Source organism: Paraburkholderia phymatum (assembly GCF_040965635.1).
GTDB lineage: Bacteria > Pseudomonadota > Gammaproteobacteria > Burkholderiales > Burkholderiaceae > Paraburkholderia > Paraburkholderia phymatum_B.
In genome coordinates this window covers 1-54,640 of record NZ_JBFRCH010000029.1, presented here as the reverse complement: position 1 = coordinate 54,640, position 54,640 = coordinate 1, and the positions used below count along the sequence as shown (strand labels likewise).

General features: G+C 62.8%; 58 protein-coding genes (1 of these 58 cut by a window edge). 31 read left to right on the top strand and 27 right to left on the bottom strand.

Annotation, left to right across the window (positions count from 1 at the left end; translation table 11 throughout):
* Window positions 1–433 carry the beginning of a PLP-dependent aminotransferase family protein gene (locus tag AB4Y32_RS31630; RefSeq protein ID WP_368725093.1) on the bottom strand. 899 nt of this gene lie to the left of the window's left edge, so the window shows 433 of its 1,332 coding nt (coding positions 1–433); it begins with the start codon at window positions 431–433; its stop codon lies beyond the left edge, outside the window.
* A 91-nt stretch (window positions 434–524) separates the two neighbouring features.
* On the opposite strand from AB4Y32_RS31630, the gene AB4Y32_RS31625 reads away from it, so the two are divergent.
* Both AB4Y32_RS31625 and AB4Y32_RS31620 read left to right on the top strand, forming a co-directional pair.
* Complete coding sequence (locus AB4Y32_RS31625; RefSeq protein WP_368725092.1) at window positions 525–1,121, top strand: DJ-1/PfpI family protein; 597 nt, start codon at window positions 525–527, stop codon at window positions 1,119–1,121.
* Between the two features lie 63 nt (window positions 1,122–1,184).
* A complete protein-coding gene (locus AB4Y32_RS31620; protein ID WP_439899869.1) occupies window positions 1,185–1,325 on the top strand; it encodes a LysR family transcriptional regulator in 141 nt (46 codons plus the stop codon).
* Window positions 1,326–1,335: 10 nt separating this feature from the next.
* Here the strand turns inward: AB4Y32_RS31620 and AB4Y32_RS31615 are convergent, their stop codons facing one another.
* Window positions 1,336–2,118, bottom strand: a complete 783-nt coding sequence (locus AB4Y32_RS31615) for a hypothetical protein (RefSeq protein ID WP_368725091.1) — start codon at window positions 2,116–2,118, stop codon at window positions 1,336–1,338.
* 248 nt (window positions 2,119–2,366) lie between these two features.
* Between AB4Y32_RS31615 and gcvA the strand changes: the two genes are divergently transcribed.
* From gcvA to AB4Y32_RS31600, 3 genes are all read left to right on the top strand, one after another.
* On the top strand, window positions 2,367–3,275 hold the full coding sequence (gcvA, locus tag AB4Y32_RS31610; RefSeq protein ID WP_368725090.1) for a transcriptional regulator GcvA: 909 nt from the start codon (window positions 2,367–2,369) through the stop codon (window positions 3,273–3,275).
* 281 nt (window positions 3,276–3,556) lie between these two features.
* Window positions 3,557–3,805: a helix-turn-helix domain-containing protein gene (locus tag AB4Y32_RS31605; protein WP_368725089.1), complete on the top strand. Its 249-nt coding sequence runs from the start codon at window positions 3,557–3,559 to the stop codon at window positions 3,803–3,805.
* Between the two features lie 2 nt (window positions 3,806–3,807).
* Window positions 3,808–5,151: a type II toxin-antitoxin system HipA family toxin gene (locus AB4Y32_RS31600; RefSeq protein WP_368725088.1), complete on the top strand. Its 1,344-nt coding sequence runs from the start codon at window positions 3,808–3,810 to the stop codon at window positions 5,149–5,151.
* 22 nt (window positions 5,152–5,173) lie between these two features.
* Here the strand turns inward: AB4Y32_RS31600 and glcF are convergent, their stop codons facing one another.
* From glcF to glcD, 3 genes are read right to left on the bottom strand one after another with little or no spacing between them, the layout of a single operon-like run.
* On the bottom strand, window positions 5,174–6,457 hold the full coding sequence (gene glcF / locus AB4Y32_RS31595; RefSeq protein WP_368725087.1) for a glycolate oxidase subunit GlcF: 1,284 nt from the start codon (window positions 6,455–6,457) through the stop codon (window positions 5,174–5,176).
* A gap of 13 nt (window positions 6,458–6,470) precedes the next feature.
* On the bottom strand, window positions 6,471–7,559 hold the full coding sequence (gene glcE, locus AB4Y32_RS31590) for a glycolate oxidase subunit GlcE (protein ID WP_368725086.1): 1,089 nt from the start codon (window positions 7,557–7,559) through the stop codon (window positions 6,471–6,473).
* Entirely contained in the window at window positions 7,559–9,058 is a 1,500-nt protein-coding gene (glcD, locus tag AB4Y32_RS31585) for a glycolate oxidase subunit GlcD (RefSeq protein WP_368725085.1), read from the bottom strand. The genes glcE and glcD overlap by 1 nt, the downstream gene beginning before the upstream one ends.
* 216 nt (window positions 9,059–9,274) lie before the next feature.
* Here glcD and glcC point away from each other — a divergent pair, with 216 nt between their 5' ends.
* Entirely contained in the window at window positions 9,275–10,060 is a 786-nt protein-coding gene (gene glcC / locus AB4Y32_RS31580; protein WP_439899870.1) for a transcriptional regulator GlcC, read from the top strand.
* A gap of 91 nt (window positions 10,061–10,151) precedes the next feature.
* Here the strand turns inward: glcC and AB4Y32_RS31575 are convergent, their stop codons facing one another.
* Both AB4Y32_RS31575 and phoU read right to left on the bottom strand, forming a co-directional pair.
* Window positions 10,152–10,778: a hypothetical protein gene (locus tag AB4Y32_RS31575; RefSeq protein ID WP_368725084.1), complete on the bottom strand. Its 627-nt coding sequence runs from the start codon at window positions 10,776–10,778 to the stop codon at window positions 10,152–10,154.
* 204 nt (window positions 10,779–10,982) lie between these two features.
* Window positions 10,983–11,690 carry a phosphate signaling complex protein PhoU gene (gene phoU, locus AB4Y32_RS31570; RefSeq protein ID WP_368725083.1) on the bottom strand — a complete coding sequence of 236 codons (708 nt, stop codon included), beginning with the start codon at window positions 11,688–11,690 and terminating at the stop codon, window positions 10,983–10,985.
* Between the two features lie 333 nt (window positions 11,691–12,023).
* Between phoU and AB4Y32_RS31565 the strand changes: the two genes are divergently transcribed.
* Both AB4Y32_RS31565 and AB4Y32_RS31560 read left to right on the top strand, forming a co-directional pair.
* Window positions 12,024–12,380 (top strand): hypothetical protein, encoded by a 357-nt coding sequence (locus tag AB4Y32_RS31565; protein ID WP_368725082.1) that lies wholly within the window; start codon window positions 12,024–12,026, stop codon window positions 12,378–12,380.
* Between the two features lie 179 nt (window positions 12,381–12,559).
* Window positions 12,560–12,757, top strand: coding sequence for a hypothetical protein (locus tag AB4Y32_RS31560; RefSeq protein ID WP_368725081.1), 198 nt, complete (start codon window positions 12,560–12,562; stop codon window positions 12,755–12,757).
* 91 nt (window positions 12,758–12,848) lie between these two features.
* Here AB4Y32_RS31560 and AB4Y32_RS31555 read toward each other — a convergent pair whose 3' ends face one another.
* On the bottom strand, window positions 12,849–13,754 hold the full coding sequence (locus AB4Y32_RS31555) for a LysR family transcriptional regulator (RefSeq protein ID WP_368725080.1): 906 nt from the start codon (window positions 13,752–13,754) through the stop codon (window positions 12,849–12,851).
* A 111-nt stretch (window positions 13,755–13,865) separates the two neighbouring features.
* Here AB4Y32_RS31555 and AB4Y32_RS31550 point away from each other — a divergent pair, with 111 nt between their 5' ends.
* Window positions 13,866–15,401 (top strand): MFS transporter, encoded by a 1,536-nt coding sequence (locus AB4Y32_RS31550; protein ID WP_368725079.1) that lies wholly within the window; start codon window positions 13,866–13,868, stop codon window positions 15,399–15,401.
* A 67-nt stretch (window positions 15,402–15,468) separates the two neighbouring features.
* Here the strand turns inward: AB4Y32_RS31550 and AB4Y32_RS31545 are convergent, their stop codons facing one another.
* Both AB4Y32_RS31545 and AB4Y32_RS31540 read right to left on the bottom strand, forming a co-directional pair.
* The gene (locus AB4Y32_RS31545) at window positions 15,469–16,110 is read right to left on the bottom strand and encodes a DUF1109 domain-containing protein (RefSeq protein ID WP_368725078.1); all 642 of its coding nucleotides are present in this window, start codon (window positions 16,108–16,110) and stop codon (window positions 15,469–15,471) included.
* Window positions 16,107–16,652 carry a sigma-70 family RNA polymerase sigma factor gene (locus AB4Y32_RS31540; RefSeq protein WP_368725116.1) on the bottom strand — a complete coding sequence of 182 codons (546 nt, stop codon included), beginning with the start codon at window positions 16,650–16,652 and terminating at the stop codon, window positions 16,107–16,109. The genes AB4Y32_RS31545 and AB4Y32_RS31540 overlap by 4 nt, the downstream gene beginning before the upstream one ends.
* A gap of 329 nt (window positions 16,653–16,981) precedes the next feature.
* On the opposite strand from AB4Y32_RS31540, the gene AB4Y32_RS31535 reads away from it, so the two are divergent.
* The 3 genes from AB4Y32_RS31535 (at window position 16,982) to AB4Y32_RS31525 (ending at window position 18,730) form a co-directional block, all read left to right on the top strand.
* Entirely contained in the window at window positions 16,982–17,620 is a 639-nt protein-coding gene (locus AB4Y32_RS31535; RefSeq protein ID WP_368725077.1) for a cytochrome b/b6 domain-containing protein, read from the top strand.
* A 20-nt stretch (window positions 17,621–17,640) separates the two neighbouring features.
* On the top strand, window positions 17,641–18,417 hold the full coding sequence (locus AB4Y32_RS31530) for a molybdopterin-dependent oxidoreductase (protein ID WP_368725076.1): 777 nt from the start codon (window positions 17,641–17,643) through the stop codon (window positions 18,415–18,417).
* A gap of 64 nt (window positions 18,418–18,481) precedes the next feature.
* The gene (locus tag AB4Y32_RS31525; protein WP_368725075.1) at window positions 18,482–18,730 is read left to right on the top strand and encodes a pentapeptide MXKDX repeat protein; all 249 of its coding nucleotides are present in this window, start codon (window positions 18,482–18,484) and stop codon (window positions 18,728–18,730) included.
* Between the two features lie 73 nt (window positions 18,731–18,803).
* Here the strand turns inward: AB4Y32_RS31525 and AB4Y32_RS31520 are convergent, their stop codons facing one another.
* Window positions 18,804–19,865, bottom strand: coding sequence for a class I SAM-dependent methyltransferase (locus AB4Y32_RS31520; protein WP_368725074.1), 1,062 nt, complete (start codon window positions 19,863–19,865; stop codon window positions 18,804–18,806).
* 169 nt (window positions 19,866–20,034) lie between these two features.
* Here AB4Y32_RS31520 and AB4Y32_RS31515 point away from each other — a divergent pair, with 169 nt between their 5' ends.
* Window positions 20,035–20,340: an NADPH-dependent FMN reductase gene (locus AB4Y32_RS31515; protein ID WP_368725115.1), complete on the top strand. Its 306-nt coding sequence runs from the start codon at window positions 20,035–20,037 to the stop codon at window positions 20,338–20,340.
* Window positions 20,341–20,435: 95 nt separating this feature from the next.
* Here the strand turns inward: AB4Y32_RS31515 and AB4Y32_RS31510 are convergent, their stop codons facing one another.
* The 3 genes from AB4Y32_RS31510 to AB4Y32_RS31500 form a co-directional block, all read right to left on the bottom strand.
* Complete coding sequence (locus AB4Y32_RS31510) at window positions 20,436–20,801, bottom strand: hypothetical protein (protein ID WP_368725073.1); 366 nt, start codon at window positions 20,799–20,801, stop codon at window positions 20,436–20,438.
* Window positions 20,802–21,129: 328 nt separating this feature from the next.
* Window positions 21,130–21,939: an anti-sigma factor gene (locus tag AB4Y32_RS31505; protein ID WP_368725072.1), complete on the bottom strand. Its 810-nt coding sequence runs from the start codon at window positions 21,937–21,939 to the stop codon at window positions 21,130–21,132.
* Window positions 21,936–22,478, bottom strand: coding sequence for an RNA polymerase sigma factor (locus AB4Y32_RS31500; protein WP_368725071.1), 543 nt, complete (start codon window positions 22,476–22,478; stop codon window positions 21,936–21,938). The genes AB4Y32_RS31505 and AB4Y32_RS31500 overlap by 4 nt, the downstream gene beginning before the upstream one ends.
* Window positions 22,479–22,629: 151 nt before the next feature.
* Between AB4Y32_RS31500 and AB4Y32_RS31495 the strand changes: the two genes are divergently transcribed.
* On the top strand, window positions 22,630–22,887 hold the full coding sequence (locus AB4Y32_RS31495; protein WP_368725070.1) for a hypothetical protein: 258 nt from the start codon (window positions 22,630–22,632) through the stop codon (window positions 22,885–22,887).
* A 370-nt stretch (window positions 22,888–23,257) separates the two neighbouring features.
* On the top strand, window positions 23,258–23,866 hold the full coding sequence (locus tag AB4Y32_RS31490) for a YceI family protein (RefSeq protein ID WP_368725069.1): 609 nt from the start codon (window positions 23,258–23,260) through the stop codon (window positions 23,864–23,866).
* Between the two features lie 307 nt (window positions 23,867–24,173).
* On the opposite strand, the gene AB4Y32_RS31485 is transcribed toward AB4Y32_RS31490, so the two are convergent.
* On the bottom strand, window positions 24,174–24,599 hold the full coding sequence (locus AB4Y32_RS31485) for a hypothetical protein (protein ID WP_368725068.1): 426 nt from the start codon (window positions 24,597–24,599) through the stop codon (window positions 24,174–24,176).
* Between the two features lie 198 nt (window positions 24,600–24,797).
* Between AB4Y32_RS31485 and AB4Y32_RS31480 the strand changes: the two genes are divergently transcribed.
* Window positions 24,798–25,664 carry a 3-hydroxybutyryl-CoA dehydrogenase gene (locus tag AB4Y32_RS31480; protein ID WP_368725067.1) on the top strand — a complete coding sequence of 289 codons (867 nt, stop codon included), beginning with the start codon at window positions 24,798–24,800 and terminating at the stop codon, window positions 25,662–25,664.
* Window positions 25,665–25,669: 5 nt separating this feature from the next.
* Here AB4Y32_RS31480 and AB4Y32_RS31475 read toward each other — a convergent pair whose 3' ends face one another.
* Entirely contained in the window at window positions 25,670–26,533 is an 864-nt protein-coding gene (locus tag AB4Y32_RS31475; RefSeq protein WP_368725066.1) for a GNAT family N-acetyltransferase, read from the bottom strand.
* 179 nt (window positions 26,534–26,712) lie between these two features.
* On the opposite strand from AB4Y32_RS31475, the gene AB4Y32_RS31470 reads away from it, so the two are divergent.
* The 3 genes from AB4Y32_RS31470 (at window position 26,713) to AB4Y32_RS31460 (ending at window position 28,204) form a co-directional block, all read left to right on the top strand.
* Window positions 26,713–27,174 (top strand): MarR family winged helix-turn-helix transcriptional regulator, encoded by a 462-nt coding sequence (locus tag AB4Y32_RS31470; protein ID WP_368725065.1) that lies wholly within the window; start codon window positions 26,713–26,715, stop codon window positions 27,172–27,174.
* A gap of 306 nt (window positions 27,175–27,480) precedes the next feature.
* Window positions 27,481–27,759 carry a hypothetical protein gene (locus AB4Y32_RS31465; protein ID WP_368725064.1) on the top strand — a complete coding sequence of 93 codons (279 nt, stop codon included), beginning with the start codon at window positions 27,481–27,483 and terminating at the stop codon, window positions 27,757–27,759.
* 28 nt (window positions 27,760–27,787) lie between these two features.
* Window positions 27,788–28,204 carry an organic hydroperoxide resistance protein gene (locus AB4Y32_RS31460; protein WP_368725063.1) on the top strand — a complete coding sequence of 139 codons (417 nt, stop codon included), beginning with the start codon at window positions 27,788–27,790 and terminating at the stop codon, window positions 28,202–28,204.
* A 77-nt stretch (window positions 28,205–28,281) separates the two neighbouring features.
* On the opposite strand, the gene AB4Y32_RS31455 is transcribed toward AB4Y32_RS31460, so the two are convergent.
* The gene (locus AB4Y32_RS31455; protein ID WP_368725062.1) at window positions 28,282–28,710 is read right to left on the bottom strand and encodes a hypothetical protein; all 429 of its coding nucleotides are present in this window, start codon (window positions 28,708–28,710) and stop codon (window positions 28,282–28,284) included.
* A 275-nt stretch (window positions 28,711–28,985) separates the two neighbouring features.
* On the opposite strand from AB4Y32_RS31455, the gene AB4Y32_RS31450 reads away from it, so the two are divergent.
* The 3 genes from AB4Y32_RS31450 (at window position 28,986) to AB4Y32_RS31440 (ending at window position 33,726) form a co-directional block, all read left to right on the top strand.
* Window positions 28,986–30,350, top strand: a complete 1,365-nt coding sequence (locus AB4Y32_RS31450; protein ID WP_439899868.1) for a 2-hydroxycarboxylate transporter family protein — start codon at window positions 28,986–28,988, stop codon at window positions 30,348–30,350.
* A gap of 105 nt (window positions 30,351–30,455) precedes the next feature.
* Window positions 30,456–32,363, top strand: a complete 1,908-nt coding sequence (locus AB4Y32_RS31445) for a sensor histidine kinase (RefSeq protein WP_368725061.1) — start codon at window positions 30,456–30,458, stop codon at window positions 32,361–32,363.
* Window positions 32,353–33,726 (top strand): sigma-54-dependent transcriptional regulator, encoded by a 1,374-nt coding sequence (locus AB4Y32_RS31440; protein WP_368725060.1) that lies wholly within the window; start codon window positions 32,353–32,355, stop codon window positions 33,724–33,726. The genes AB4Y32_RS31445 and AB4Y32_RS31440 overlap by 11 nt, the downstream gene beginning before the upstream one ends.
* A gap of 36 nt (window positions 33,727–33,762) precedes the next feature.
* On the opposite strand, the gene AB4Y32_RS31435 is transcribed toward AB4Y32_RS31440, so the two are convergent.
* A complete protein-coding gene (locus AB4Y32_RS31435) occupies window positions 33,763–34,815 on the bottom strand; it encodes an EAL domain-containing protein (protein ID WP_368725059.1) in 1,053 nt (350 codons plus the stop codon).
* A gap of 176 nt (window positions 34,816–34,991) precedes the next feature.
* Window positions 34,992–35,921 carry a LysR family transcriptional regulator gene (locus AB4Y32_RS31430; RefSeq protein WP_368725058.1) on the bottom strand — a complete coding sequence of 310 codons (930 nt, stop codon included), beginning with the start codon at window positions 35,919–35,921 and terminating at the stop codon, window positions 34,992–34,994.
* 118 nt (window positions 35,922–36,039) lie between these two features.
* Here AB4Y32_RS31430 and AB4Y32_RS31425 point away from each other — a divergent pair, with 118 nt between their 5' ends.
* Window positions 36,040–36,897: an oxidoreductase gene (locus tag AB4Y32_RS31425; RefSeq protein WP_368725057.1), complete on the top strand. Its 858-nt coding sequence runs from the start codon at window positions 36,040–36,042 to the stop codon at window positions 36,895–36,897.
* Between the two features lie 141 nt (window positions 36,898–37,038).
* On the opposite strand, the gene AB4Y32_RS31420 is transcribed toward AB4Y32_RS31425, so the two are convergent.
* The 3 genes from AB4Y32_RS31420 to AB4Y32_RS31410 all read right to left on the bottom strand — a co-directional run bounded on the left by AB4Y32_RS31420 (window position 37,039) and on the right by AB4Y32_RS31410 (window position 39,756).
* On the bottom strand, window positions 37,039–38,031 hold the full coding sequence (locus AB4Y32_RS31420) for a hypothetical protein (protein WP_368725056.1): 993 nt from the start codon (window positions 38,029–38,031) through the stop codon (window positions 37,039–37,041).
* Between the two features lie 374 nt (window positions 38,032–38,405).
* Complete coding sequence (locus AB4Y32_RS31415; RefSeq protein WP_368725055.1) at window positions 38,406–38,708, bottom strand: hypothetical protein; 303 nt, start codon at window positions 38,706–38,708, stop codon at window positions 38,406–38,408.
* 214 nt (window positions 38,709–38,922) lie between these two features.
* Entirely contained in the window at window positions 38,923–39,756 is an 834-nt protein-coding gene (locus AB4Y32_RS31410) for an NAD-dependent epimerase/dehydratase family protein (RefSeq protein WP_368725054.1), read from the bottom strand.
* A gap of 103 nt (window positions 39,757–39,859) precedes the next feature.
* Between AB4Y32_RS31410 and AB4Y32_RS31405 the strand changes: the two genes are divergently transcribed.
* Window positions 39,860–40,915, top strand: a complete 1,056-nt coding sequence (locus AB4Y32_RS31405; RefSeq protein ID WP_368725053.1) for a LacI family DNA-binding transcriptional regulator — start codon at window positions 39,860–39,862, stop codon at window positions 40,913–40,915.
* A gap of 88 nt (window positions 40,916–41,003) precedes the next feature.
* On the opposite strand, the gene AB4Y32_RS31400 is transcribed toward AB4Y32_RS31405, so the two are convergent.
* The 3 genes from AB4Y32_RS31400 to AB4Y32_RS31390 form a co-directional block, all read right to left on the bottom strand.
* The gene (locus tag AB4Y32_RS31400) at window positions 41,004–42,293 is read right to left on the bottom strand and encodes an MFS transporter (protein WP_368725052.1); all 1,290 of its coding nucleotides are present in this window, start codon (window positions 42,291–42,293) and stop codon (window positions 41,004–41,006) included.
* Between the two features lie 295 nt (window positions 42,294–42,588).
* Window positions 42,589–45,174 carry a PAS domain S-box protein gene (locus tag AB4Y32_RS31395; RefSeq protein WP_368725051.1) on the bottom strand — a complete coding sequence of 862 codons (2,586 nt, stop codon included), beginning with the start codon at window positions 45,172–45,174 and terminating at the stop codon, window positions 42,589–42,591.
* Window positions 45,175–45,523: 349 nt separating this feature from the next.
* A complete protein-coding gene (locus AB4Y32_RS31390; protein ID WP_368725050.1) occupies window positions 45,524–46,465 on the bottom strand; it encodes a LysR family transcriptional regulator in 942 nt (313 codons plus the stop codon).
* A gap of 105 nt (window positions 46,466–46,570) precedes the next feature.
* On the opposite strand from AB4Y32_RS31390, the gene AB4Y32_RS31385 reads away from it, so the two are divergent.
* Window positions 46,571–48,082, top strand: a complete 1,512-nt coding sequence (locus tag AB4Y32_RS31385; RefSeq protein ID WP_368725049.1) for a CoA-acylating methylmalonate-semialdehyde dehydrogenase — start codon at window positions 46,571–46,573, stop codon at window positions 48,080–48,082.
* 331 nt (window positions 48,083–48,413) lie between these two features.
* Entirely contained in the window at window positions 48,414–49,427 is a 1,014-nt protein-coding gene (locus tag AB4Y32_RS31380) for a D-cysteine desulfhydrase family protein (protein WP_368725048.1), read from the top strand.
* A gap of 80 nt (window positions 49,428–49,507) precedes the next feature.
* On the opposite strand, the gene AB4Y32_RS31375 is transcribed toward AB4Y32_RS31380, so the two are convergent.
* Entirely contained in the window at window positions 49,508–50,059 is a 552-nt protein-coding gene (locus tag AB4Y32_RS31375) for a thioredoxin family protein (protein WP_368725047.1), read from the bottom strand.
* 191 nt (window positions 50,060–50,250) lie between these two features.
* On the opposite strand from AB4Y32_RS31375, the gene AB4Y32_RS31370 reads away from it, so the two are divergent.
* The 5 genes from AB4Y32_RS31370 (at window position 50,251) to AB4Y32_RS31350 (ending at window position 53,531) form a co-directional block, all read left to right on the top strand.
* A complete protein-coding gene (locus AB4Y32_RS31370) occupies window positions 50,251–50,385 on the top strand; it encodes a hypothetical protein (protein WP_368725046.1) in 135 nt (44 codons plus the stop codon).
* 225 nt (window positions 50,386–50,610) lie between these two features.
* Window positions 50,611–52,020: an MmgE/PrpD family protein gene (locus tag AB4Y32_RS31365; protein ID WP_368725045.1), complete on the top strand. Its 1,410-nt coding sequence runs from the start codon at window positions 50,611–50,613 to the stop codon at window positions 52,018–52,020.
* Between the two features lie 26 nt (window positions 52,021–52,046).
* On the top strand, window positions 52,047–52,277 hold the full coding sequence (locus tag AB4Y32_RS31360) for a tautomerase family protein (protein ID WP_090873709.1): 231 nt from the start codon (window positions 52,047–52,049) through the stop codon (window positions 52,275–52,277).
* A 26-nt stretch (window positions 52,278–52,303) separates the two neighbouring features.
* The gene (locus tag AB4Y32_RS31355; protein ID WP_368725044.1) at window positions 52,304–52,510 is read left to right on the top strand and encodes a 4-oxalocrotonate tautomerase family protein; all 207 of its coding nucleotides are present in this window, start codon (window positions 52,304–52,306) and stop codon (window positions 52,508–52,510) included.
* Between the two features lie 130 nt (window positions 52,511–52,640).
* Window positions 52,641–53,531, top strand: coding sequence for a LysR family transcriptional regulator (locus tag AB4Y32_RS31350; RefSeq protein WP_368725043.1), 891 nt, complete (start codon window positions 52,641–52,643; stop codon window positions 53,529–53,531).
* On the opposite strand, the gene AB4Y32_RS31345 is transcribed toward AB4Y32_RS31350, so the two are convergent.
* Window positions 53,453–54,475 (bottom strand): LysR family transcriptional regulator, encoded by a 1,023-nt coding sequence (locus AB4Y32_RS31345; protein WP_368725042.1) that lies wholly within the window; start codon window positions 54,473–54,475, stop codon window positions 53,453–53,455. The genes AB4Y32_RS31350 and AB4Y32_RS31345 overlap by 79 nt on opposite strands.
* Window positions 54,476–54,640 lie beyond the last annotated feature (165 nt).

The following is a 54,640-nucleotide window of genomic DNA, read 5'->3' as shown; positions in this document are numbered from 1 at the left end:
CTCCACGGCTGGCCAGGTGGCGCGCGACCGTCGTCCGCTCGTGCTCGCGCCCGCCATGCGGCTGATATCGAAGCAGGGATTCCAGGTCACCTGCGGCCGCAAGCTGACGCAGCGCTGCCCTGAGAAGATCGGTCTGGCCCGGCGCGGACGGATAGTTGAAGCTCAGGTCGACGATGTCCGCGCTCCACGCATGCAGGTCAATGCCTTGACCGCGAGGAAGAGGCTCCTTGACGAATGTGCCGCGTCCGGCTTCGCCGCTCACCAGCCCCATTGCTTGCAGCTCCGCATAGACGCGCGTGGCCGTGACCAACGCCAGGCCTTCGCGAGCAGCGAGGTCGCGGTGCGTCGGCAGACGCGTCCCTGGACGCAGGCGGCCTGCACGGATGTCGGAGGCGAGGCGGTCGACCAGTTCTTTGTAACGGGGCTGAGGCATGCCGGCAATGTATCCATGACAATTATTTGATTGTATTAGTTGTCGGCCCTACCATGAAGTGACACAACATCTCCACCCGCACGAGGACGCCATGCACATCGCCATCCTGACCTTTGAAGGTTTCAATGAACTCGACTCGCTGATCGCATTCGGCATCCTCAATCGGGTCAGGAAGCCTGGCTGGCGGGTGTCGATCGCGAGTCCGGCCGCGAAGGTGCGTTCGATGAACGGCGTGGTGCTTGAGGCGCAAGCGTCGCTGAAGGACGCTTGCGAGGCCGACGCGGTGCTGGTCGGCAGCGGAATACAGACCCGTGACGTTGTAGGCGATGCGGCGTTGATGTCGCAACTCAAGCTTGATCCGACGCGCCAGCTATTGGGCGCGCAATGCTCGGGCACATTGATACTCGCGAAGCTGGGCCTGTTGAACGGCGTGCCGGCCTGCACGGACTTGACTACCAAACCGTGGGTCGAAGAGGCGGGTGTAGCGGTGCTGAACCAGCCGTTCGTCGCGAAGGGAAACGTCGCGACGGCGGGCGGGTGTCTGTCGTCGCAGTATCTGGCGGCCTGGTTCATCGCGCGTCTGGAGAGCGCCGAGGCCGCCCGCAGCGCGATTCACTACGTTGCGCCAGTGGGAGAGAAGGAGACGTACGTAACGCGCGCGATGACGAACATTTCCCCGTTCCTCTGAGATGGGGTCGCCCGCCCAGTCCGGATCGATTGATGGATCGATTGATGCACCATGTGACGCGCCATGGACCTCAACCCGATCAGCTTGTTTGTCGAGATCGTCGAGTCGCGCAGTCTCGGTGCCGCCGCGCGCAAGCTCCGCATGACGCGCGCCAACATCAGCCAGCGGCTCAAGCTGCGGGAACGCGAAACGGACGCTCTCTGATTCGACGCACTCAAGCCGACTCCGCAGGTACGGTGGCCGGAACGCGCATCCGGTACAGGGAGACGGCTTGTATCGCGAGCGTGCAAATAATCGCGCCACCGTAAGCGGCAAGCAGATTGAACCGCGTCAGTGTCAGGCCTAGCACATAGAAAAATGCGGCAAAGGCAAGCAGTCCCGCCACCATGCCGCGCAACACTTGCTGCGCGGCTGCATGGCCGATCATGCGGTGACTGAAAACGGCAAGAATGATCCCCATGAACGGGAACGACGCGAGCACGCCGCTCGCTTCGGGTCCGACGTAAGGCGCAGTCAACGTCACGCTGACGACGAGGCCGGCAATGAGCGCCATACGCGTCGGCAGATCCCACCACGGCGCATCGAGCCTGCCCGTTTTTGCCGTCGTGTTGGGGATCACGCTGAGCGAAAGCATCGCGGCCAGGATGGCGACAAGAAAGAGGCCCGTTTCCGGTAGCGCGATGTGCTGTAAAAGGCCAGCGACGATGGAAAACGTCGCGCAAGCGCCGGCGAGGGCTACAGGCCATCCCTGGGCCGCCAGTCTGCAATAGACGAAGCAAAATGCCGCTTGCGCAGCCGTCGCGACCAGCGACCCCGCCGTAGCCTGCGCCGCGAAGGCAGATCCATGCTCGAGTGTCAGGAAGAGCGAGATCGGCCCGGACGTGAGCGGCAGCGCGACCACAAGCCCGCCGATCGCCTCGCCCCAGCGGCGAACGGCCATAGATGCAGCCAACAGTAACAGCGGCGTAACGATGAGCTTGAAAGCAAGAAGATTCATGATTTGCGAACGATGAAAAGGATGCCGGCTTTGATGCAGCGCGCGGGGCGAATCGACGGCGGAGACAAAGCGAGCCTGGTTCCGACGACAACGAAATCACCCACCCGGACGCGATCGATGCGCCAGCCGACACATCCAGGCCAAGGCGCGTCCATCGCTGCTGTGTGTAGATATTGGGGGCCGCCGACCCGGCTGACAAACCATTTGTCGTCATATAATGCGTGAGTGATACTCACGCATATCTATTTATGTTCGACCGGCTTCCCCCTCTTCAAACGCTGCGCGCCTTCGAAGCAACCGGGCGGTTATTGAGCATGACGCTGGCGGCGGAGGAACTGCACGTCACGCACGGCGCAGTGAGCCGGCATATCAAGACGCTCGAAGACCATCTCGGCGCCGCGCTGTTTCAACGTCTGACCCGGCGGATCATCCTGACGGAAGCCGGGGCGGAGTTTCTTCTGGTCGTGACTCGCGCGCTGGGAGAACTGACGAGGGAGGCCGAACGCCTTCGTGCCCATGACAATGTCGCGCGCCTGAAGATCAACGCCAGCGTTTCGTTCGCGAACAAGTGGCTAGCGCCACGGCTGCATCGGCTGAAGGCGCTGCATCCGGAACTCGACGTTCATCTCGACGTCACCGACACGTATGTCGATCTCAACGACAGAGAAGTGGACGTGGCGATACGTTATGGGAGCGGCCGCTATCCACGTGTCCTCGCCGAGCGGATTCTGGAGGAGACCGTGACGCCCGTTTGCAGTCCTGCCTATCGGGAGAAAATGGGGGGATTGTCTGCTGTGGCGAGTCTTGCCGGTTGTACCTTGCTGCACGAGGACGGCATGCTGGCCAACTGGGAGCAATGGTTCGCGCTGACGGGAGTGAGCAGCGTGCGTAGCGATCGCGGTTCGGCGTACAGCCATGGGAGCCTGGCCATCGAGGCGGCGATTCGCGGCGAAGGCGTGGCACTGGGGCGCAGCGTGATCGTGGCGGACGACATTGCTGCGGGACGTCTGGTTGCTCCGTTTCCCCAGTTTCGCCTCAAGGCCGAGCGTGGCCATGACCTCGTCTATCGCATCGGGAGCCGGGACGACCCCAAGGTGTGCGCGTTGCGTGACTGGCTCGCTGACGAAATCCGGCTGTTTCTCGCGCGCGCGGGTTGATTGCCGAGCGCTCGCCCGCGCGTGACTGGGCGCGTTCTACAGCCTCGAACCCGTCGAAGTCCGAAGGCTCGTCCGCATCGCGGTTAGATGGGTGTCGCCAGACTCGCCTGCGCGATTTGTTGCGTGAGAGGGTCGCGCGCGCAAGGCATGAATCGCGATGACCACGCGTTACCTGTAAAACAGTTAATCGTCATCTACTCGTATAGCAGCTATCTTGCAATTACTCGTTTTGCGAGTAAAATGCACTTACCTGCCATACAGGTATTCCGCAAGCCGCCTCGATGAAACGCACGCTGATCACTCCACACCAGCTTGGCCTGATCCTTCGCACCGCACGGCGCGCGAAAGGGCTTTCGCAGGCCCAGGCGGCGTCGCGCGTGGGTCTGAGCCAGAGCCGGCTGTCGGCGATGGAGCTCAATCCCGACTCGATCACAACCGCGCAACTTTTCACGCTGCTGGCCATGTACGGCCTCGAACTGGCCGTGCAGACGCGGCCCACGCGCGCGGAGCCTTCGAAGGAAGACTGGTAGCCATGGGCCGGCCGTCTCACGCGCGCGCGCTGTCGGTATGGACCAACGGGCTGCGGGTCGGCACGTGGCGCATTCCGTCGCGCGGCGACATGGAGCTTCAGTACGAAGGCAGCTGGATGACTTCGTCCGCCGGACGGCCGCTGTCGCTGTCGCTGCCGTTCGGCATCGACGATGCGCCGTTGCGCGGCGAGCGTGTGCGCAACTACTTCGACAATCTGCTGCCCGACAGCGAGCCGATCCGGCGGCGCCTCGCGACCCGCTTCAGGACGGCGACCACCGATGCCTTCGATCTGCTCGAAGCCATCGGCCGCGACTGCGTGGGCGCGGCGCAACTGCTTCCAGAAGACGCGCAGCCAGAAGGGTACGACCGCATCGACGGCACGCCGATGTCGGACGAAGAGATCGAGCAGATGCTGGCGCGCACCGTCGCGTCGGGCGGCCCGGGCGCGGGCGGCGACCACGACGACTTTCGCATCTCGCTCGCGGGCGCGCAGGAAAAGACGGCGTTTCTCCGGCACGACGGAAAGTGGATGCGCCCACACGGCGCAACGCCCACCACGCACATCTTCAAGCTGCCGCTGGGACTCGTCGGCAACAAGAAGGCAGACTGGACGACGTCCGTCGAAAACGAATGGCTGTGTCTCGCGCTCTTCAGGGCGTTCGGATTGCCCGTGCCGAGCGCCGACATCCTGACGTTCGGCGAGCAGAAGGTGCTGGCCGTCGAGCGCTTCGATCGCCGGCTGCACCCTGCGGGGCAATGGATCTTGCGGCTGCCGCAAGAGGATTTTTGCCAGGTGCTCGGCAAGCCGTCGCATCAGCGGTACGAAGCGGACGGCGGCCCCGGCGTGGTCGACATCGCTGCCGTGCTGCGCCAGTCGGAGCGGCCCGACGCCGATCTGGCGACGTTCCTCACCACGCAGATTCTGTTCTGGATGCTCGCCGCGCCGGATGGCCACGCGAAGAACTTCAGCGTGCATCTGTTGCCGGGCGGGCGCTACGCGCTCACGCCGCTATACGACATCATGTCGATCTGGCCCGTCGAAGGCGACGCCGGCAATCAGTGGTCGTGGCACAAGGCGAAGCTCGCGATGGCCGTCGCGGGCAAGAACCGGCACTACCTGATGAAGGACATCCAGCGCCGCAACTTCAACGCGATGGCATCGCGCTGCTTCTACGGCACGGACGCCGAACCGCTGATCGGCAGGCTGATCGAAGACACGCCCGCCGCGATCGACAAGGTCGCCGCCGCGCTGCCCGACGGTTTCCCGGCGCGCGTCGCGGAGCGCATCTTCGACGGATTGCGCGCTTCGGCCGACCGGCTCGCTGCGATGCCGCCGGGCATCTGAGCGGCCTGTGCGTCAAGCGCTTTCACGCGGGCTCGGCCGCCGCGCTTCTGCGCGTCGATAGCGCTTGCGCATTCGACGCATCCAACGCTTCCTCGATCAGTTCGATCCAGTGACGCACGCGAGTTCGGCCCGCGCCATCCAGATGCATCTGGCAGCCGATGTTCGCCGTCGCGATGACGTCCGGCTGTCCGCTTTCGAGCGCGGCCATCTTGTTGTCGCGCAGCTTCTGCGCGAGCTCGGGCTGCGTGATCGAATAGGTGCCCGCCGATCCGCAGCACAGATGCGCGTCGGGCACCGCTGAGAGATCGAAGCCGAGCCGCGTGAGGACGCTTTCCACCGCGCCGCCGAGTTTCTGCGCATGCTGCAGCGTGCAAGGACAGTGGAACGCGATGCGCGCCGCCACGGCGTCGTCGGCAGGTTGCAACGCGTCGAGCGGCTCGGCCGCCAGCACTTCGACGAGATCGCGCGCGAGCGCGCTCACGCGCGCGGCCTTCGCGGCATACGCGGGATCATTGCGCAGCAGGTGTCCGTATTCCTTCACGAATGCGCCGCAGCCGCTCGCCGTTTGCACGATCGCTTCGGCACCCGCTTCGATCGCGGGCCACCATGCGTCGATGTTGCGGCGCGCGCGATCGAGTCCCGCGTCCTGCGCGTTCAGGTGATAGTCGGTCGCGCCGCAGCAGCCCGCTTCGCCGACGGGCGTCACGCTGATGCCGAGCCGGTCGAGCACGCGCGCCGCCGCCGCGTTCGTATTCGGCGACAGCGACGGCTGCACGCAGCCTTCGAGCATCAGCACACGCCGCGCGTGACGCGGCGCCGGGCGCGGCTTGGCGGGCGCGGCGGCGCGCGTCGGAATCTTCGACTGCACGGCGGCGGGCAACAGCGGCCGCACAGCGCGCCCCGTCTTGAGCAGCGCATCGAACACGGCGGGCCGCGGAATCACTGCGCGCAGGCCCTTGCGCGTCAGCCGTTCGCCGACGGGCCGCTCGACGCGGCGCTCCAGTTCCGCGCGTCCGATGTCGAGCAGCCGGTGATACGTGACACCCGATGGACACGTCGTTTCGCAATTGCGGCACGTGAGGCAGCGGTCGAGATGCAGCTGCGTCTTGTCGCTGACGGGCTCGCCTTCGAGCAGTTGCTTGATCAGATAGATGCGCCCGCGCGGCCCGTCGAGTTCGTTGCCGAGCAGTTGATATGTCGGACACGTCGCATTGCAGAAGCCGCAATGCACGCACGAACGCAAGATGCTTTCCGCTTCGGTGGCGTCGGGCAGCGCTTTCGCGCGCGAGTCGAGATTCGTTTGCATGAGTGCGCTCGCTTCAGAGGTCGGCGTACAGGCGGCCGGGGTTCAGCACGCCGCTCGGATCGAGGCGGCGTTTCAGTTGATGCTGATAGCGCAGCAGCGGCGCCGCAAGGGGGTGAAACGGCTCGCGCTCCGGCGACGGCGTGAAGCACGTCGCGTGTCCGCCTGCCGCATGCGCGAGCTGTCGAATGTCGGCGGCTGTCGCGTCGCTCCTGAGCCAGCGTTGCGCGCCTGCCCAGTCGATCAGCGCATCGCCGGGCAGCGGCATCAACGGCGTCGCATTCGGCAGCGACAGTCGCCACAGCGGCCTCGCGTCGATATGCTTGTCGAAAAACGGCAGACGATGATCGCGCAGCGCATCCCAGAACGCGCAGTCGATTTCTTCGCCGCCGACCCGGTCCACCGCCGACTTCACCGATCCGCTGCCTCCTTCGAGCCGCACATGCAGCCTGCCGTCGAAATAGCACGCGCCCGTCACGGGCAGCGCGGCCTTGCGCCATGCCGACAGTTCCCGCATCGCTTCCTGCGCGTCGAGCGTGAGCGCGAACGTGCGGCGCTCGCGCGGCTTCGGCAGCACCTTCAGCGACACTTCCGTCAGCACGCCGAGCGAACCGAAACTGCCCGCGAGCAGGCGCGACATGTCGTAGCCCGCGACGTTCTTCATCACCTGGCCACCGAAGCGCAGATGGTCTCCATCGCCCGTGATCACGCGGCAGCCGAGCACGAAATCGCGCGTCGAACCCGCCCACGGGCGGCGCGGCCCAGAAAGCCCGCTTGCAACAGCGCCGCCGATGGTACCCGACCCGCTCCCCGTGCCGTTGAAGAGCGGCGGCTCGCACGGCAGCATCTGGTTCGCGTCGTCGAGCACGGAGTTCAGTTCGGTAAGCGGCGTGCCCGCGCGCGCCGTGATCACGAGTTCCGTCGGGTCATAGGCGACGGTGCCGCGATGCGTGCGCGTGTCGAGTTCCTCTCCTTGCACGTGGCGTCCGAGAAAACGCTTGCTGTCGCTGCCGCGAATGCGCAACGGCGTGTGCTCCGCGATCGCGCGCTGGACCTGCGCGATGAGGCGCGCGCTGTCGTCGGTTGAATCGAATTCGCGTCGCATCAGAAGCGCTCCAGCTCGGAAAACGGCAGCTTGCCGTGATGAATGTGCATCGCGCCGAATTCGGCGCAGCGATGCAGCGTCGGAACGTTCTTGCCGGGATTGAGCAAGCCGTCGGGATCGAACGCGGCCTTTAGCGAATGGAACAGCGTGAGTTCTTCGCTGCTGAACTGCACGCACATCTGATTGATCTTCTCGCGTCCGACGCCGTGTTCGCCCGTGATGCTGCCGCCCACTTCGACGCACAGTTCGAGAATCTTCGCGCCGAGCGTTTCGGCGCGCTCCATTTCGCCGGATGCGTTTGCATCGAACAGGATCAGCGGATGCATGTTGCCGTCGCCCGCATGAAAGACGTTCGCGACGCGCAGACCGTATTCGTTCGACAGCTCCGCAATGCCGCGCAGCACGCGCGCCAGCTCGCGGCGCGGGATCGTGCCGTCCATGCAGTAGTAGTCGGGCGAGATGCGGCCCACAGCGGGGAACGCGTTCTTGCGGCCCGCCCAGAAGCGCTGTCGCTCGGCTTCGTCCTTCGCGATGCGGATGTCGGTGGCGCCCGCTTCGCGCAGCAGCGCGCCGACGCGATCGCAGTCTTCTTGCACGTCGGATTCCGCGCCATCCAGTTCGCACAGCAGGATCGCTTCGGCGTCGACGGGATAGTCCGCGTGGATGAAGTCTTCGGCGGCGCGAATCGCGAGGTTGTCCATCATTTCGAGGCCGCCCGGAATCACACCCGCGCCGATGATCTGCGCGACGGCATCGCCTGCTTTCTCCACATCGTCGAAGCTCGCGAGCAGCACCTTTGCGCTCTGCGGCTTGGTCAACAGCTTTACCGTGACTTCCGTGACGATGCCGAGCATGCCTTCGGAGCCCGTCAACAGCGCGAGCAGATCGAAGCCGGGCGAGTCGAGCGCTTCGGAGCCGATCGTCAGACGCTCGCCGTCGATGGTCAGCACTTCGAGCTTCAGGATGTTGTGCACCGTCAGGCCGTATTTCAGGCAATGCACGCCGCCCGCGTTCTCGGCGACATTGCCGCCGATCGAGCAGGCAATCTGCGACGACGGATCGGGCGCGTAGTAGAGGCCGTGAATCGCGGCCGCCTGCGAGATCGCGAGATTGCGCACGCCGGGCTGCACGCGCGCGATCGATGCTTCAGGGGCGATGTGCAGGATGCGATTGAAGCGCGCCATCACGAGCAAGATGCCTTTTTCGAGCGGCAGCGCGCCGCCCGACAGACCCGTGCCCGCGCCGCGCGCGACGACGGGCACCTTGCGCGCGGCGGCGAATGTCAACAGCGCCTGCACCTGTTCAATCGACTCGGGCAGCGCGACCATCATCGGTGTCGTGCGATAGGCAGAGAGGCCGTCGCATTCGAATGGGCGCAGGTCTTCCTTGTCGTGCAGCAACTGCATGCCGGGCACGAGGCGTTGAAGCTCGGCGACCAGCGTGGCTTTGTCATGCGACGGAAGCGTGCCGTCGATCCGTTCGTCGTAGGCATAGCTCATCGGGTGTCTCCAGGTGCGCGGGGACTGGCTTCCACGCGCCGCATATTCATGTAGCCGCCGATTGTTCCCGTTTCGCCTTCCGCTGTCGATGGACGCCGCGAGTGGTCGTACCAGTTTTTTCGCCGCGACGATACCGTGCGGAAGCCGCGCAATCCGGCGTCAGGAGGGTATCGGCGGTATCATGGCGTACATGCGAAACTCGCTTATCAAGTGGTCATACCAGTGATTTCACGCACGCAAAACGACGTCAACGAGCCCGGTCGCAAGATTGCCGATGTGGTCGCCGAGCGCATCGAACGCCTGATCGTGGACGGCGTACTGAGGTCGGGGCAGGCGCTGCCATCCGAGCGGCGGCTGACGGACAAGCTCGGCGTATCGAGAACCGCACTGCGCGAAGGGCTCAAGCTGCTGCGCGCGCGCGGCATCATCGAAACGACGCACGGCAAGGGCTCGTTCGTCGCGAATCTGACTGCACAGCCGCCGCAATCGCCGCTTATGCATCTGCTCGCGTCGCAACCGCGCACGCTCTTCGATCTGTTCGAAGTGCGCGGCATGCTGGAAGCGGAGTCGGCGCGGCTCGCCGCGTTGCGCGGCACGCCCGCCGACTACATGATGATCACGCGGCGCTATGAAGAGATGCTCGGCGCGCGCGACGCCGAAACCGATCCGGCGACACACGCGCGCCTCGATCACGCGTTTCATCTCGCGATCTGCGAGGCTTCGCACAACCCCGTGCTCGTGCACACGTTGCGGTCGTTGACGGAGCTGCTGCTGAGTTCGGTGTTCGCGTCGGTGAACAATCTTTATCACCGGCAGCCGCATCGCAAGCGCATCGACCGGCAGCATGCGCGTCTCTACAACGCCGTGACGGGCAAGTTGCCCGAGCAGGCGTATCGGGCGGCCGCGGATCACATCAACGGCGTGCGCGAAAGCCTGCAAGAGATCGAACAGGAAGAACAGCGGCTGATACGCGCGACGCTCAGGCTCGAAGGGTGGAAGTGAGCTGAGCTGATCTGTTGATCAACACGCATGCGCTGTCCGCGTCATGCGCTTCGGGGCGCGAACGGGTGCAGCGATAACAGCCGGATAAGCCTTAGCCCGCCTCGAGCCGGTTGTCCTGATTGGCCGATACATTGTGCTTGCACATCGGGGTCGCGTATCCCGACGGTTCGACCAGCTGGCAGAGACGCTCCAATATATGTTTCGCCGACGCCGGGCTGTCGATGATGGCATCGACGCCAGGCCAACCTTCAAAAGGCGAGGGCGTCGTCGACAGGACGGCAGTGATGCAGTGCGGGCTCTGCATTTTGACTCGCTCGATTGCTCTTACCTTGGACGCGATGTGACAGTTTCCGTCAAGGAAGGCCAGTTGCGGGAGACTCACACCTGCCGCTTGTGCCGCGTTCCCACACGCTTCACAAGTCGATGCAAATCCTCGGACCAGAGAGAGAACGAAAATGGACTCTGCAATCGGTTCGGGCGGGTCGCGAAGCACGAGCAGGCGCCGTCCGTCGCCGATGTTCTGGAGCCGGGCCAGCGCGCCATCCGCAACGAGCGAGACGTGGTCTGCCTGCAACTTGAGCAGCGCAATGCGGTAGTGTTCCCGCGCTCGCGTAAACTCGACCGAGTCCTCGCCGAATGTATTGCATGCGACGTTCATCGCGTCAAAGGTGAGATTGACCAGTCGCAGCGATGCATCGAATGCCTCGCGTGTACCCATGGCGACTATCCGTGCTCTGTTCGTCCGATTGCAAGCATAGGGCTCGATGAGGACCCGAAAAATAGGTGCCGAGCGAAAAGCAAGATCAATATCTGCGCGGCCGCTGTTGCGCGTGAAGTTTCCCAATGAAACAGCCAACTTCGGGAACTCATTTCAATCTGACGGTGACGCTCGGGAGGAATTTCGTGGGGACAGTTTAGTGCCTCAAGTCTCAGACGCCTCGCGTTCGAGTTCTCGCAGCGGGACGTGACGCACATCGCGGCCCCGAACGGCGTAGACGATGAATTCAGCGATATTTTTCGCATGGTCGCCTATGCGTTCGAACGCTTTGGCGATGAACAGATAATCCAGCGCGACCGAAATCGTCCCGGGCGCTTCCTGCATCCGCGTAACGAGCGTGCGGACAAGATCGCGGAATGCTTCGTCGACGGCCCTGTCGTCCCGAACGACCTGCGCGGCAGCGACGGCATCCATTCGCGCGAAGGCATCGAGTGCCTGATGCAGGACGGCCGCGGCCATTGCGCCGCATTTTTCGAGTCCGATGACGCGAGCCGCGGGCGCGGCGCCCGTCTCGTCGATGCGGCGCGCGCGTTTCGCGATCTTGCGCGCTTCATCGCCAATGCGTTCCAGGTTCGTGACGCATTTCGACATCGCCATTAGCAGGCGCAAGTCGCGTGCGGCGGGTTGTCGACGGGCAATGACGCGATGGATCTCTTCGTCAATGTCGAGTTCGAGTGCGTTCACCTGTCGCTCGCTCTCGCGAACCTCGATAACCAGCGCGGGATCGTATGTGTCCAGCAGTTCGAGGCAGCGAGCAATCTGCCGTTCGACAAGCCCGCCCATCTTCAGGAGATCAGTCGAAAGCATGTCGAGCGCAGCGTCGAACTGACTGGAAAGATGCTTGTCGGGCATGGCGAACTCCTTTGCTTTAAAGCTCCGCGACCAATACAGATAGCTCGAAATGGATGTCGTGCTGCCTGTTTATCAGAAGCCGTTAAAAACTATATATACCGTTTCATGTACTTGTTGCAAGCGGGCAGAAGTTGCTGATGAACAACGACAACGGACTCTTTGAAAAGCCGTCCAGTACACGGAGACCGGTAAAAAAGACATCGCTATCCGAAGTAGAGGAAAAATTACGCTGAAGCGTCGCATTGACTGATGAAGAGATCAATCGCAGCGGCCCCCTTCGTTCATCGGACATTGAGCGTGCTGGCATGTCCATAAAGTATGAGATACGGACAGATGAAAGCACTTAACATTTATATCCGGGACCACATAAAATCAAATGTCCCCGATGACAGCGCGCCGAGGCAAAAAATGTCGAATGGCACCATGAACAAGCGCCTTATCTACAGGCAGTGTGAAATCGACTTTCAGCTGGAACTGTCACGAGGCGCCTCTTGCATAGCAAGCTGTGAGACCGAGGCGAGCTTGCGCGATCAGGTGGAAGAGACGGTGCACAGTTTCCTGCAGATTCACGGACCCAGCCGTTTTGCGGAATTCCGCGGCAGTCTGGCCAACAAGCTGATTGCGCGCGGCCGGCGTGACGCGGCACTGTTCGTCGCGTCGTACCCATTGCCAGCGCAGGCAATGAGCTAGTCGTCTTCACGACGTGGCGCGCGACTCGCGCGCACATCCATCCGCGAAGATCGCAATGGCAGAGAAGGCAAAAAGCAAAGGTAAAAAGCGAAGGCAAAAGGCGAGCGCAAAAAGCGTTGTCGCCTGGCGGCAAGGCACTATCGCGGCAAAAAAACTAACCGATATGACGGAGACACGACATGCTGAGTCCTCATGAGTTCGCCACCCTGATGCTGGTGAAATCGGCGCCCGACCAGATCGAGCTTGACCGTGCGGAACTGGATCAGCTGCTGGAACAACAGCTTGTCGCACTCGAAGAGATCGCGGGCGGCGTTCGGCGTCCGCGCCTGACCGTCCACGGCGATTCCCTGCTGCAGGCAATCTCACGAAAAGAGTGACGCGCACTGGCTGCATTCAGACTTCCAGTCTTTTGAAACACGGCAGCAAGCAGCGCGGCCGCTTCGCAGCGCAAAGGCGAAGCGGCCGCGTTCATTCGTCGATCATCGCCGGAATGTCCTCGACGAGCGCATCGATCGCGCAACGCGTTTTAGAGGGCATATAGCGGGTTCGCGGCCAAACGACGTTTATCTCCTGCGGCGGCAGGCTGCAACGTCCCTTGACCAGCACCAGTTCTCCCGTCTTCGTGTATCGCGCGAGCAGCCAGGACGGAACGCGTGCAAGCCCGAAGCCTGCAACGGCCGCGGACGCAATCGCCTGCACGTCGTCCATGCTCAGCTGCGGGCGAATCTTCACGCGTCTCACCTGACCCGCGTCGTCGCGCAGGTCCCACGGCACCAGTGCGCCGGCGCGCGCGTAGACGACGCCATCGCGTCCATCCATATCGTCGAACGAAACGGGCATGCCGTGCTCCACGAGATACGACGGCGCTGCGCCGATGCTCGTGTACTGTACGCCGAGGCGCCGTGCCGCGAGACTCGCACTGTCGCGCAGTTCGCCGATTCGCACGGCGAGATCGAAGCCTTCTTCGACGAGGTCGACCATGCGATCGCTGAACGACATGTCGATCTGCAACTTCGGATGCCGGCGCGCGAGATTCATCAAAACAGGTGCGACGCACAGTTGGCCGAACGCGAGCGGCAGACTGACGCGCAGCCGTCCACGCGGCGCGCGACGGCCGCCTTCGAGCTCGGCCTCGGCGGCTTCGAGCTCCGCGAGCGCGCGCACGCAGCGCTCGTAGTATGCCTGGCCGTCTTCGGTGAGGCTCTGGCTGCGTGTCGTGCGATGAATCAGTCGCGCGCCAAGCCTCATTTCCAGCCGCGCGATCACCTTGCCGACGGCCGAGCGAGTGAGGTTCAGCCGTTCGGCCGCCAGCGCGAAACTGCCTGCTTCGACGACCGCCACAAAGGTTGCCACGCCATCGAGCCGGTCAGTCATCACGCCACCTCATTGGTTCCTTAAGGGAGGCATTCATCGGAAGCTAGCTCGCCAATAGGGACTGAAGTTCCCGATATATTAACCGTTCATACACAGCATCGGGTTCACGTCATGCCGCCTCTCCGCTTTCGCAAGAACACGCTTGCGCTGCTTGCTGCCTGCCTTTCGTCATTGATGTTCGGTCTCGAGATTTCCAGTGTCCCCGCGATCCTGCCGACGCTCGAACATCTATTGCTCGGCGACTTCAAGGACATTCAATGGGTCATGAACGCCTACACGATCGCTTGCACGACGGTCTTGATGGCGACGGGCACGCTCGCGGATCGCTTCGGCCGCAAGCGCGTGTTCGTCGTCAGCATCGCGTTGTTCGGCGTCACGTCGTTGTTATGCGGGCTTGCCTCGAACATGGCCGTGCTGATTGCGGGGCGCTTCCTGCAAGGCGCAAGCGGCGGCGCCATGCTCATCTGCCAGGTGGCTGTGCTTTCGCATCAGTTCCAGCAGAGGCGCGAGCGCGTCAATGCGTTTGCTGCATGGGGCATCATCTTCGGAATCGGACTGGGATTCGGGCCGATCATCGGCAGCGCGACGGCCGCGCTCGTCGGCTGGCAATGGGTCTTTCTGGTTCACGCGCCACTGGCGCTCGCGACGATCGCCCTCGCGGCGAGCGGCGTCAGCGAATCGCGCGATCCGCATGCACAAAAGCTCGACGCATGGGGCGCCGCGACGTTGTCGCTCGCCGTCTTCGGCCTGGCTTTCTATATCACGCAGGGCGCGGACCTCGGCTTCACGAGCCTGCGTGCGCTCGGCATTGTCGCGATGAGCGCGCTCTGCCTGATCGTATTCTTCGTCGCCGAGAACATGAGCGCGCATCCGATGTTCGACTTCTCCGTCTTTCGCATCCGCGAGTTCTCGGGCGCGCTGATCGGTTCAGCGGCGATGAATTTCAGCTTCTGGCCTTTCATGATCTATCTGCCCGTGTACTTCCACAACGCACTCGGCTACGACGATCTTCGTGCGGGACTCGCGCTGCTCGCCTATACACTGCCGACGCTCGTGGTGCCGCCCGTCGCGGAACGCCTCGCTTACCGCTATCGCCCGGTCTATGTCATTCCTGGCGGACTGTTTACGATCGGCGTCGGCTTCTTTCTGATGCGTATCGGCGGCATCGCTGAACACGCGAGCTGGATCACGATGCTGCCCGGTTGCGTCGTCGCGGGCGTCGGGCTGGGCCTCACCAACACGACAGTGACGAACACGACGACGGGCGCCGTGCCGAGCGCGCGCGCCGGCATGGCATCGGGCATCGACATGAGCGCGCGCATGATCGCGCTCGCGATCAACATCGCATTGATGGGGTTCGTATTGGTGGCGGGCGTCGATGCGTTGCTTTCCCGCGAGCTTTCGGGTGCGCTCGACACCGCGCAGATTCATGCGTTGAGCGTTGCGATTGCGGCAGGCCACAGTGTCGCGCTCGACCAGAAGACCGCACACGACGCGCTCGTGCACGGCTTCGGCTGGGTGATGCTGTATGGAGGCGCCGGTGTGTGGGTACTCGCCGCTGCGAGCTTTCTGATCTTCGGCGCGGCGGCCAACCGTCGGCAACATGGCGAAGCGCACGCGAGCGCACGTGCGCAATGCACGGATTGAACCGGCACGTAAGCGCGACGATGATGCCCCGGCTTGCGAGCGTGCGAACCAGCAAAAGAGGAGCGTCCTACCATCGCAATAGCTTCGGCCCGAGCCACGCGCCGATGCCCGCGGGCATCAACATCCCGATTGCGTACCACACGCTCCAGAATGCAGGGCTCATCTCGGGGCAATGCAGGCAATAGACGACCGTGGCGGTGGAACTCGCGAGCAGGCCGGCGGCTGCGCCCGCGAGCCGCAGATCCGTCGGCGCGAGCGCTTTGACGGCCCAGAACACGGCGGGAAACGTCGGCACGGAAAGCAGCAGGATGTTGAACGGGCACGTGCGCCACGTTTGACCGAGCACGAGCGGCCAGCGCCCCGCGGGCGCCACGCCATCGAGCACGAGCGCGCCCGCGACCCACACCGCGACGAACGGCAACGCGACAAGCGCCCACGTATAGCCGGCCCGGGCGCCCGGACGGCCGAGCCGCATCACGGCGAGCATCGCGCCCACGGCAATCGCGAGCGGATAGGCGAGCTTCGCCCAGAAGATGCTTGTGCGCGCGACACTGCCGAGATCGTGCCGCACGCCGAACACGATGGTCATCAGGATCAGCGAGCCCAACGCGCCGAGCAGCATCGCCTTGATGAAACGGCGTGCGACGGCCACGCGATCGACGCGCGTCACCTGGTTCGACAGGAGGCTAATGAGATCGTCGGTCTTCATCGCAGCCCCCGAATAAGCGCAGCCAATGCCTTGAGACCACGATGCACGCCAACCTTGACGGCCGATTCGGAAAGGCCGGTGATGCGTGCCGTCTCCGTCACCGACAAGCCTTCGAGTTTCATATGGACAATGGGCAGCCGCTGCTTGTCCGGCAGATGTGCGAGCAGCTTGCCGATGTCGTGACGCGCTTGCGCGGGTTCGTCGTCGGTGTCGGCGAGCAGGTCGGCGTGATCGTCGAGTGGATCGTTCAACGATTCGCGGCGTGCGCGAGAGCGGAAGAAGTCCATCAGCTTGTAGCGGGCGATTGCATGCAGCCAGGCGGTCAGCGGTTCGTCCGCGCGATACGTGTGACGCGCATTGTGCACGGCGAGCAGAATCTCCTGGACGAGGTCTTCGACGTCGTCGCGATGGTTGGGAATGCGCTTGCGCAAGTAGCCGCGCACATGCCGTGTGAGCGCTTGCAGGAAGCTGCGATAAGCGTCCGCATCGCCGTCGAGACCGCTGACGAATAGCGCTTTCAGGCGGCTTTCCGCGTCCTGCAACATGGTTCCCCTATTGGCGAGACGGCGGGACGGCGACACATGCGAATAGCGCGCGTCCGCAGAAGCGAGCGCGCCGCCCAGTTTCAGATCGATCGCTTCGGAACCGCCGAAGCCGTGATGCGCCACTATAGCGCGGTCGTGGTCCATCGTCGTCACCCGCTTCCTTTATCACGCTAGTTCGCGTTTTCGCGGCCGCCCGTTACAGCGCGCGCAAAATTTTTCACGCGGATCAAAAGCGCCGAACGCATCTGCGCGTGATCGGTGCGACGCTGTAACCAACCGCGCGTTGGCAACGAATTGACAGGTATCCGACCATCACGGTGATCGACATGGAAACGATGAAAGCGCCACTCACGCCAGCGCGCGAGACTTTACCGCGCAATCCGCCGATTCATGCGCTCTGGCTGCGCATCACGCATTGGCTCAATGCGTTGGCCGCGCTGATCATGATGTTTTCCGGCTGGCGCATCTACGACGCTTCGCCGGTGTTTCATCACATCGTGATTCCGCCGTCGATCACCCTAGGCGGCTGGCTCGGCGGCGCGCTGCAATGGCACTTCGCGGCGATGTGGCTGCTGGTGTTCAACGGGCTGGTCTATCTCGCGCTCAACATCGCGAGCGGGCGCTTCGTTTCGAAGTTCTTTCCGCTGTCGCCGCGCGACGTGCTGCGCGATTTCATTGCCGCATTGAGCGGCAAGCTCTCGCACGCGGATCTGCGCCATTACAACGCGGTGCAGAAGCTCGCGTATCTCGTGATCGTCATCGATCTTGCCGTGCTCGTGCTGTCGGGGCTCGCGATCTGGAAGTCCGTGCAATTTCCGCTGTTGCGCGAACTGATGGGCGGTTACGACAACGCGCGCATCGTTCACTTCTGCGCGATGGCGGTGATGGCGGCGTTCGTCGTCGTGCATGTCGCGATGGTCGCGCTCGTGCCGCGCTCGCTGCTGACGATGCTGCGCGGCCGCTGATCTTTGTCGAGGAACACGCCATGAACGCCAATGACAAAAAAATCATCAAGCTCGACCGCGCAGCGATTCTGGCGGATGCGAGCCGCGAACTGGACATGCCGTCGCGCCGTCTGTTCGGCAAGCGGCTGTTGACGTTGGGTGGCTTGTCGTTGTTGACAGGCTGCTCTATCACCGATGACGAGTCGGTCAACAAGTTTCTGATGGCGGTCTCACGTTTGAACGATCGCGCGCAGGCGCTCCTGTTCGATCCGGACCGCCTCGCGCCGACCTACACCGAAGCGCAGATTACGCGGCCGTTTCCGTTCAACGCGTACTACGGCATCGACGAAGTGCCCGAAGTGAACGGCAGTGACTATCGGCTGAAAGTGAGCGGCCTTGTGACCGGGCAGCGCGTGTGGACGCTGCCGCAGTTATACGCGCTGCCTCACGCGGAGCAGATTACGCGACATATCTGCGTGGAAGGCTGGAGCGCGATCGGGCGCTGGGGCGGCACGCCGTTCCGGGAGTTCCTGCGCCGCGTGGGCGCGGATACGACGGCGAAATACGTCGGCTTTCGATGCGCCGACGATTACTACGAAAGCATCGACATGCCGACGGCGCTGCATCCGCAGACCCTGCTCACGTTCGACTACGACGGCGAGCGTCTGCCCGCGAAATACGGCTATCCGATGAAGCTGCGCATGCCGACCAAGCTCGGCTACAAGAACCCGAAGCATATCGTCGAGATCTTCGTCACCAATACGTATCCCGGCGGCTATTGGGTCGATCAGGGCTACAACTGGTTCGGCGGTTCGTGAGCGCCGCCCGTTTTGCTGGTTCCGGAATGGCCGGATGCCACTTTCAACCCCAAGGAGATGAGCAATGAAACGACTGATGACGGCAGTAATCGCGGCAACGCTGGCGGTGGGTACATCCGCTGCATTCGCGCAGGCGAGCGGCGCGATGTCGAACGATCAGATGTCACACGACGCAATGGGCAAGGGCAACATGTCCCATGACAAGATGAGCAAGGGCGACATGTCTCACGACAAGATGAGCAAGAGTCACAAGATGAAGAAGAACGATTCGATGAAAATGGATCATCCCGCGTCAGGCGCGATGTCCGAGTAGGTAGGGCAGCGAGCGAGACCGGGCGTGCATTCGCGCCCGGCCCGTTTTCATAGCGGTACTGTGGCGTATCCGTTCACGCCTGCGCCTGAAAGACCAGATTGAATGGCGTCTGCGTTGCGCGCCTGAAGCGGGTGAAGCCGCCCGCTGTCACGACTTCCTTGAGCCGTGCTTCGCCTGCTTGCGCACCTAGCGCCTTTCTGCCTTCCTGCGATAACGACGCCGCCGTGCAGATCATCGTCGACGCCGAGTAGAACACGCGTCCGACCGGGTTCAGATTGTCTTCCAGCCGATCGTTTGCGAAGGGCTCGACGATCATCCACGAGCCATCGGGCTTGAGCGACTGCAGCACATGGGCTGCGGCGCCTGTCGGGTCGCCCATGTCATGTAGACAGTCGAAGAATGCGACGAGGTCGTAACCGCTTCCCGGGTATTGCTGCGCGCGGGCCACTTCGAACGTGACGCGACCGGCGACGTCCGCTTCACAAGCCAGTTCGCGCGCTCTTTCGATGGACGGCTCGTGATAATCGAAGCCGACGAACGTGGCGTGCGGATAGGCCTGCGCCATCAGGATCGTCGACGTGCCGTGTCCGCAACCGACATCGGCGACTTTCGCGCCTTGCCCCTTCAGAACCGCTTCGACGCCGTCGAGCGCGGGAATCCATTCGTCGACCAGATGCACTGCGTAGCCAGGCCGGAAGAACCGCTCGGTGCCCTTGAACAGCGATGGGTGATGCTGATGCCATCCGACGCCCAGGCCCGTGCGAAACGCTGCTTCGAGTTTGGGTATCGCGCGGAACATCGCTTCGGCGCAGTCGCAGAAGCCCGGAACAAAGGTGGGGCTTGTCTCTTCCGCGAAGCACATTGCCATTTCGTTTTCGAGGCGGTAGCGGGCGGTCGCCGCGTCGTAACTGATGAAACCCGACGCGGCCTGCGCTGCAAGCCATTCGCGCACGTATCGTTCGGCAAGGCCCGCGCGTTCCGCAACCTGCTCCGAGGTCAGCCAGCCCTGTTCGGTCATCGCCTTGTACAAACCGAGCCTGTCACCTAGCGCGATCAGCGGCGCGGACGCTACTGCACCAAACTCTTCGACCATGCGCGCCATGAAGTCCTGCACTTTCTGTTCGTCGTATTGCATGTGCCACCTCCTTGACGAAGGCAGGGTTGATCTGACGAAACAGGCGTTGCCCAAATGCCGACAATGGCCGGCCTCGCCCATGCAAAGTATAGGAAGAAGAGCGATGGACGAAAGACAAAGTGCAGGCAGCCTGATCGCGACACGGGAGTACGACGGCGGATAAACGGCGCTGCTGAAGAACGCGATCGACTGGATCAGCCGGCCGCGCGTCGACGGGTCGAGCGCTGTCGCGCTGATGGCAGGCAAGGCGGCACTCATGTGTGCATCGCCGGGGCAACCAGGAGGGTTGCGCTTTCAAACGGGCATGGGCGCCGTTCTCGACAAACTCGGCATGCCCGTCATTCCTCAAGCATTTGCAGCAGGCATGGCGCATGAAGTCTTCGATGCGCAAGGACAGTTGAAGGACAGCACTGCCACGCGGCTCGCGTCGGGCATGGGCGAGGCGTTGTATCGGATGGCTTTGCGGCTCGGCTGAAAGGGGCGCACGAAGTGCGTCAACGCGCACCGTGCGCGTTTTCCTTCACGGCTATTGAGTTGTTGAGCTATTGAAACGGAGGGAGCATGCGACGGCTATCTTGGGGTAACACTTTCACCCTTGTGCCCCGGGTTAGCGGCAGAGGTATCGGCTGTGCAAAGTTCCAATGCCGTTATGGCCTTTCTTGCGACCGCCAACGTTTCGTCGCACGCAGCAGGCTTCTCCGATCTCGGGCATCCGCCTTCGGACGCTAGAGCGAACATCTGGCGCACTTTTCGGAGCGCCGCATCGGGAGAACCGTTGTCGTATATCAGACGAGCCACGTTGAAGCTGCTTCCCGATGGCAATTCGACAAAATCAGGGCATTCTGTCCGAGCGGCGGCATCCGCCTCGATAAGCGCGAAAGTCGCGGCCAGCGCGGCTGTACAAACGAAGCGCGAGCCTGCAGTGCTCATTTCCATGGATGGCTCCCTCATAGGTAGTCGTCGACGGATGACATCCGTCAGACAGGTGAACGCATGTCCTGGTGGGTTTCGCAAAAGGTGGGTGAGCAAGCGACAAACCATACGCCGTTTGTGATTTGCACGCTGAGGAGGGAAGGGAAAAACCGGACGGTCACGCGTCCGTAAATGTCAAAGGTGCTAAACGCGCCGGCGCGGTGGACGCGCGGCGCGGCAAAGGCAAGCCGGCGCGTGTCAGCAAAAGCGGGCCCAACGCTGCAGTGCGTTTTATTTTCAAACCGCTGCGACTTTTTCTTCGTCGAATGACAGTGGACGGCACGACAGCGTGCTACGCATTGCCATACAGATACGACACTTTGCCATTCGCAATCTGCTGCGCCATCTGCTGCAAATCGACGGGCGTGTTCTTCGCAAGCAACACGTAAGCAAGCTTGTTCGAACGCCAGGTGACCGTTTTCATTTGGCCAACCTGCTGCGCGCGCACGGGTTCATCGGCGTGCGGATCTTCCAGCACGCACAGCGCGACAGGGTCGCCCCGTTCGGGCAGGTACACGATCTGAATCAACGGACGGTTGTCGTAATTCAGGCGCTGCACGCGCTTGAACTTCAGGCCCGCCTGCTGCAGGTCCGGTACACGCACGGGCATGCCGTCGCGCTGACGGATGTCCGCGAGAATCTGCTCGGTATTCGCCGGATCGTCGCGGATGCTCGCGACCGTCTCGCGTCCGTACAGCACCTGATAGTCGGCCACGCTTCGCACCCACGGCGACACTACCTCATGGCGGAACGGGCTGAGCGGTCCCAGGTAGCCCGTCAGCACGCCGGAGATGACCGCGCCCGCAACGAAGGCGGCGGCAAGCCATGGGACTGCGGACGCCTTGCGGGACACATCGCCGCGCTGCCGCGAGGCGCTGACGCTGACGAGTTCATCGACATGCTGCGCCAGACTTTCCGGCACGGGCGGCAATGTCTGCCGCTCGAATGCCGCGCGATACGGCAGGCACGACGCGCGCAACGCATCGACACGCGCGCCGAGATCGTGCGAGTGCGCAATGGCGGCTTCGACTTCGGCCCGCTGTTCGGGCGGCAGCTCGCCGTCAACGTACAACATCAACATCGAGTCGTCGATATTCTTCATATTGATTCTCCCTTGCGCGCAGCTGTGGACGATTGCGCGCCGAACCGCTGCCCGATCGTCAGACGGGCGCGCGAGAGCCGGCTCATTATCGTGCCGATGGGCACGTCAAGCACGTCCGCAGCTTCGCGATAGCTGAGACCTTCGATGGCGACCAGCACCATCACGACACGCTGCGCATCCGGCAATGCCTCGACGGCATTGATTACCTGCCGATGCATGAGGTCGATCTCGGGGGTATGACCGGACGGATCGGCGAGGCTTTCGATCTCGTCGTCCTGCCAGTTGATGTTGCCCCTGGTGCGAATGGTACGGGCGCGCAACTCGTTGATCCACGTGGTATGGACGATCGCGAACAGCCAGCTGAGCGCCGATGTGCCGTGCTGCAACTGGCTGCGCCGCTCGAGTGCGCGCACGCACGCGCGCTGGACGAGATCCTCCGCGTCGTGCTGGTTCTGCGTCAGGCGCAGCGCGAAGCGCCATAGCCGTGGCAGGAGCGTCGGCAGGATTGTCGGCAAATCTTCTTCGTTCATCGACGCCACTCCTTCCAGGGCCGCGCGTATATCGACATAACACCCGATCCGCCGATTTATTCGGGCGTATTTCGCCAGTTTTTTGCCGGCATTTGGGGAATAAGCGCAGGAGACCCACTGTTCTCAGATCAGCAGATAACGATTTGCGCAGGAGACCATCATGCAAGACGTTCTCGATAAAGCCCGCGAGGCTGGCATGGCTGTGCTGCTCGATGCGTGTATCGGCAGCCAGCGGTTTCATAGCGTGGTCGGCTCGGAGGCAGCGCTTGCGCGCTTTGCAGCGCTTTGCGAAAGCGGGGTAGCGGATCTCGAAACATTGAGCCGATGGGCGGACCTCTGCGAACGGGGCGCAGGTGCTTCCGTGGGCGAATCGATCCGCAGCGTACTCGACGCGCGCAAGCATGCGGCTCCCCGATGACGCGAGCGGCGCGTCGATCTGAAAGCGCGTTGTGCCGCGAATCGGCGTGAACGGGGTCGTCCCGGGGTGCGCGTCCATGGACTGACTCTCGAATGGGCGAGGGGAGCGAAGACGGCGCGCTACATCGTGGTGCCGGCAACGAGAGTGCGAACGGACTGCAATCGCGCGCGATGCAGACCGCTCACGCAAAGCACGCGGAGGTAATCGACATCACGTCGAGAACACCTGGCCTGCGTGTTCTATTCCGTCGAAAATTTTCCGGCCTCGAAGGAACAAGCCGACGACCCCGGCTGTTCTGGGAGGGACGGCATCGCGTCGGGCGCATCAGCCGACCGGCGGCCGTTTATCTCATCCATTCGAGGACCTCAGCATGCGTACACCTTTTCTCATCGCGGCGGCGATTGCAGTCTCAACCTTTATCGCGGCGACGCCCGCCAGTGCCGCATGGCACGTCGACAACGCGCAGTCGACATTCACGTTCGTCACCGCAAAAGCGGGTGTGCCGGGGTCGTCGGCGGTCGAGGAGGTTCAGGCGTTCCGGCAGATCGGCGGCACCGTGAGCGACGACGGAAGATTGCAGTTCAACGTGGATCTCGCGAGTGTCGAAACCAACGTCGGGCTGCGTAACGAGCGCCTCAAGGACCTGCTGTTCAAGGTTGCGCAGCATCCGCAAGCGGTGTTCAGCGCTTCTGTCGATGCACGGCGTTTCGATGCGTTGCCCGTCGGCGGTACGGCCGATGTTCAGCTCAACGGCACGTTGACGATTGCGGGGCAGTCGAATCCGCTTCTCGCCGATCTGCGCATCGTCAAGCTCTCGCGCAACGCGCTGCTCGTCGGAACGCGTGTGCCGATTATCGTGAGCCTGAAAGAATATGGCTTGCAGGAAGGCGTCGATGCGCTGCGCAATGTGATGAACCTGAATGTGCTGTCAGGTTCGGCGCCCGTGACTTTTTCCGTGATGTTGCGCGCGGATCGTTGAGCGGCGGGTCGGTACGAACGTATCGCAATCGAAACAGTACGGCAGGCGGACTCGCATGACTCCAGGCACACAGTCCGCTTTGCCGCACATCGCGATGCGCTGGCCGCATCCGCGGAGTTTTCCATTGCGCAGGCTTTGACAGGCTGCGTGCACGAGCATCGTCGCGATTGCCGGGACGCATGGACGGCTCGCGCCGTCGAACGAAAACGCAACTACCGGTCTGCCGCAGCCAGCCCACGCGCGCGCCTTTGGCGGCAACTTCCGCCTTGCACGAAGAGGCCCGATCGTAAGGCCAAACGCGCGACCGCTACTTCTTTTTTCTCGCCGACGAGGCCTTCATTTCGATCACATCGGGCGACCGCTTGCGTTTGCCCGGCACGACACCCATGCGCGGATCGCGCTCGCGCGCAAGCACGACCATGTCTTGCGCGACGGTTTCGAACTCGGGATGGCTTTGCGACGCATACAGCCACTTGCCGAGCACGGGATGCGGGACAAGCGCGGGATACGCTTGCAGCAACCCGGCTTGCCGGTCATGTGACGTGCACACGAAGAGCCCATTCCACGGCTCTTCACCGCTTGCGACTGCGAGATAGAGCAAACCGTCGAGCCACGCGGCCTGCATGTTGAAGAAGCGTTCGCGCGAATAGCCGGGATCTCGTTCGAGAGGCTCGAAAATCCACAGCAGCGGGTTCTCGCGTTTTCGTTTCGGGTTCAGATCGACGGACAACATGGTGAGATCTTCATGAATCGATTACCTCGATGATATAGCCGCTCGTTGCATCGTTTCTTTCTGCTGCCCATCGCGTCTTGCCGGGTTTCACGCGAATGCCCGCGAGAAACAGGTATCGTATCGCCGATAACGCGCCGCAAGGCATCAACGGCAATCCGCGGAAATCCGCACAAGTCAGCAGAGAGAGAGGGAGCAGCAATGGCAACGAAGATCGAAACGATAGGCATCGTTGGCGCAGGCACGATGGGCAACGGGATCGCGCAGGTGTCGGCGGTGGCGGGCCTCAAGGTGGTGCTCATCGACGTCACGGATGCCGCGCTCGAAAAGGGTATCGCGACGCTCACGGCGAGTCTCGCGAAGCTGGTGGAGAAGGGCAAGATCGACGCATCGGCGCGCGATGCCGCGCTCACGCGCATCGAAACGTCGACTGACTATCAGCGCCTTTCCAGCGCGGATATCGTCGTCGAAGCGGCGACGGAGAACGTCGAGCTGAAAATCCGCATTCTGCGGCAGATCGAATCCATCGTGAGCGGCGAGACGATCGTCGCGTCGAATACGTCGTCGATTTCGATCACCGCGCTCGCCGCGACGCTCGCGAAGCCCGAGCGCTTTGTCGGGATGCACTTCTTCAACCCCGTGCCGCTGATGCCGCTCGTCGAAGTGATTCGTGGCTTGCAGACCGCCGACGATACGGCTGCCGCCGTGCGCGAGCTGACGCAGCGGCTCGGCAAGACGCCCGTCAACGTGAAGAACGCGCCGGGTTTCGTGGTCAACCGGATTCTCGTGCCGATGATCAACGAAGCATTCTTCGCGCTGGCGGACGGCATCGCGACGGCGGAGGAAATCGACGAGGGCATGCGGCTCGGCGCGAATCACCCGATCGGGCCGCTCGCGCTCGCGGACCTGATCGGGCTCGACGTGTGCCTGTCCGTGATGGATGTGTTCCTGAAGGACTTCGGCGATTCGAAGTATCGCGCGTGTCCGCTGCTGCGCGAACTCGTCGCGGCGGGGCGCCTCGGCCGCAAGACGGGACACGGCGTCTATCGCTACGATCAGAAGCGGTAAAGCAGTTAGCCCAACTCGAACGAAGTGACGCCGAACACCTCCGCGAGCGGAATGTCCGGCGCCTCTTTCGTGTACATGCGCGCCGTCTCGAACACGCTTGTCATGCCATGGCGCACGGCGAGCGCCACGGCTGCCGGGTTCGGCTCGGGCACGTCGAGCGTCACGGTTTCGCCGGGACAACGCGCGACGAGCGCGGTGAACAGCGTTTCGGCGATCTGCGCGTCGTCGGCGAAAAGCGGTCCGAGCTTGCGGCCTTCGCGGCATCGGCGCAGCACGCCAAATCCGCGCATCTGTCCATCGACGACGTCCGCCAGCGCGACGGCATCGGGCTGACCGATCCACTCGCGAAGAAAGCTGTCGCGAGGCGCGGGAAAGAAGCGACGGTCGTAGGCACTCAGCTGATCGAGTGGCAACGCGTGTGCATCGAGTAACGCCGCGCTGCCCGCAATGCCAGCCTCTGCAATGCCCTGAAACCGTATGTTCCTGTACGCAAGCGCGAAGCCCGACTTTCGATAGTTCGGCTGTTGCGCGACCACGCCATCGAGCCCGATGTTGCGCTCGCCGAGATACGCGATGCCATGCTGCCAGATGCGCAGGCCCAGTCCCTTGCCGCGAAACTCCGGTTTGACGATGTACAGCCCGATGAAGCCGAAACGCGCGTCGTACGCGACGGCGGAAATCGAGCCGACCGGTTCGCCGCGCAATACGCCGACGAAGAACCCATTGGGATCGGCCGCGCGAAAGCAGCGGGCGTCGTGCGGGCCGGGATTCCAGCCTTCGATCGCGGCCCATTCGATCACGCGGTCCACTTCGTCGGCTGTCATGGTGCGCACGATGAGGTCGCGCGCCGTGTCCGTCGATTCGTCCATGGTGTCTCCTTGATGCCGTTCGAGTCCATGCCTGTCGACGCCTATCATGCAGCGAAAATCGCTTTTATGATATGTGCGACGCGCAACCCTCGCGCCATGTCAAGCTTTTGCGATTAAATCGTGTGCGATATATAATGCGGTTGTGACGAGACATCCGTCTCACGCCGACGAGGACGCATATGAAGACCACCGCCAAGGCAGACGCCGCGAATCCGAAGCTTGCCGATTTTCTGTGCTTCGCCGTTTATTCGGCAAATCTCGCATTCGGCAAGGCATACAAGCCGATTCTCGAGGAACTCGGGCTGACCTACACGCAATACATCACGGTGATCGCGTTATGGGAAGAGGACGATCAGACCGTCGGCAGCCTCGGTGAAAAGCTGTTTCTCGAATCGAACACGCTGACGCCGATCCTGAAGAAGCTCGAAGGCATGGGCTATCTGGAGCGGCAACGTGATCCCGAAGACGAGCGCCAGGTTCGCGTCAGTCTGACGAAGAGCGGCCGGCGCCTGCGCGAGAAGGCGCTGAACATGGATCTTGTCGAGGCGACGGGCCTCACGCCCGATGAATTCTCGAAGGTGCAAAAGGCGATCGTCACGCTGCGCAACAACCTGGTCAAGGCCGTGAACGAGCAGCAATAGTCGTATTTCCGCCTGAAGCAGCGCGGGCCCGGCATGTCTGCTGCGCCCGCGCTGCGCGTTTACGCGGACCCGGCCCAGTGCCGATCTTCGTGCGCTTTTTCACACAAGTCTTTTTCAAAAAATGATCGCACGCGATTGAATCGCATCCTTGACATGTCTTTGGCTTTGTTTAAAATGCATCGCATGCGATTGAATCGCGTACGCTGTTGAGTCGGACGAAAGGCCGAAAGCGCCAGTCCGCATCGATCAGCGATTTGTAGACAGACAGAGTGCCCTCGACCGAGGGTCTTCAACTACCGGAGAGAAATGATGAACAAGTTCTTCAAAGCCGCAGTTTTCGTTGCAGCGAGCGTTGCTGCTTCTGCTTCCGCTTTCGCGAGCGGATACGGTCCCGCGCCGCACTACAACCCGATCGAGGGCGCGCCAGCTTCCCAGCAAGGCGCCGCGGCGATCGTTGCAGACGCCGGCCGCGAAGCGACGGGCAACGAGAACACGGCAGCGGTGGGCGGCATGGCGGATTCGGCGGTTCAGTCGGGTCACCGCGTAATCGCCCGCGACCTCGGCTCGACCTTCAACCATCACTAATCACACACAACACGCAAAGGAAATCATCATGGCACGCATCGAAAACGTACTCTATACAGGCAAGACCCACACGTCGGGCGGGCGGGAAGGCGCGTCGCGCAGTTCGGATGGCCGGCTGGATATCCAGCTTTCGACGCCCGGCACGAACGGCAAGGGCACGAACCCCGAGCAGCTTTTTGCGGCGGGCTGGTCGGCTTGCTTCATTGGCGCGATGGGTCTCGCGGCGCGCGAGCTGAAAGTGACGTTGCCCGCTGACGCGAGCGTCGACACCGAAGTGGACCTCGGCACGGGTGAGGGCGGTTATTTCTTGCAGGCGCGTATGAACGTGAGCCTGCCGGGCCTGAGCCGCGACGTCGCGCAAACGCTCGTCGAGGCGGCGCATCAGACTTGCCCTTACTCGAAGGCGACGCGCGGCAACATCGACGTTGAAATCGCGCTTGTTTGATGTGCCTGAGCCGGTCCGCGAAGTCTCTTTCGTGAAAGGGACGAGCGGACCGGTTGCCAGTCACGATTAACTGCGATTCAAGCGCGATTCGCTTGTGGCGGTTGCGGATTGTTCGACGGATCGGTGTCGTATTTGAAAATCCGCTCGATGCCCGCATCGCCGGGCAGCGCCGACAATGCAGCTTCGAGCGAATCCGCGACTTCCTCGTCGTACACGTCTTCGCCTTCGACGTACACGGTAAAGGACCGCAAGTACTTCGCCTTCTTCTCTGGGTTCTCGATTGTTTGCCGGGTCCATTCGTATAGCCGGTACGCCGACGTGCCCATCGCTTCCGCTTCCTTGACGTACTCGGCGAATGCGTCGAACTGGCATTTCAGCGAGGCCTTGTGCCGCCGCAAGATGTCGCGCAGCGGTGGATAGCTGTCCGACATGGGGTCCGCGCGCAACGCGCTGGCCCGTTCGTCCGCCACGGTGATCCTGATCTGGAATTGCCACGTGTTGTCCATCGTTCCTCCGCGTTGAGCCCTTCGCGGGATTCTAGCGAATGGCTGAAATTTCAGCCTCCCCATCGGACCGATTCTGAACTCTCAGAACGACGCGTCCGCCTGCATTTTCTCCGTCGATAAAAAAACAATCAAATCAATGAGATGGCGCGATTCGTAGAAACCGAAATCTGGCATGGCCCTTGCGCTATACCCGCCCACTGGCCACGAGGCCATCACGACGCGTGACACAGCGACGCCGCGATGCAGTCCGCGCACTCAAATCAAGGAGACATGCTTTGCAAACGAGTTCCCACGCCCCGAGCCACTCACGGCCGATGCCTGCGCAGCAATCCGCCAGCAAGACCCGCTTCTGGCCGGAAGGCTGGTGGAAGCTGATGGAATACCGGATCGGCATCATCCCGCTGCCCGTCTATTTCATCCTGCTCGCGCTGATCGCGGGCTTCGCCGTGACGGGCAAAGTGCCTGGCGAGATATCGATGGCGATCGCCGTGCTCGCGTTTTTCGGCTTCACGTGCGCCGAATTGGGCAAACGCCTGCCGATTCTTCGCAACATCGGCGCGGCTGCGATCTGCGCGACCTTCGTGCCTTCCGCGCTGACCTTCTATCACCTGCTGCCGAAGCCCATCCTTCACCTCACCACCGACTTCACCAAGCAGACGAACTTCCTGTACCTGTTCATCGCGTCGATCATCGTCGGCAGCATTCTGAGCATGGACCGGCGCGTGCTGATTCAGGGCTTCCTGAAGATCTTCGTGCCGCTCGCCGCCGGTTCGATTGCGGCTGCGCTCGTCGGCACGGCCGTCGGCGCGGCGTTCGGGCTCGGCGTGCGCCACACGCTGCTGTATATCGTCGTGCCCATCATGGCGGGCGGCGTGGGCGAGGGCGCGATTCCGCTGTCGGTCGGCTACTCGGAGATCATGCATTTGCCGCAAGGCGAGCTGTTCGCACAGGTGCTGCCGCCCGTGATGCTGGGCAGCCTCACGGCGATCGTGCTCTCCGGCGCGCTCGACATGCTCGGCAAGCGCCTTCCGCATCTGACGGGCGAAGGGCGTCTGCAGGTCGGCGAGACGGATGAAATGGACCCCGTGAAAGAAGAAATCACCGGCCATATCGACGTGACGCATATCGCTGCAGCGGGTATCACGGCGATCACGCTGTATCTGCTCGGCCTGGCGTGCCGCGATTTGTTCGGCTTGCCCGCGCCCGTCGCGATGCTGTTTCTCGCCGTGCTGGTGAAGCTCGCGCGCGCCGTGTCGCCGCAGTTGCAGGAAGGCGCGTTCGTCGTCTACAAGTTCTTCTCGACGGCTGTCACGTATCCGCTGCTGTTCGCGATCGGCGTCGCGATGACGCCGTGGGACAAGCTGATCGCCGCGTTCACGTTCGCCAACATCGTGACGATCGTCGCGACGGTCGCGACGTTGATGGGCACGGGCTTTGTGGTTGCGCGTCTGTTGAAGATGTACCCTATCGACACGGCGATCGTGAACGCCTGCCACAGCGGCCAGGGCGGCACGGGCGACGTCGCGATCCTGACGGCCGCGAACCGCATGACGCTGATGCCGTTCGCGCAGATCGCCACGCGTATTGGCGGCGCGATCGTCGTCACGCTGACGCTGATCCTGCTTGCGCATTTCGGTTGATGCGCCGCTGCCTGACGCGGCCCGACCGTGCGGCAACGCGCGGCGCGGCGTCGCCCGATGTCGAGCGCGGCTCACGCGCCCTTCGCCAACAGGCATTGCGTACCGATGAGGCTGAACGTGCGCGTGAGAATAAGAGGGATACCGTTGTGGGGATGGGCCGCCGCGGCCGCGCTGTACTTCGGCGTGGCCGCGGCGGCCGTCGAGTTTGCATGGGACCGCGCGATCGACGCGCTCGCTGAAGTCGGCGCGCATCGGCTGGACCTGTATACGGCAAGCCTTAAGAGCGAGCTCGGCCGCTTCGAGATGATGCCCGCCATCGTCGCGCGGCAGGACAGCGTGCGCTCGTTGCTGGCCACAGGCCCGGGCGCGTCGCCCGAACTGCTGCACGAAGTCGACACCTATCTCGAAGCGGTGAACGACGATGCGGGCAGCCTCGCCGTCGACGTGATCGACCTGCAAGGCTCCGTCATTGCCGCGAGCAACTGGAACCAGTCGCTCAGCTTTGTCGGCACCAATGTTTCCTATCGGCCGTACTTCAAGGACGCGCTCGCGCGTGGTTCAGGGCGCTTCTTCGGCATCGGCACGAACACGGGCATGCCTGGGTTGTACTTCGCGAGCGCGGTGCGCGATGCGGGCAAGCCGATCGGCGCGGCGGCCGTGAAGGTGAGCGTCGATGCGCTCGAAGCCGCATGGCGCACGCCCGGCGAAGCGGCGATGGTCATCGACGGCAACGGCGTGGTCGTCATATCGACGGTGCCCGCGTGGAAGTTCACCGCGCTGCGGACCATCACCGCGCAACAGCAGCGCGAGATCCAGGCTTCGCGTCAGTACGCGGGCCGCAACGTCGATGCGCTTGCGTACCAACGCGTCGGCGACTGGAACGGCAATGCGTGGCTCGGCCGCTTTCCCGATTGGCGGCACCCGGGCAAGACGACGCGCTTTCTCGTGATGTCGCGGTCCGCGCCGCAAGCGGGCGATTCGGTGATGGTGCTGCTCGACGTCGCGGGCGCGCGCCATCAGCAGCAGCTTGCACTCGCGTTCGTGACGGGCGCCTTCCTGATCGCCGGCCTCTATGCGCTGTACGCGATCCAGCGCCGCCGGACGATCGCCGAAAAGCTCAACGCGCAGGATGCGTTGCGTCGCGCGAACGATCAGCTCGAGATCACCGTCGCGCAGCGCACAGCGGCACTGACGGCGACGAACGAACGCATGCAGCAGGAGATCGTCGAGCGCAAGCGGACCGAGCAGCGTCTGCGCGATACCCAGCAGGAAGTCGTGCACGCGGGCAAGCTGGCCGTGCTCGGGCAGATGGCCGCGGGCCTCACGCATGAGTTGAATCAGCCGCTCGTCGCGATCCGGACCCTGTGCGACAACGCTCGCACGTTCTTCGAGCGCAACCAGCCGGCACAGGCCGTCGCGAATCTCGAACGCGTTGCAAAACTCGTCGACAGCATGGCCGTATTGACGGCGGAGCTGAAGGCGTTCGCGCGCAAGCCGGAGGTCGAGCGCGTCGCGGTGTCGCTCAACGAAGCGGTCGCGCATGCGCGGCTCATCTACGATGCACGCATTCGCGACGAAGGCGTACGACTCGATGTGAACATTGCATCGGGGACGACGGTGTGGGCGGAGTCGAGCCAGTTGCAGCAGGTCATTGTGAATCTGCTCGGCAATGCGCTCGATGCCGTGCGCAACCAGGAGAAGCGCGTCATCACCATCGCCGCCGGCGAGCCTGACGAACGCGACCGCGTGCTGTTCACGATCGCCGATAGCGGCACGGGCATCGCGCCCGAAGTGCTCGCGCATCTGTTCGAGCCGTTCGTCACAACCAAACCGCGCGGGCATGGACTCGGCCTGGGGCTCGCGATCACGTCGCGCATCGTCGAAGGCTTCGGCGCGAGGATCACCGCTTCGAATCGCGCGGGCAGCGGCGCACACGGCGGCGCGGAGGGTGGTGCACAATTCACTATCGAATTCGCGGCGGCGACGTCGCAGAGGATGGCCCATGGGAGATGAGATTCGCGTGCTCGTCGTCGAGGACGACGAGAACGTCCGCTTCGGCGTCGAGCAGGCGGTTGCGCTGGCGGGCTTTCCCGTCAGCGCGTATGCGTCGGCGAAAGAGGCGCTCGCCGAAGTCGCGCCGGGCGCGCCGCTCGTGATCGTATCGGACGTACGCATGCCGGGCATCGATGGATTGCAACTGCTCGACAAGGTGATGGCAATCGATTCGCAGATTCCCGTCGTGCTGATCAGCGGACACGCGGACATATCGACGGCCGTGGGCGCGATGCAGGTCGGCGCGTACGACTTCATCGAGAAGCCTTTCTCTTCGGACCATATCGCGGGCCGCGTGGCGCGCGCCGTCGAGAAGCGGCGGCTCACGCTCGAAGTGCAAGGCCTGCGGGCTGCGCTGCACAACTGGCAAGGCATCGAGGCCATGGTGCTCGGCAAGTCGCCCGCGATGGCGGACGTGCGCAAGAAGATATTGCGTCTCGCCGACACGTCGGTGTCGGTGCTGATCACGGGCGAGACGGGCACGGGCAAGGAACTGATCGCGCGCAGCCTGCACGATTTCGGCGGACGGCGCGACAACCATTTCGTCGCGCTCAATTGCGGGGGCCTGCCGGAGCAGATTTTCGAAAGCGAGCTGTTCGGTCACGAAGCGGGCGCGTTCACGGGCGCGATCAAGAAGCGTGTCGGCAAGATTGAATGGGCGAACGGCGGCACGCTCTTTCTCGACGAGATCGAAACGATGCCCGTCGCGCTGCAGATCAAGATGCTGCGCGTGTTGCAGGAGCGCACGCTGGAGCGGCTGGGCGCGAACGAATCGATATCCGTCGATTGCAGGGTGATCGCGGCATCGAAGGCCGATCTCGCGGCACTATCCGCCGACGGACGTTTTCGTTCGGATCTGCTGTATCGATTGAACGTCGCGCAGATCGAACTGCCGCCCTTGCGCGAGCGCCGCGAAGACGTGCCGCTGCTGTTCGAGCACTTCGTGCTGGCGGCCGCGCGCCGGTTCGGACAGCCTGCGCCCATCGTGTCGGCGGCGCAGGTGTCGGAGCTGATGACGCATCAATGGCCGGGCAACGTGCGTGAATTGCAGAACGTCGCGGACCGCTTCGTGCTCGGGCTGACGGGTGACAGTCTGCTGACGGAAGGCGGCGATCCGAACAAGGGCGCCGCGAAGGGTGGCACGCTCACGGAACAGATGGCGTACTTCGAGCGCATGCTGATCGAGGACATGCTGCGCCGTCATCACGGCAACGTCGCCGATGCGAGCGACGCGCTCGGCATGCCGAAGAAGACGCTTTATCACAAGCTGCGTCAACTGAAGATTGCGGCGCGCGATGCGCAAGGCGAAGAGATCGACACGTAACACGAGCCGACAGCACGACGCGTCGGCGACCTGGTACTAAGGAACGATGCTTGCGCCTTGCGATGCAGAACCGGCATCGACGAAAAGCGCGGAGACGGGCACAGGGCGCTGATAAAAATAGCCTTGACCGAACAGAATGCCGAGGCTGCGCAGCGCTTCATGCTGGGCCGATGTTTCAACGCCTTCGGCAATCACTGCCATGCCGTAATGTTTAGCCATGCCGGCAATCGCGCGAATCAGTTCATATCCTTTCTTGTCGATCTGCCGCACGAACTGCCCGTCGATCTTCACGTAATCGAACGGGAAGCGGCCGAGCAGATCGAGATTGCTGTGCTGCGTGCCGAAGTCGTCGATGGCGAACTTCACGCCGCGCGCCTTCAGGCGCTGGGAGATCGCTTCCGTTCGCGGATGTTTCTGGAGCAGCAGCCGCTCGGTCAGTTCGAGCACGAGCGTGATGTCGTCGGGGAGCTTCTGGTTCACGGCCAGCACGTCCGCGACGAAGTCGTCGCGCTCCAGATTCATCGGCGCGATGTTCACTGCAAGGCGTAGCGGACGGACCTTCGTCTTCTGCGCGACTTCATCCGACGCGCGCTCGAGCGCGAAGCGCGTGATGCGAGGCAGCAGGCTGCTGCGCTCGACTTCCACCATGAACACGCCGGGATTGACGGGGCCCCATTTCGGATGCGTCCAGCGAATCAGTGCTTCAACGCCCGCGATGCGGCGTGTGGCGATTTCGACGATGGGCTGATACGCGAGGTGAAGCTGTCCCTGCTTCAGGCCGCGTCGCACGGCGGCGAGCATCAAGCGGCGCGGAGCGAACGCGATCAGCCAGGCCGCGGCGATCAGCAGATTCACGAGCAGGGCCGCTGCGCCTGCCAGCAAGCCGTGCTTCCAGTGCGCGTGCGAAACGAATTCCGGCGCGGCGACGACGGCGATCGAGAAGGCCCAGCGTGTCGACGATGAGCGTGTGCCTTGCCGCGCGGCTGCGCTGTCGGCGGGAATCATGTCGCCACTGTTGTTCAACGCGCCGGCATTGGACACGACGAGGACGACGTGATCCGCTTCGTAGCGCACGCCGTGCGCGAGCATAAGCGATATGGAAATCGCGCGAACTCATCGTCGGGCAGATTTGATCATTTGGCATAGCCGGAATGAGCCGTTAATTACTTTCAATGCACGTCCGTTTTATTGCCTTTTTCCATTCTCCTTCCGCAGTGCCCGAGACTTTTTTGCGCTTTTCTTTTATTCGCCCGATCGGGACGCGATCAAGCGCGCAGTTCGGACGGTTCGAGAAAGAAGTCCCTGTTGTTCGCGAGCCGCCCGATCATGAAGTCGATGAACGTTCTCACGCGCAACGGCTGCTCCGTGCGATGCCGGTAGTAGATGTAGATGGATTCGCGTTGCGTCACATGTTGCGTGAGCAATGGCACGAGCCGTCCGCCGCGAACATGCGACGCAGCCGAAAAGCTGCCTAGCTGGCCTATCGCGAGACCTGCGAGAACGGCTTCCGTTTCCGCGTCGATATCGTTCGCGCACAACGTCGCCGCAATCTCGCGGTAGACGATCTCGTTGCCGATCAGGAACTCCCACGGCGCCTGCTTGCCCGTGTTCGCGCGGCGATAACCCGTGCAGCGATGCGCGTGGAGATCGTCGACGGACTTCGGCGTGCCGTGCCGTTCGAGATAGGCGGGCGACGCGCAGACGATCAACTGAATGGGAAGCAAACGCCGCGCGATCGCGCCGCCCGAAGGAGGCGACCCGCCGCGAAACCCGACGTCCGCGCGATCGGCGACGAGATCGGTGAAGTGGTCGTCGAAACGGACGTCCAGCCGCACGTCCGGATAAAGCGCCGCGAATTCGAGGATCGAAGGCCACAGCACCGCGTGTCCCAACGCTTTCGGCGCGCTCACACGCAACGGTCCCGCGACTTCCTCCTTCGAGCGGCGGGCGTCGTCGATCGCCGACGACAGCATCGCGAGCGCGGGCTCGACGTTTTGCAGCAGCCGTTGCCCTTCTTCCGTCAAGCTCAGCTTGCGCGTCGTCCGATGAAACAGCCGGACGCCCAGCGTCTTTTCCAGTTGCATCACCGCGTGACTGGCCGCTTGCGGCGAGATGCTCTGGTCGACGGCCGCCTTGCGCAAATTACCGAGCGTCGCAGCGCGGACGAAAATCGAAATTGCGCGGACCTCGTTCATTAGGCAGCTCCGATTCGCAAATAAAAGTTGATTATCAGTCTAGCAATGTACAGCTAGTTTGTGCGAATCGGTCGTCCTATCCTTCGTTTCACTTTCACCACAAACGTAGGAGCAGATCATGAACAACGTCACGAAACAGCAGTTCAAGCGCGTCTGGTTCATCACGGGCGCATCGCGCGGTCTTGGCGCGCTGATCGCGCAGGCTGCGCTGGCGGACGGCAATGCCGTCGTCGCAGCAGGGCGCAAGATCGACGCGATCGTCGAGCGTCTCGGCGAATCGCCCGCGCTGTTGCCCGTCGCGCTCGACGTGACCGACGAGGCGCAAGCTAAAGCGGCCGTTGCGGCGGCCGTCGAGAAGTTCGGCCGCATCGACGTGCTGATCAACAACGCGGGTTTCGGCCTGCTCGCCGCGGTCGAGGAATCGAGCGACGCCGACGTGCGCCGCATGTATGACACCAACGTCTTTGGTCTGCTGAATGTGACGCGCGCCGCCTTGCCGGTGATGCGCAAGCAGCGCTCGGGGCATGTGATCAACATGTCGTCGATCGGCGGATATCGCGCGGGAGCGGGATTCGGCGTGTATAGCTCGACGAAGTTCGCCGTCGAAGGCATCACGGAATCGCTGCACGCCGAGCTGAAGCCGCTGGGCATTCACGCGACCGTCGTCGAGCCGGGCTACTTCCGCACGGATTTCCTCGATGCGTCGTCGCTCGTCGTCGGCAAGGACATCATCGACGACTATGACGACACGTCGGGCAACGTGCGCCGCTTTGCTGTCGGGATGAACCACAACCAGCCCGGCGATCCGGAGAAACTGGCCACCGCGCTGGTCACGCTCGTCGATGCGCAAACGCCGCCGCTGCGACTGCCGCTCGGCACGGACACGCTGAAGGCCATCGCGGACAAGAACGCGTACGTGACGGCGGAAACGCAGACGTGGAAGGCGTTGTCGCAATCGACTGACTTCGCGGTCTGAGGCGCGCTCGGTAGTTAATGGTGGGAAGGGTGATCGATCGGCAGACTGCCGTGCCGTGAATAAATCAAACGGCGCCCGCTGCGAATGCAGGGGCGCCGTTGCGCTTGCCTTGCGCCGATCAAGCAATCGGCACTGGCCGGCTTACTTCGGCGGCGGCAGCGAAGGATCGAGCATGGCCGAACCCTTGACCAGTTGATCCGTCATTGCAGCGGCAACCGGGTTCGAATGCGTGCCCGACCTTGATGTGGCTGGCTGATCGGACGTCGCGGCGCGGCTCATTGCGGCGCGAGTGGCCGTCGTGTCCGGCGGCGGCAACGCGGGATCGGCCTTCGACGAATCACGCGCCATTTGACCCGACGTGCCGATGGTGGGCGGATTCGATTGAGATGGCGCGCGCGCTTCCGCGCTCGAACGAAGCGCGGCCATGTCCGGCGTCGGCAGCGAAGGATCGAGCTTGGCCGATTCCCGGACCAGTTGGTCCGTTTCCGGCGTAGCGCCTTGGAGCATCATCGCGCGCCGGTCCAGATCCTCGCGTTCGCGCTGCGCGCGCGCTGCGGGCATGACCTTCACGCGCGACGAATCCCGGGCATTGACCGAGGCGACAGCCGTAGAAGACGGAGCCTGCTTCGGCTGTGCAGCGCGAGGCGCAGGCGCGACTTGCGCAGTGGGTGCAGCGGGCCGCGGCCCGGGCGCGACTTGCGCAGCAGGTGCAGGCGGTGGCGTCGCAGCCATTGCTTGTGTGGCAGGTGTGGCAGGCTGCGGCGCAGGCGCAGCTTGCGGAGCGGGTGCAGCAGGTTGCGGCTGAGTCAGCGCTTGCACGGTTGGCTCGGCAGGGTGCTGCGGTGCCGGCATTTGCGGGGCGGGCGCGGCATGCTGCGGCTCAGTCATCGCTTGCGTGGCAGGCGCGGCGGACTGCGGTTGAGCCATTGCTTGCGCGGCAGGCGGAGCCGGTTCCGGCTCGGCCTTTTTAGGCGCGGGCGCAGGAGCAGCCGGCTGCTGTGCAACCGAAGGCGAGGCCGAAGGTCCCTTCGTGATCGCACCGGACGTTTGCGACGAATTGATACTGCCTTGCGTCACCTGATTGTCGCCGACGCGGGAATTGGCGCTCGGAGCCTGCAAGGAGGAGTCATCCATGCCCGCTCGCGCCTCATCCGCTGCGCGGTGATCTGCCTGGAGAAGCATCATGTACGACGTGCCTGCTGCGCCGACGAGAAGCCCTCCGAGGATCATCAAAACTTTACTGGTATTCATCATACGTGCGAGTCGTTCAGCGACGAGAGCAGCCATGGTAAAGGACTGCCCGCGCCTATCATCAGACGAAATCCAGCCATTGGCGGACCTGACGAGGTTGGAACAGGCGAGCGATATCGGAAGAACGAAACCTTCTCAAAAGGGCGTTGATGGCCACGCACGCGATACAGCGAGCCAGTCGAAGCCTCCCGATTATCGAACGCTTCGGTTTAGTTTACATGTCGACGACGCGCGCCGCTCGACGCGCATTTGTCCGATCAATCCCACGCAGTGGGGTCGGACAGTTCCGGCCGACGCATGCCGTGACGCATGAACCAGTGCCGTACCGCACTGAGCTTGCGCGGCAAGCCCGGCATCCGGTTTCCTTCGATGCGCGCTTTCGCGCATGACGTCGCATACTCGATCGCCTCGTCCTCGGAAGAAAAGTAGCCGAGGATTCCAAAGGCTTTGCGCCGTCCGCTTGGACCCGTGACGAATACGCTGGCCGCGTAGCCGCGGACGCCGACGGACGCGAGTGGAATGATGAGATGGCGACGGTAATGCACGGCGTGCCTGTCCATGATCATGCTCCACTGGGTTTTGCCCTGGTGACATGGTACACGCAGCGAAACTGTGGCGGCAATTCGATTGCGGCTACGCAATGAACGGTTGGCGGAGATTGCCTGCATTTCAGGCGACTTCGGCGGGACACGCGGCGCGCGCCCCCTTTTTTGTGCTCTATGGCTTGATGCGCCGCGACAAGCGGAGTCGCCCCGGCGGTGGTTCAGCCGCCGTTCAGCGCTCGCGCGCGAGCGGCTCGCCGAGCACAAATGCGCCGCCCTGGAAGCGCTGTGCGGGGTCGTCGCGTTCGACCGTCGGCGCGGTCATCGGAAAACGTTCCGCGAATTGCTCCGAGCTGTCGCGCGGACGGAAGCCAAGGAAGCCGGCCTTCGTGTTGTCCCACCACTTGACGGGATTGTCGGATGCGCCGTAGACGACCACATGGCCGACGCGATTCGTGAACAGCGAGCAGCGCACCAGTTCGATGAAGTCGCGATAGCTCAGATACGTGACCAGCATGCGCGGATTCTTTGGCTCTTCGAACGACGAGCCGATGCGCACGCATACCGTCTCGATGCCGAAGCGGTCGTAGTAGTAGCGCGACAGCGATTCGCCGAAGCACTTCGACACGCCGTACAGGCTGTCGGGACGATGCGGTGAATCCGCGTCGAGCACTTCGGTGACGGGATGAAAGCCGATCGCGTGATTGGAACTCGCGAACACGATGCGCTTCACGCCATGTTTGCGCGCCGCTTCGTACACGTTATACGTGCTGCGGAAATTGGCTTCGAGCAGATCGTCGAACGGCGCGTCGATCGAAATGCCGCCGAGATGCACGATCGCATCGACGCCTTCGACCATATGCATCACAGCCTCGCGGTCCGCGAGATCGACGACGCTCGTTTCTTCGTGCGCGGCCGCATCGCCGGGCGGGACGATATCGGTCACGTGGACGATGTCGGCCCAATCGGCCAGCGCGCCGCGCAACTGGCGACCAAGATTGCCGGCCGCGCCCGTCAGCAGCAGTCGACGGAACGGTTTGCGCCCCGCAGCAGATGATTCGTTCATTGATGGTCCTTGGAGTTAAAGTAGGAAAACGTTTTCCAACTATAAAGGTGACGGCGATGGCGCGTCAATCACCGGCTTTGCAAGCATAAAAAGAAGATGTGGCATGTCCCGCGTATGCGTTTTCTGCGACAATCGCCTCACGAGAAAAGAAAACGTTACCCTTCGCATGAAAAAGGTTTCCCCGACGATTCGCGATGTCGCTGTCGAGGCCGGCGTATCCGTTGCCACGGTGTCGAAGTACATGAACGGCACGCAGCGGTTTTCTCCCGCTGTCGAAGCGAGGCTCAAGGAAGCGATCGAGCGGCTCGGCTATCGTTCGAATCCGCTTGCGCGCTCGATGATCACGGGGCGCACGCGCACCATCGGCCTCGCGATCCTCGACATCAGCAATCCGCACTTCACCAACGTCGTGAAGGGCGCGAACCGCATCGCGCTCCAGCACGACTACACGCTGCTGCTCGTCGACACCGAAGAGAACCAGGCGCGCGAGCGGTCGTTGATCGAGGCGCTTGCGCAGCGCGTCGACGGGCTCATCGTCAGTTCGCGGATGCCCGACGAAGAGTCGCAGTGGATGCTCGATCTCAACAAGCCGCTCGTGCTTCTGCGGCGCAGCCCCGGCCTGCCGATTCCGAGCGTCGGCATCGACAACCGCCTCTCGACATACATGCTCGCGCGGCATCTGCTGAATCTCGGGCACCGGCGCATCGCGTATCTCGGCTTCGGCCAGGCGCGCATCAACGACGAGCGCATTCGCGGCGCGCGCGAATGTCTCGACGAAGCGGGGCTCACGCTCGATGTGCACGACGCCCATGCGCCGACCGCGAAGGCGGGCGAGCAGGCATGCTCGCGCGTGATGCTCGGACCGCAGCGGCCGCAAGCGGTGATCTGCTACAACGACCTGATCGCGCTCGGCTTCATGAAAGAGGCGGCGTCGCTGGGCTTCAAGCTGCCGCGCGACGTATCGGTGACGGGCATCGACAACGTGCCTTACGGCGAATACGCGGCGCCCGCGCTGACCACGATCGACATTCAAAGCGAGAAGATGGGCGAACTGGCGATGCAGAAACTGATCGACGGACTCGCTGGTCGATCCGATGCGGAGCACTCGATGTTCGAGCCTCGCCTCATCGTGCGCGAGTCGACGGCAGCTTGCGGCTGACGATGGACTCGCGCGCTTTGCGCCGGCACGCGCGCCGCGCGATGCAGCGCGGCGCGAACGCCATGCACGCGATGCACGCGATGCACGCTCAGGCATCGAGCTTCGCGGGCGCCATGCGCGGCGTTAGCGCGTGCATGATTGCGAGCGCAAGCAGATAAGCCAGCGCGCCGATCGCGAACAGCACCCAGTAATGGCCCGTGCGCTGCAGCACCTGGCCGATCACTTCCGAGAACAGCACGCCGCCGACCGAACCCGCCATCCCGCCGATACCCACCACGGCGCCGAGCGCGCGGCGCGGAAAGAGATCGGATGCTGTCGTGAACAGATTCGCCGACCAGCCCTGATGCGCGGCCGCAGCGAGGCCGACGATGCCGACCGCGACCCACAGGTTGTCCGCTTGCGACACGAACGCGATGGGCAGCACGCAGCATGCGCAGATCAGCATGGCCGTCTTGCGCGCGGCGTTCACGGACCAGCCCTTGCGCAGCAGCGTCGACGAGATCCAGCCGCCGCCGATGCTGCCGACCGTCGTGATCGCATAGATGACGACGAGGGGCAGACCGATGTGCTGCATGTCCATGCCGCGCGACTCGTTGAGCCACTTCGGCAGCCAGAACAGATAGAACCACCAGACGGGATCGGTCAGAAACTTGCCGATCAGGAACGCCCACGTCTCGCGCTTCTTGATCAGTTCGCCCCAGCCGGGCGCGCGGGCGCTCGCATTGCGGGCGTCGAGCGCTTCGACTTCGTCGCGCGGTTCGTCGAAGGCTTCGTCTTGCGCGCTGCGATCGGCGGGACGATAGACCGTGAGCCACACGGCCAGCCACACGATGCCGACCGCGCCGATGATGATGAACGCCGCGCGCCAGCCGTAGATCACCGCAATGGGCGGAATGATCGCGGGCGCGAACACCGCGCCGATGTTCGCGCCCGAGTTGAAGATGCCCGTCGCGAGCGCGCGTTCGCGGCGCGGAAACCATTCGGCCGTGGTCTTGATCGCGGCCGGAAAGTTGCCGCCTTCGCCGATGCCGAGCAGCGCGCGCACGGCCGCGAAGCCCATCACCGAGCCAACGGCCGCGTGCAGCATCGCGGCCACGCTCCACACGAGCATCGCGCCCGCATACGACAGGCGCGTGCCGAGCCAGTCGACGACGCGTCCGAAGCACAGCAGGCCGATCGCATAGAACGCGGAAAAGGCGATAACAATGCGGCCGTACTGCACCTGCGTCCAACCGATTTCATGCTGGAGCAGGGGCGCGAGCAGACCGAGAATCTGCCGGTCCATGTAGTTGATGACGGTCGCGAAGAAGAGGAGCGCACAGACGGTCCAGCGGAAGCGGCTGGCGACGCGCACGACGCCGACGACGGCAGATTGCATGTATGTCTCCGTTCGCGGCACCGCTCGTCGCGCCGCGTCTTTTTCATGGCCGGCGACGAGCACCGGGACGGAACGCATCGCGCCGCGGGGCGTGCCGCGCGGGCGAGTTTTCGTCTTGTTTGGGAAAACGTTTTTCTAAGAATAGAGGGTTTGTCGCCGCTTGGCTAGTACGTATTTTCAGCTATGCGGCACATATGAGGGCGCGATTCGATCACCGATTCGGGTCAAGAAAGTTAATCGTTTTCCTCTGGGCGCGAGACGAATCAGCTGCTGCGTAGGGGTCGCACGGCGCGCGTCAATCGCGAGCGTGCGTCACGGCCAGTTGCAACACGTTTTCGAGTTCGGGCAAGCCGACGGGTTTGGTCAGATGCAGATCGAAGCCTGCGGCCTCGGTTTTCGCGCGGTCTTCGCTCGTGCCGAGCCCCGTCATCGCCGCGATGATCGTGCCCGGCGTGGCAAGCGCCTTGCGGATATGCGGCAGCGCCTCGAAGCCCGTCATCTTCGGCATCGACAGATCGAGCAGCACGAGGTTGGGTTGCAGCGTCTGCGCGCATTCGATGGCGGCCTCGCCGTCGTAGACGGCATGCGCTTCGTGACCGAGCACTCCGACGAGCATCGCCATGCTGTCGGCGGAATCGATGTTGTCGTCGACTACCATCACCTTCAGATCGGCGTGCTGCGCGGGCGTCGGCTCGTCATCGCGTGTGCCTTCGTCGGCGACGGTCTGCGTGTATTCGGGCAGCCATACGGTGAACTCGCTGCCCTTGCCGCGTCCTTCGCTGTGCGCTTCGATATGACCGCCGTGCAGATCGACGATCGCGCGCGCAAGCGTCAGGCCGATGCCGAGCCCACCCTTGTCCGCCTGTTCTTCCGTCGGCGTTTCCTGCACGAAGAGATTGAAGATGGCATCGATCGCGTCGGGATCGATGCCGCGCCCCGAGTCCGCGATACGGAGCGCGACGAGGCGGCCCGAGTGGAACACGTGCATGCCGATCGACGCGCCTTCCGGACTGAACTTCGACGCATTGTTCAACAGGTTCTGCACCACCTGGACCATGCGAGTGAGATCGCCTTCGATGTACATCGGCGCATCGGGCAGCGATACGTTCAGTGTTTGCCCGCGCGCGGCGAGAAGCGGCGCGCTGCCTTCGATGCTCAACTGCGCGATGACCTGCATCGACACCGGCTTCGGCTGGATCTGCACGCGTCCCAGCGTGACGCGGCCTGCGTCGAGTAGATCGTCGACGAGCCGCGTGAGATGCGATAGCTGCCGGTCGATCAGCTCGTGCTCGGGTACGAACGCGCGATGATCCGCCGACTTCAGTTGCAACATGCTGACTGCGTTGCGCAGCGGCGCGAGCGGATTGCGCAACTCGTGTCCGAGCAGCGCGAGGAACTGGCTCATCCGCTGGCTCGATGATTCGAGTTCTTCGAGCCGGCGGCGGCGCGACATGTCGCGCGTGATCTTCGCGAACCCTTGCAGCGTGCCGTTCGGATCGCGCAGCGCGGTCGTGATGACGTTCGCCCAGAAGATCGTGCCGTTCTTGCGCATGCGCCACTCTTCCACCTCGATGCGGCCTTCGCGCGCGGCAAGCTCCAGGTCGCGCTGCGGCCTGCCTGCGGTTACGTCTTCGGGCGCGTAGAGCATGGCCGCCGGTTCGCCCACGACCTCATGCGACTGATAGCCCATTACCTGCGTCGAGCCCGCGCTCCACGTCGTGATATGGCCTTGCGCGTCGAGCATCGTGATCGCGTAGTCCTTGATCGCGTCGACGAGCACGCGAAAGCGCTTGTCGAGTTCACGCGCGTTGAAGCGCTCGGTGACGTCGCGCACGAAATACGCGAGTTCGGCGCGGCCGTCGAACTGCACCGGGCACATCGACACTTCGGCGGGAAACTCAGTGCCGTCGATGCGGCGCGCGACAAGTTCAGTGCGGCTGCGGCTCGCGTGGCCGCTTGACTCTTTGGTCTCCGCGCTTCCCGCGCCGCTTTCCATGCCGTGTTCCGCGCCGTGTTCCTGCGCGAGCCTGAACACGTCGAGCAAGGCGTAACGCGTTTTGCAGCGCGCCGGAAAAAGCGTGTCGAGTATCGCGCGCCCCATCACCGCATCGCGCGCATAGCCGAATGTGCGCGTCGCCGCGTCGTTCCAGTCGATGATGCTGCCGTCCGTGTCGGTGCACACGAATGCGTCGTGCGTCGTGTCGAGCACGAGCCGGCGGCGCAGCAGCGATGCTTCGAGCTTGCTGTCCGCGGCCTCGCGCAAACTGATTTCGGTGCGCAGCCGCGCGATCGTGATCGCGTTCTGTTCGATGAGTGCGCGGTTCTCCGCGAACACGCGCTGATGCGCCATGCCCGATGCGACCAGCGACGTGATGCGCTCCAGCGTTTCGACGTCCTCGGTGCAAAATCCGTCGCGCGTGCCCGACATCAGTTTGACGACGCCCGCCACTTCGGCCTGATAAAGCAGCGGCGCGACCACCATCGACATTGCGCCGACACGCTCGCACGCCTGCGCATCGACGCGCGGATCGTTCGACGTATCGTTGCTGTACAGCAGATGCTTTTCGCGTGAGCACAAGCCCGACAGGCTGCCGTCGCGCTTCAGGCGCAGCCCGACATGATGCGCAATGGTGCCGCTGCACGCGCGATACACCATCTCGTCGCCTTCCACCCATTCGACCACCGACGCATGCGCGGCGGGCACGAGTTCGAGCAGCGCATCAGTGACGAGGGACAGGAAGCGGTCGAGATCAAGCTTCGCGGCGGCGATACGCGAGTGTGCGTCGATCAGCTTTCGCAGGCGCGTATTGGCGGAACGCTCGCGGTTGAGTTGCGCGGCGATATCGGTGGTGTCGATCTGTCGATCCTGACTGCCATTCATCGTAGGCGGCTCCGTTAGACGCCAGCGGGCGGTCGCTTAAGAGAGCGTCGCAGACGCCGTTCCTGAATCGTCCGGCTGCCGCAGCGCAGCCGACGACACCGCGTGCATGCAGTCCGCCTATGCAGGCCGCATGGACAAGCGAGGCGTTCTTTCAACTGTTATACACGCTGGTGCTTTCCTGCGTCTAACACTTCGTCGGGCACGAAGATTGGTTGCGCGTGCCCGCATTCGACTTCAACGATTATAAAAAACGAACGCCGTTCGCACCGCGAGCCGCACAACGCGATATGGGCCGCCGATGCCGATATCGCTTTCTTCCAGCGCTCAGGGTTTAGTAGTAGCTCTCAGGCTAGACAGGAAACCCATCGGCGAAACGTTCGCGCAGATAGCCGACAAAGAGTCCAACCGCGCGCGGGACATGCGAGGCATACGGCCGCAAGATATAGAGCTGTTCCGCGAACGCTCCTGTCACGCGCCAGTCGGGAAGCACGACGACCAGCTTGCCCGCCTGCACGGCCGCCTGAGCCGTGAAATCGGGCACCAGTGCAATGCCGAGGCCTTCGATTGCGGCATCACGCAACGTTTCGCTATTGTTGGCCGAAAACTGTCCGTTGACGGGCAGCGTGACAAGCCGCGCGGCCTTTTTCCGCGCGGTCTTGCGCTCGAAGGACCACATCGGCTCTCCCGTCGAACGCGGATAGAACAGGCAATCGTGAGCAGCCAGGTCTTCGGGTGTCTTCGGCGTGCCGCGCTTGCGCAGATAGGCACGCGTCGCGACGATCACCGAATGCGTATCACAGAGCTTCCAGGCGACGTGCGTATCGGGCGGCTCCGCGCTGTGGCGTATCGCAAGATCGAAGCCCTCGGTCGCGAGCGAAACTAGCCTGTCGGACACTTCGAGCTGAACGCGCACTTCGGGATTGGCCAGCAGGAACGCCTGGAGTTTCGGCACGAGCTGCTGCCGCGCGAATGCAACGGGTGCCGTGACGCGCACCAGTCCGCGTGGCACGCCCGACAGTTCGCGGACCAGGGCGAAGCTGGCGGCGATCTGCGCATACTGGCTGCGCGTGCTGTCGACGAGTTGCTGGCCCGCTTCCGTCAGGCGGACGCTGCGCGTCGTGCGCTGCACGAGCGAGATGCCCGCTGCGCGCTCCAGTTCGGCGATGCGCTGGCTCATCGCCGCCTTGCTGACGCCGAGACGCGCGGCGGCCGCCGTGTAGGTGCCCTGTTCGGCGAGCATCGTGAGCCAATGCAGATGCGTCCAGAGCTCCTCGATATTTTGCGTATCCATACACCGATTGTTCACCATAGAAAACATTGATTTCAATGGTAGCGTCTTTCCAGCGCGCGCGCTGCTTCATACACTGCTTCTGAAGCCAATCACGAAGGAGCCGACATGCAAGCCTATATCGACAGCGCAGACGTGGGACATTTCATCCACGGCGAACGAGTCAACGGAACGGGAACGCGCAGCCAAACCGTCTTCAACCCGGCGACGGGCGCGCGGGCCCGCAAGCTGCTGCTGGGCGAGGCAGCCGATGTCGAAGCCGCCGTCGCGAGCGCGAAGGCCGCGTTTCCGAAGTGGCGCGATACGCCGCCCATCCGCCGCGCGCGCGTCATGCTGCGTTTCCTCGAACTGATGAACCGCCATCGCGACGAACTGGCGGCCATCATCACGGCCGAGCACGGCAAGGTGTTCTCCGACGCGCAAGGCGAAGTGTCGCGCGGCATCGACGTGATCGAGTTCGCGTGCGGCATTCCGCAACTGCTCAAAGGGGATTACACGGAGCAGGTTTCGACGGGTATCGACAACTGGACGACGCGGCAGGCGCTCGGCGTCGTTGCGGGGATCACGCCGTTCAACTTTCCGTGCATGGTGCCGTGCTGGATGTTCCCGGTCGCGATCGCGGCGGGCAATTCGTTCGTGCTGAAGCCCAGCGAGCGCGATCCGTCGGCATCGCTTTTCATGGCCGAACTGCTGAAGCAGGCGGGCTTGCCTGACGGCGTATTCAACGTCGTGCAGGGCGACAAGGTTGTCGTCGATGCGTTGCTCACGCATCCGGACGTGAAGGCCGTGAGCTTCGTCGGCTCGACGCCCATCGCGAACTATATCTACGAGACGGGCGCGAAGCACGGCAAGCGCGTTCAGGCACTCGGCGGCGCGAAGAATCACATGGTCGTGATGCCGGATGCCGATCTCGACAAGACCATCGACGCACTCGTCGGCGCGGCGTACGGTTCCGCCGGAGAGCGCTGCATGGCGATTTCGGTCGCGCTTCTCGTCGGCGATGTGGCCGACAAGATCATCCCGAAGCTCGCGGAACGTGCGCGCAATCTGATCGTCAAGAACGGCATGGATGCGGATGCAGAAATGGGCCCGATCGTCACGCGGCAGGCGCTGGAGCGGATCGAAGGCTATATCGCCGAGGGCGTGAAGGAAGGCGCGACGCTCGTCGTCGATGGACGCGGCCTGAAGGTCCCCGGCCATGAAGATGGTTTCTTCACAGGCGGCACGCTCTTCGACAACGTCACGCCCGAGATGCGCATCTACAAGGAAGAAATCTTCGGCCCGGTACTCGCTTGCGTGCGCGTGAAGGACTTCACGGAAGCCGTCGAGCTGATCAACGCGCACGAGTTCGGTAACGGCGTCGCATGCTTCACGCGCGATGGCCACGTTGCCCGCGAGTTCGGCCGCCGGATCGAGGTCGGCATGGTCGGCATCAATGTGCCGATTCCCGTGCCGATGGCATGGCACGGCTTCGGCGGCTGGAAGCGCAGCCTCTTCGGCGACACGCATGCGTATGGCGAAGAAGGCGTGCGCTTCTATACCAAGCAGAAGTCGATCATGCAGCGTTGGCCCGAGAGCATCGAAAAGGGCGCTGAGTTCGCAATGCCGACTGCGAAGTAACGCGCGATCCGATCCTGATGTGTGGTGCGGCCCTCGTCGAGGGCCGCCTTTTCGAGCGACATCGCGAACTCCTCATGGTGGGTTGCGAGTTGAACGACTGACGCGATCGGCCCGGTGGCGCCGACTGGCGTGACACCTGCAAGCAGCGCGCGCTTTCGCGACGCCGTGCTCGTCACTGAACGCTCGAGGCGCACGGCCTGCAGTGTTGCAAAGCTCGTGCATTCCTGCAGAAGAAGAACGCTTTCGCACTGCGATTCCTTCGGCGGAAGCAGCGTACTTTGGGCTAACATGCGTCCGAGACATCACACTCAACACGCCCGGAGATATCAGCATGTCGGCATCGCGTTCACTCGATCTCACCGCATTTCCGCGCTACCCGTTGATCGAAGGACCAACGCCCATTCAGCATCTGAGCCGTTTGAGCAAGGCGCTCGGCGACGTCGATATCTACGTGAAGCGCGACGATCTGATGGGGCTCGGCGGCGGAGGCAACAAGCTCAGGAAACTCGAGTTCCTCATCGGTGAGGCGATTGCGCAGCGCGCGGATACGATCGTTACGGTTGGAGCGCGCCAATCGAATCACGCGCGGCTCACGGCGGCTGCTGCGGCGAAAGCCGGTCTTGCATGCGAGCTGGTGCTGACGCGCACGGTGCCGCGCTATGACAACGACTACCTCGACAATGGCAACATTCTGCTCGATACGTTGCTGGGCGCTCGCATACACGATCTGCCGGGCAATGCCGACGCGATGGCATTCGCGGCGACACGCGCCGACGAGTTGCGCAAGGCCGGGCACAACGTGTATCTCGCCCCGCTCGGTGGTTCGTCGGCGACGGGATGCCTCGGCTATGTGGCGTGTGCCGCGGAGGTCCTCGCGCAGGCGCATGACGCCCGTGTCACCTTCGAACGCATCGTGTTGCCCAATGGCAGCGGCGGCACGCAAGCTGGCCTCGTCGCGGGCATGGCGGCGATGGGCGAAGAGCGGACCCGTGTACTCGCGTACAACGTGTTGGCGACGCACGAGAACACCGTATCCAATACGCGGATAAAGGCCGCGGAAACCTTTGCGCTGCTGCGGCCCGGCATGGCGCTGCCAGAAGGGAGCGTCGTGGTCGAGGACGGGCAGCGCGGCGAAGGCTATGGCATACCCACCGATGCGATGCGCGAAGCCGTGCGGCTGCTGGCGAGCGTCGAAGGTCTGCTGCTCGATCCCGTGTACAGCGGGAAGGCGTTTGCCGGCCTCTTGGAGAGCGTCAGAAGCAAAGTATTCGCACCGCGCTCGAAAGTCCTGTTCCTGATGACAGGCGGTCTGCCTGGGCTGTACGCATATCGGAGCGCGTTTTAACCGCGCGTCTCAAACGAAGCAAGGAAGGCCGCTGTCAGGCGTTATCCATTCTGCTCGCCACGGATAACGCCTGATGTTCGTCAGCCCGCTTTAGCCAGTTGCTCGCGGATAGCGGCTTCCGTCTTCTCGTAGTCGCCTTCGCCGAAGTGGCTATAGACCACGCGCCCCTTCTTGTCGATCAGATAGAACGCCGGCCAATATTGATTGCCGTATGCGTTCCAGGTCGCATACTGATTGTCCTGCGCGACAGGGTAATGCAAGCCATATTGAGCGATGGCCGCGCTGACCTTTTTCGTGTCGCGCTCGAACGGGTACTCGGGCGTGTGAACGCCGACTACCACGAGACCCTGATTCTTGTACTTCTGATGCCAGCTCTCGACCTGGGGCAGCGTGTGGATACAGTTGATGCACGTATAAGTCCAGAAGTCGACCAGCACGACTTTGCCGCGCAACTGCTCCAGCGTGAGCGGCTCGCTATTGAGCCATTTGTCGATGCCCGTGAATTCCGGTGCGGGCTTGTTCTGTTCGACGGGCATGGTCGTCGCAGCGCCGCTGTTGGCGACCGTCGCGCCCAATGCGGCGATGGCGGCCAATGCGGCAAGGGTGATCACGGTCTTGAGTCGGGTGAACATGTCGGCGTCCTTTTAGTGAAAGACAATCGAGAAGGAATGACCGTATTGAAGCGGCTGCGCGTATCGGGCCTGTGTCGGACTGTCGGGCATTTGAATCGTCATGTATCAGAGGCGGCGCCCGATACATTGAGACACAAATGACCGTGCCGATCGGGCTATAAAACAGGCGTTGACAAACGATGGAGCAAAACATGAAACGTCTGTTGGCTATCTTCTTCTTACTTGCTGGCGGGCTCGCCGTCGAGATCGCGCACCCCATTCAGTGCTCGTTGCTCAGCGCGAGCCGGCCTGCCGAAAAGCGCCGGAAATCGCGCGCCTGCGGATAAAGCATCGGGCGTCGGGAACGCCCGCGAAGGCGAAAGAGATCATCGGGCTCCAGCCGATTTACGCGCAATCCTGATCGAGATTTGCCGATGCGTCGGAGCAGGGATTATCAGCAAAGGACAGGCGAGGTATCTGCCTGGCAGATAGCCGTATCCAAACCCTTCGCTTGATCTTCTGCATGACGGGTGCGACATTGAGCCATCAGTTCTTCACGAGACTTCCGGTCAATGAGCACCCTCACCACTTCGCAACGTATAGGCAGATTTGCCGACGAAGCGCGCTTCTCTCATCTCACGCCGCGGGCTCGGCAAGTGTTCAAGCGCAACATTCTCGATAGCCTCGGTTGTGCAATTGCCGCACTGCCGGGCCCGCCGTTCAAGGCGCTCAGAGAACAGTTCGACGAGTATCGTGGCAGCGGCACATGCACGCTGATTGGCGGCGGCACGACTTCGCCCGATCAGGCCGCGCTATACAACTCGGGTCTCGTGCGATATGTGGATCTGCTCGACAGCTATATGTCGCCCGGCGGGCTTTGTCATCCGAGCGACAACTTCGGCGCGATACTTGCAGCAGCCGAACATGCGTCGGCGAGCGGCGAGGATTTCATGCTTGCGCTGGCGGTTGCATATGAAATCGGATGCCGGATCACCGCGATCGTCCCCGTCATGTCGAAGGGATTCAATCACGCGATTCAACTCGCGATCTCGTCGGCGGCGGGGGCGGGCAAGCTGTTCGGCCTGAACGCAGATCAGATCGCCCATGCGATCGCGATTGCAACCGTCGACAACATCTCGCTGTCCTGCGTGCATTCCGAACCTGTGTCGCAATGGAAGGGTTTTTCTCCGGGCATCACGGGAATGCGGGCCGTGTATTCGGCTTCACTGGCCAGACGCGGGTTGACGGGACCGCTTCGCCTGTTCGAAGGTCCCAATGGGCTCGCGCGCATGTTCGGTCAGCCGCTCGATATCGACTGGGATGACAAGCGGCTCGACGTCGTGCATCAGACGATCATGAAGAAGTACTGCTCGCTGATTCACGGTCAACCCGTGCTTGAAGCGACGCTTGATCTCAAGCGCAAACATGGCGTGACGAGCGACGATGTGGAAGAAGTGGTTTGCGACATCTTCCAGACGGGATACGACATCGCGGGCGGCGGAGGCTTCGGTGCGAAAGACGATCCGCGGACGAAAGAACAGGCCGACTACAACCTCAAGTATCTGATCGCGGCAGCGCTGCTCGACGATCAGGTCGGGCCTGCGCAGCTTGAAGCAGCGCGTATCCAGGCCGCCGACGCGCAAGCATTGCTGAAGAGAGTGACGGTGCGTCCCGACGCGGAGTTCTCCGCTCGATATCCGCGTGCTTTGAACACGCGCATAACGATCAAGTGCCGTAGTGGTCGCGTGTACTCGAAAGAACATGTCGGCTTCGAAGGCGGACTCGATAAACCATTGACGTGGGAGCGCACGGTCGAGAAATTCCACTGGCTGAGCGAGCAATACGCAGATGAAGCGCTTCGAGCCCAGATCATCGATATGGTGTCGACACTTGAAGCGCACTCCGTCGAGGAGTTGATGCAACTCCTCGCGAAGGTCAGTCCAGAAGCAGGATTCCGGGCAAAGCACCCGGGCATTCAATAGTCGATTCAGAAATTCAGGAGATTCGAATGGCCCTTATTTCATGCGATATGCGGTACGGCAGAACAGACGAACAGAAACGCCGGCTGGCAGCGGGTCTGCTGCGCGTAGTCAGCGAGGCGACAGGCGAGACGAAGAACGACATCTTTATCGTGTTTCGGGAAGGCAGAGGCATTAACTTCGTCGAGCACGGCGAGCATCTTCCTGAGTACGTCGAAGGCGCGGCGAACGACAAAGATCTGATTAGCCGCCTCAAATAGCCGTTGCAGGAGACAGGAGAACCATTGTGCCTTTTATCGAATGCCATATCACGCAGGGTTTGACGCTCGCGCGTCGCGAGCAGCTCATTCGCGACATCATCCAGGTGACGCACGACTCGATCGGTTCGGACCCGAAGATCATTAACGTGATCCTGCATGAGCATCCGCCCGCCAATATCAGCGTGTCGAGCCGTATCAATGGAGAGGACTTCAGGAAGGGAAATACAGGCTGATTACATCGGTGTCGTGCGCGTCAACGCGTTCATTCCGCCAGTGCGCATTCAGGCTTTGGTGTACGATGAGGTCCACCTTGCATCGCCGTTCGCAGCGAACGGTCCTGTCGATCTCATAGAGGTGCACAGCATGGATGTTGCCGACCTCAAGGTGTTCGAGGCGGTTGCCCGTCACGGCAGCATGAACCGGGCGGCCGCAGAGCTTCATACGGTCCAGTCCAATGTAACGGCGCGAGTCCGTTCGCTCGAAAGGGAAATCGGTGTCGCGCTTTTTCATCGTCATGTGCGCGGTGTCAGCCTCACGCCCGCAGGGCAACGGATGCTGCCGTACGCCGCGCGCATGACGAAGCTTCTCGCAGACGCGAAGCTCGCCGCGCTCGACGACGGACCGCCTTCAGGCACGCTCGCGTTAGGCACGCTGGAGAGCACGGCGGCGCTCAGGCTGTCACCCATATTGAGCCATTTCGCGCGCGTTTATCCGCAAGTCCGCCTGTCGTTGACGACGGGCACGAGTTGCAGCCTCACGGAAGATGTCGCGGAATGCAGGCTCGACGGCGCGTTCGTTGCAGGGCCTGTCGATCATCCGGATCTGCATGCCGAGACGATCTTCGAAGAAGAACTCGTGCTGGTGACGCCACGCACGGTGCGTTCGGTCGATGCGCTGCCCGCCGTCAAGGATCTCAAGACAATCGTGTTCCGGTTGGGTTGCTCATATCGTCAGCGGCTCGAAGCGCTGCTTGCGGAAATGGGCATCCTTACCGCGACACCGCTCGAATTCGGTTCGCTGGATGCGATCATCGCGTGTGTCGCGGCCGGCATCGGCATTACGCTGCTGCCTCGCGGCGTCGTCGCGCGCGCAGCCGAGCAGGACATCGTCGCGATCCATCCCGTCGCCGCGAGCACGGCAAGCGTCTCGACGCTCTTTATCCGCCGACACGACGCTTATGTATCGAGCGCCATGCAGGCATTCGTCGAAGTGGCGCGTTCGGGGCTCGGCCCCGTTGTCATGGCCGCCGCGTAGGCTGCTTGCGCGCGAGTATCGACGAGCCGCGTACGTCGGCTGACGTTATCGCGGCGAAAGAACTCGGTACAAAAGTCGACGAATGTTCTGAATCGCGCGGGAAGCAGTTCTCGATGCGCGTAGAACAAGCAGATTTCAACTTCGCTGTCCGACAGCGCACAGCCCGGCAGAACGGGAATGAGCTTGCCCTTCGCGAGATCTTCGCGCGCCATCGCTTCGGGTAGCTCCGCAATGCCGGCGCCCGCGAGTGCCGCGGCGCCCAGCAGCACATCATTGCCATCCATCGACGATGCGGGAATCACCTGTACCGGCTCGCCGTCTTCGATCATCTGCACGTAGTTCGAGTTGTGCTGCCGCGACTGCGAAGGCAATAACAGGAAGTGGCCGGTGAGATCGGCGGCACACCCAGGCATGCCGAATCGGGCGAGGTAGTCGGGCGATGCCGCGAGCATCCGCGGCGACTTGAACAATGTCCGCCGGATCACGGCCGACTGCTCGACCTGATGCGGCGGAAGTATCGCCATGTCGAACTGTCCGTTATAGAGATTGACGACGCCTTCGTGTATCGACACGACGAGATTGACGTTGGGCGCGATCGCGCGATACCCGCTCAGAAACTGCGAGAACGTGTCGCCGATCAACGTCGGGTGAACGGCGAGACGCAGCTTGCCGCTGTCGACTTCGCGCTCGCGAGTAATGCGTCGATTGGCTTCGTCGAGTTCTTCAAGCAGGCGGCAGCAGCTTACGTAATACGATTGCGCCTCTTCCGTCAGCGTGACGGATCGTGTCGTGCGATGAAGCACGCGCGTCTGGATCGACGCTTCGAGCTTTGCAATGGCCTTTGAAATGGACCCTGTCGTGACGCCGAGCGACGCAGCCGCTTTGCTGAAGCTCCGATGCTGTGCCGCCGCGACGAATGCTCTCAACATGTAAAGCTGGTCCATGTCCAATCCCGGTTCCATTGCTGCTTCACAGCATTGCTAGGGAAGGTCTGAACAACCCGTTTTTTTATCGCACTTCTGCCGAGCGCCCGAGACAGGGATCGCGGTATCACTGGCACGGCGTCAGACCACTACCGGTCGCGTCTTTTACCCAGCGGCTCGACATCC

Coding starts and splice junctions, on each gene's coding strand:
- AB4Y32_RS31625 (WP_368725092.1), top strand. CDS start 525: ATGCACATCGCCATCCTGACCTTTGAAGGTTTCAATGAACTCGACTCG.
- AB4Y32_RS31620 (WP_439899869.1), top strand. CDS start 1,185: ATGGACCTCAACCCGATCAGCTTGTTTGTCGAGATCGTCGAGTCGCGC.
- AB4Y32_RS31615 (WP_368725091.1), bottom strand. CDS start 2,118: ATGAATCTTCTTGCTTTCAAGCTCATCGTTACGCCGCTGTTACTGTTG.
- gcvA (WP_368725090.1), top strand. CDS start 2,367: ATGTTCGACCGGCTTCCCCCTCTTCAAACGCTGCGCGCCTTCGAAGCA.
- AB4Y32_RS31605 (WP_368725089.1), top strand. CDS start 3,557: ATGAAACGCACGCTGATCACTCCACACCAGCTTGGCCTGATCCTTCGC.
- AB4Y32_RS31600 (WP_368725088.1), top strand. CDS start 3,808: ATGGGCCGGCCGTCTCACGCGCGCGCGCTGTCGGTATGGACCAACGGG.
- glcF (WP_368725087.1), bottom strand. CDS start 6,457: ATGCAAACGAATCTCGACTCGCGCGCGAAAGCGCTGCCCGACGCCACC.
- glcE (WP_368725086.1), bottom strand. CDS start 7,559: ATGCGACGCGAATTCGATTCAACCGACGACAGCGCGCGCCTCATCGCG.
- glcD (WP_368725085.1), bottom strand. CDS start 9,058: ATGAGCTATGCCTACGACGAACGGATCGACGGCACGCTTCCGTCGCAT.
- AB4Y32_RS31575 (WP_368725084.1), bottom strand. CDS start 10,778: ATGGGTACACGCGAGGCATTCGATGCATCGCTGCGACTGGTCAATCTC.
- phoU (WP_368725083.1), bottom strand. CDS start 11,690: ATGCCCGACAAGCATCTTTCCAGTCAGTTCGACGCTGCGCTCGACATG.
- AB4Y32_RS31565 (WP_368725082.1), top strand. CDS start 12,024: ATGAAAGCACTTAACATTTATATCCGGGACCACATAAAATCAAATGTC.
- AB4Y32_RS31560 (WP_368725081.1), top strand. CDS start 12,560: ATGCTGAGTCCTCATGAGTTCGCCACCCTGATGCTGGTGAAATCGGCG.
- AB4Y32_RS31555 (WP_368725080.1), bottom strand. CDS start 13,754: ATGACTGACCGGCTCGATGGCGTGGCAACCTTTGTGGCGGTCGTCGAA.
- AB4Y32_RS31550 (WP_368725079.1), top strand. CDS start 13,866: ATGCCGCCTCTCCGCTTTCGCAAGAACACGCTTGCGCTGCTTGCTGCC.
- AB4Y32_RS31545 (WP_368725078.1), bottom strand. CDS start 16,110: ATGAAGACCGACGATCTCATTAGCCTCCTGTCGAACCAGGTGACGCGC.
- AB4Y32_RS31535 (WP_368725077.1), top strand. CDS start 16,982: ATGGAAACGATGAAAGCGCCACTCACGCCAGCGCGCGAGACTTTACCG.
- AB4Y32_RS31530 (WP_368725076.1), top strand. CDS start 17,641: ATGAACGCCAATGACAAAAAAATCATCAAGCTCGACCGCGCAGCGATT.
- AB4Y32_RS31525 (WP_368725075.1), top strand. CDS start 18,482: ATGAAACGACTGATGACGGCAGTAATCGCGGCAACGCTGGCGGTGGGT.
- AB4Y32_RS31520 (WP_368725074.1), bottom strand. CDS start 19,865: ATGCAATACGACGAACAGAAAGTGCAGGACTTCATGGCGCGCATGGTC.
- AB4Y32_RS31510 (WP_368725073.1), bottom strand. CDS start 20,801: ATGGAAATGAGCACTGCAGGCTCGCGCTTCGTTTGTACAGCCGCGCTG.
- AB4Y32_RS31505 (WP_368725072.1), bottom strand. CDS start 21,939: ATGAAGAATATCGACGACTCGATGTTGATGTTGTACGTTGACGGCGAG.
- AB4Y32_RS31495 (WP_368725070.1), top strand. CDS start 22,630: ATGCAAGACGTTCTCGATAAAGCCCGCGAGGCTGGCATGGCTGTGCTG.
- AB4Y32_RS31490 (WP_368725069.1), top strand. CDS start 23,258: ATGCGTACACCTTTTCTCATCGCGGCGGCGATTGCAGTCTCAACCTTT.
- AB4Y32_RS31485 (WP_368725068.1), bottom strand. CDS start 24,599: ATGTTGTCCGTCGATCTGAACCCGAAACGAAAACGCGAGAACCCGCTG.
- AB4Y32_RS31480 (WP_368725067.1), top strand. CDS start 24,798: ATGGCAACGAAGATCGAAACGATAGGCATCGTTGGCGCAGGCACGATG.
- AB4Y32_RS31475 (WP_368725066.1), bottom strand. CDS start 26,533: ATGGACGAATCGACGGACACGGCGCGCGACCTCATCGTGCGCACCATG.
- AB4Y32_RS31470 (WP_368725065.1), top strand. CDS start 26,713: ATGAAGACCACCGCCAAGGCAGACGCCGCGAATCCGAAGCTTGCCGAT.
- AB4Y32_RS31465 (WP_368725064.1), top strand. CDS start 27,481: ATGATGAACAAGTTCTTCAAAGCCGCAGTTTTCGTTGCAGCGAGCGTT.
- AB4Y32_RS31460 (WP_368725063.1), top strand. CDS start 27,788: ATGGCACGCATCGAAAACGTACTCTATACAGGCAAGACCCACACGTCG.
- AB4Y32_RS31455 (WP_368725062.1), bottom strand. CDS start 28,710: ATGGACAACACGTGGCAATTCCAGATCAGGATCACCGTGGCGGACGAA.
- AB4Y32_RS31445 (WP_368725061.1), top strand. CDS start 30,456: ATGAGGCTGAACGTGCGCGTGAGAATAAGAGGGATACCGTTGTGGGGA.
- AB4Y32_RS31440 (WP_368725060.1), top strand. CDS start 32,353: ATGGGAGATGAGATTCGCGTGCTCGTCGTCGAGGACGACGAGAACGTC.
- AB4Y32_RS31435 (WP_368725059.1), bottom strand. CDS start 34,815: ATGCTCGCGCACGGCGTGCGCTACGAAGCGGATCACGTCGTCCTCGTC.
- AB4Y32_RS31430 (WP_368725058.1), bottom strand. CDS start 35,921: ATGAACGAGGTCCGCGCAATTTCGATTTTCGTCCGCGCTGCGACGCTC.
- AB4Y32_RS31425 (WP_368725057.1), top strand. CDS start 36,040: ATGAACAACGTCACGAAACAGCAGTTCAAGCGCGTCTGGTTCATCACG.
- AB4Y32_RS31420 (WP_368725056.1), bottom strand. CDS start 38,031: ATGGATGACTCCTCCTTGCAGGCTCCGAGCGCCAATTCCCGCGTCGGC.
- AB4Y32_RS31415 (WP_368725055.1), bottom strand. CDS start 38,708: ATGGACAGGCACGCCGTGCATTACCGTCGCCATCTCATCATTCCACTC.
- AB4Y32_RS31410 (WP_368725054.1), bottom strand. CDS start 39,756: ATGAACGAATCATCTGCTGCGGGGCGCAAACCGTTCCGTCGACTGCTG.
- AB4Y32_RS31405 (WP_368725053.1), top strand. CDS start 39,860: ATGTCCCGCGTATGCGTTTTCTGCGACAATCGCCTCACGAGAAAAGAA.
- AB4Y32_RS31400 (WP_368725052.1), bottom strand. CDS start 42,293: ATGCAATCTGCCGTCGTCGGCGTCGTGCGCGTCGCCAGCCGCTTCCGC.
- AB4Y32_RS31395 (WP_368725051.1), bottom strand. CDS start 45,174: ATGAATGGCAGTCAGGATCGACAGATCGACACCACCGATATCGCCGCG.
- AB4Y32_RS31390 (WP_368725050.1), bottom strand. CDS start 46,465: ATGGATACGCAAAATATCGAGGAGCTCTGGACGCATCTGCATTGGCTC.
- AB4Y32_RS31385 (WP_368725049.1), top strand. CDS start 46,571: ATGCAAGCCTATATCGACAGCGCAGACGTGGGACATTTCATCCACGGC.
- AB4Y32_RS31380 (WP_368725048.1), top strand. CDS start 48,414: ATGTCGGCATCGCGTTCACTCGATCTCACCGCATTTCCGCGCTACCCG.
- AB4Y32_RS31375 (WP_368725047.1), bottom strand. CDS start 50,059: ATGTTCACCCGACTCAAGACCGTGATCACCCTTGCCGCATTGGCCGCC.
- AB4Y32_RS31370 (WP_368725046.1), top strand. CDS start 50,251: ATGAAACGTCTGTTGGCTATCTTCTTCTTACTTGCTGGCGGGCTCGCC.
- AB4Y32_RS31365 (WP_368725045.1), top strand. CDS start 50,611: ATGAGCACCCTCACCACTTCGCAACGTATAGGCAGATTTGCCGACGAA.
- AB4Y32_RS31360 (WP_090873709.1), top strand. CDS start 52,047: ATGGCCCTTATTTCATGCGATATGCGGTACGGCAGAACAGACGAACAG.
- AB4Y32_RS31350 (WP_368725043.1), top strand. CDS start 52,641: ATGGATGTTGCCGACCTCAAGGTGTTCGAGGCGGTTGCCCGTCACGGC.
- AB4Y32_RS31345 (WP_368725042.1), bottom strand. CDS start 54,475: ATGGACCAGCTTTACATGTTGAGAGCATTCGTCGCGGCGGCACAGCAT.